General features: G+C 62.6%; 55 protein-coding genes and 4 pseudogenes (1 of these 59 only partly in view). 24 read left to right on the top strand and 35 right to left on the bottom strand.

Going from position 1 to position 54,759, the window contains the following annotated elements:
- Nucleotides 1-1,193, top strand: partial view of a family 1 glycosylhydrolase gene (locus tag J7I84_RS07285; protein WP_214942688.1) — the 3' portion only. 142 nt of this gene lie to the left of the window's left edge; 1,193 of the gene's 1,335 nt are visible here — the last part of the coding sequence; its start codon lies off the left edge, out of view; its stop codon occupies nucleotides 1,191-1,193.
- On the top strand, nucleotides 1,183-2,310 hold the full coding sequence (locus tag J7I84_RS07280; protein ID WP_214942686.1) for a glycosyltransferase: 1,128 nt from the start codon (nucleotides 1,183-1,185) through the stop codon (nucleotides 2,308-2,310). Before J7I84_RS07285 ends, J7I84_RS07280 begins: the two co-directional genes overlap by 11 nt.
- Before the next feature lie 516 nt (nucleotides 2,311-2,826).
- Here J7I84_RS07280 and J7I84_RS07275 read toward each other — a convergent pair.
- From J7I84_RS07275 to J7I84_RS07265, 3 genes are all read right to left on the bottom strand, one after another.
- Nucleotides 2,827-3,057, bottom strand: a complete 231-nt coding sequence (locus J7I84_RS07275; RefSeq protein ID WP_214942683.1) for a zinc-ribbon domain-containing protein — start codon at nucleotides 3,055-3,057, stop codon at nucleotides 2,827-2,829.
- A 191-nt stretch (nucleotides 3,058-3,248) separates the two neighbouring features.
- A complete protein-coding gene (locus tag J7I84_RS22025) occupies nucleotides 3,249-3,473 on the bottom strand; it encodes an ANTAR domain-containing protein (protein ID WP_214942680.1) in 225 nt (74 codons plus the stop codon).
- 513 nt (nucleotides 3,474-3,986) lie between these two features.
- Nucleotides 3,987-4,637, bottom strand: a complete 651-nt coding sequence (locus J7I84_RS07265; protein ID WP_214942678.1) for a helix-turn-helix transcriptional regulator — start codon at nucleotides 4,635-4,637, stop codon at nucleotides 3,987-3,989.
- Nucleotides 4,638-4,895: 258 nt separating this feature from the next.
- Between J7I84_RS07265 and J7I84_RS07260 the strand changes: the two genes are divergently transcribed.
- A complete protein-coding gene (locus J7I84_RS07260) occupies nucleotides 4,896-5,357 on the top strand; it encodes a MarR family winged helix-turn-helix transcriptional regulator (RefSeq protein WP_251046253.1) in 462 nt (153 codons plus the stop codon).
- Here the strand turns inward: J7I84_RS07260 and J7I84_RS07255 are convergent.
- The 3 genes and pseudogenes from J7I84_RS07255 to J7I84_RS07245 form a co-directional block, all read right to left on the bottom strand.
- Nucleotides 5,354-5,548 (bottom strand): annotated as a pseudogene (locus J7I84_RS07255) (ATP-binding protein); the annotation flags it as partial. The gene J7I84_RS07260 and the pseudogene J7I84_RS07255 overlap by 4 nt on opposite strands.
- A gap of 107 nt (nucleotides 5,549-5,655) precedes the next feature.
- Nucleotides 5,656-5,904, bottom strand: a complete 249-nt coding sequence (locus tag J7I84_RS07250) for a hypothetical protein (RefSeq protein WP_214942675.1) — start codon at nucleotides 5,902-5,904, stop codon at nucleotides 5,656-5,658.
- 846 nt (nucleotides 5,905-6,750) lie between these two features.
- Entirely contained in the window at nucleotides 6,751-7,293 is a 543-nt protein-coding gene (locus tag J7I84_RS07245; protein WP_214942950.1) for a TetR/AcrR family transcriptional regulator, read from the bottom strand.
- A 101-nt stretch (nucleotides 7,294-7,394) separates the two neighbouring features.
- On the opposite strand from J7I84_RS07245, the gene J7I84_RS07240 reads away from it, so the two are divergent.
- Nucleotides 7,395-8,612, top strand: a complete 1,218-nt coding sequence (locus tag J7I84_RS07240) for an MFS transporter (RefSeq protein WP_214942672.1) — start codon at nucleotides 7,395-7,397, stop codon at nucleotides 8,610-8,612.
- A gap of 218 nt (nucleotides 8,613-8,830) precedes the next feature.
- On the opposite strand, the pseudogene J7I84_RS07235 reads toward J7I84_RS07240, so the two are convergent.
- A pseudogene (locus J7I84_RS07235) lies at nucleotides 8,831-9,176 on the bottom strand (recombinase family protein); the annotation flags it as partial.
- Between the two features lie 157 nt (nucleotides 9,177-9,333).
- Here J7I84_RS07235 and J7I84_RS07230 point away from each other — a divergent pair.
- Both J7I84_RS07230 and J7I84_RS07225 read left to right on the top strand, forming a co-directional pair.
- The gene (locus J7I84_RS07230) at nucleotides 9,334-9,672 is read left to right on the top strand and encodes an STAS/SEC14 domain-containing protein (RefSeq protein ID WP_214942669.1); all 339 of its coding nucleotides are present in this window, start codon (nucleotides 9,334-9,336) and stop codon (nucleotides 9,670-9,672) included.
- Nucleotides 9,673-9,705: 33 nt separating this feature from the next.
- Nucleotides 9,706-10,086, top strand: coding sequence for a hypothetical protein (locus J7I84_RS07225; protein ID WP_214942666.1), 381 nt, complete (start codon nucleotides 9,706-9,708; stop codon nucleotides 10,084-10,086).
- 291 nt (nucleotides 10,087-10,377) lie between these two features.
- Here J7I84_RS07225 and J7I84_RS07220 read toward each other — a convergent pair whose 3' ends face one another.
- The 6 genes from J7I84_RS07220 to J7I84_RS07195 form a co-directional block, all read right to left on the bottom strand.
- Nucleotides 10,378-11,718, bottom strand: coding sequence for a SpoIIE family protein phosphatase (locus tag J7I84_RS07220; RefSeq protein ID WP_311381096.1), 1,341 nt, complete (start codon nucleotides 11,716-11,718; stop codon nucleotides 10,378-10,380).
- Between the two features lie 154 nt (nucleotides 11,719-11,872).
- Nucleotides 11,873-12,295, bottom strand: a complete 423-nt coding sequence (locus J7I84_RS07215; RefSeq protein ID WP_214942663.1) for an ATP-binding protein — start codon at nucleotides 12,293-12,295, stop codon at nucleotides 11,873-11,875.
- Nucleotides 12,288-12,620 carry an STAS domain-containing protein gene (locus J7I84_RS07210; protein ID WP_214942660.1) on the bottom strand — a complete coding sequence of 111 codons (333 nt, stop codon included), beginning with the start codon at nucleotides 12,618-12,620 and terminating at the stop codon, nucleotides 12,288-12,290. The genes J7I84_RS07215 and J7I84_RS07210 overlap by 8 nt, the downstream gene beginning before the upstream one ends.
- A gap of 131 nt (nucleotides 12,621-12,751) precedes the next feature.
- Nucleotides 12,752-12,973, bottom strand: a complete 222-nt coding sequence (locus J7I84_RS07205) for a hypothetical protein (protein WP_214942657.1) — start codon at nucleotides 12,971-12,973, stop codon at nucleotides 12,752-12,754.
- Between the two features lie 146 nt (nucleotides 12,974-13,119).
- Complete coding sequence (locus J7I84_RS07200) at nucleotides 13,120-14,307, bottom strand: PP2C family protein-serine/threonine phosphatase (protein WP_214942654.1); 1,188 nt, start codon at nucleotides 14,305-14,307, stop codon at nucleotides 13,120-13,122.
- Nucleotides 14,308-14,495: 188 nt separating this feature from the next.
- The gene (locus J7I84_RS07195; protein ID WP_311381095.1) at nucleotides 14,496-16,565 is read right to left on the bottom strand and encodes an EAL domain-containing protein; all 2,070 of its coding nucleotides are present in this window, start codon (nucleotides 16,563-16,565) and stop codon (nucleotides 14,496-14,498) included.
- Nucleotides 16,566-17,121: 556 nt separating this feature from the next.
- Between J7I84_RS07195 and J7I84_RS07190 the strand changes: the two genes are divergently transcribed.
- Nucleotides 17,122-17,808, top strand: a complete 687-nt coding sequence (locus tag J7I84_RS07190) for a response regulator transcription factor (protein WP_311381094.1) — start codon at nucleotides 17,122-17,124, stop codon at nucleotides 17,806-17,808.
- Nucleotides 17,809-18,259: 451 nt separating this feature from the next.
- Nucleotides 18,260-19,429: a glycosyl hydrolase gene (locus tag J7I84_RS07185; protein WP_214942939.1), complete on the top strand. Its 1,170-nt coding sequence runs from the start codon at nucleotides 18,260-18,262 to the stop codon at nucleotides 19,427-19,429.
- Between the two features lie 62 nt (nucleotides 19,430-19,491).
- Here the strand turns inward: J7I84_RS07185 and J7I84_RS07180 are convergent, their stop codons facing one another.
- From J7I84_RS07180 to uxaC, 6 genes are all read right to left on the bottom strand, one after another.
- Nucleotides 19,492-19,641, bottom strand: coding sequence for a hypothetical protein (locus J7I84_RS07180; RefSeq protein ID WP_214942651.1), 150 nt, complete (start codon nucleotides 19,639-19,641; stop codon nucleotides 19,492-19,494).
- Nucleotides 19,642-19,653: 12 nt separating this feature from the next.
- Nucleotides 19,654-20,757: a glycosyltransferase family 2 protein gene (locus J7I84_RS07175; RefSeq protein ID WP_214942648.1), complete on the bottom strand. Its 1,104-nt coding sequence runs from the start codon at nucleotides 20,755-20,757 to the stop codon at nucleotides 19,654-19,656.
- 1,174 nt (nucleotides 20,758-21,931) lie between these two features.
- Nucleotides 21,932-22,888, bottom strand: coding sequence for a sugar kinase (locus tag J7I84_RS07170; RefSeq protein ID WP_214942645.1), 957 nt, complete (start codon nucleotides 22,886-22,888; stop codon nucleotides 21,932-21,934).
- A complete protein-coding gene (locus J7I84_RS07165; protein WP_214942642.1) occupies nucleotides 22,885-23,547 on the bottom strand; it encodes a bifunctional 4-hydroxy-2-oxoglutarate aldolase/2-dehydro-3-deoxy-phosphogluconate aldolase in 663 nt (220 codons plus the stop codon). Before J7I84_RS07165 ends, J7I84_RS07170 begins: the two co-directional genes overlap by 4 nt.
- Nucleotides 23,548-23,643: 96 nt before the next feature.
- Nucleotides 23,644-25,059, bottom strand: a complete 1,416-nt coding sequence (locus J7I84_RS07160) for an MFS transporter (RefSeq protein WP_214942640.1) — start codon at nucleotides 25,057-25,059, stop codon at nucleotides 23,644-23,646.
- Between the two features lie 34 nt (nucleotides 25,060-25,093).
- Complete coding sequence (uxaC, locus tag J7I84_RS07155) at nucleotides 25,094-26,569, bottom strand: glucuronate isomerase (RefSeq protein ID WP_214942638.1); 1,476 nt, start codon at nucleotides 26,567-26,569, stop codon at nucleotides 25,094-25,096.
- Nucleotides 26,570-26,735: 166 nt separating this feature from the next.
- Here uxaC and J7I84_RS07150 point away from each other — a divergent pair, with 166 nt between their 5' ends.
- The 3 genes from J7I84_RS07150 to J7I84_RS07140 all read left to right on the top strand — a co-directional run bounded on the left by J7I84_RS07150 (nucleotide 26,736) and on the right by J7I84_RS07140 (nucleotide 31,003).
- Entirely contained in the window at nucleotides 26,736-27,746 is a 1,011-nt protein-coding gene (locus J7I84_RS07150; protein ID WP_214942635.1) for a LacI family DNA-binding transcriptional regulator, read from the top strand.
- Between the two features lie 213 nt (nucleotides 27,747-27,959).
- Complete coding sequence (locus J7I84_RS07145) at nucleotides 27,960-29,513, top strand: UxaA family hydrolase (protein ID WP_214942632.1); 1,554 nt, start codon at nucleotides 27,960-27,962, stop codon at nucleotides 29,511-29,513.
- A gap of 47 nt (nucleotides 29,514-29,560) precedes the next feature.
- A complete protein-coding gene (locus J7I84_RS07140) occupies nucleotides 29,561-31,003 on the top strand; it encodes a tagaturonate reductase (protein ID WP_214942629.1) in 1,443 nt (480 codons plus the stop codon).
- A 472-nt stretch (nucleotides 31,004-31,475) separates the two neighbouring features.
- Here J7I84_RS07140 and J7I84_RS07135 read toward each other — a convergent pair whose 3' ends face one another.
- Nucleotides 31,476-31,865, bottom strand: a complete 390-nt coding sequence (locus J7I84_RS07135; protein WP_214942626.1) for a DUF6527 family protein — start codon at nucleotides 31,863-31,865, stop codon at nucleotides 31,476-31,478.
- Entirely contained in the window at nucleotides 31,862-32,977 is a 1,116-nt protein-coding gene (locus J7I84_RS07130; RefSeq protein WP_214942623.1) for a DUF6791 domain-containing protein, read from the bottom strand. Before J7I84_RS07130 ends, J7I84_RS07135 begins: the two co-directional genes overlap by 4 nt.
- Before the next feature lie 16 nt (nucleotides 32,978-32,993).
- Between J7I84_RS07130 and J7I84_RS07125 the strand changes: the two genes are divergently transcribed.
- The 3 genes from J7I84_RS07125 to J7I84_RS07115 all read left to right on the top strand — a co-directional run bounded on the left by J7I84_RS07125 (nucleotide 32,994) and on the right by J7I84_RS07115 (nucleotide 36,752).
- The gene (locus tag J7I84_RS07125; protein ID WP_214942621.1) at nucleotides 32,994-34,076 is read left to right on the top strand and encodes a HigA family addiction module antitoxin; all 1,083 of its coding nucleotides are present in this window, start codon (nucleotides 32,994-32,996) and stop codon (nucleotides 34,074-34,076) included.
- A gap of 499 nt (nucleotides 34,077-34,575) precedes the next feature.
- Nucleotides 34,576-35,121, top strand: coding sequence for a PAS and ANTAR domain-containing protein (locus tag J7I84_RS07120; protein WP_251046251.1), 546 nt, complete (start codon nucleotides 34,576-34,578; stop codon nucleotides 35,119-35,121).
- A gap of 1,001 nt (nucleotides 35,122-36,122) precedes the next feature.
- Nucleotides 36,123-36,752 (top strand): hypothetical protein, encoded by a 630-nt coding sequence (locus J7I84_RS07115; RefSeq protein WP_311381093.1) that lies wholly within the window; start codon nucleotides 36,123-36,125, stop codon nucleotides 36,750-36,752.
- A gap of 147 nt (nucleotides 36,753-36,899) precedes the next feature.
- On the opposite strand, the gene J7I84_RS07110 is transcribed toward J7I84_RS07115, so the two are convergent.
- On the bottom strand, nucleotides 36,900-37,205 hold the full coding sequence (locus J7I84_RS07110; RefSeq protein ID WP_214942615.1) for a hypothetical protein: 306 nt from the start codon (nucleotides 37,203-37,205) through the stop codon (nucleotides 36,900-36,902).
- Between the two features lie 626 nt (nucleotides 37,206-37,831).
- Here J7I84_RS07110 and J7I84_RS07105 point away from each other — a divergent pair.
- The 4 genes and pseudogenes from J7I84_RS07105 to J7I84_RS07095 all read left to right on the top strand — a co-directional run bounded on the left by J7I84_RS07105 (nucleotide 37,832) and on the right by J7I84_RS07095 (nucleotide 40,281).
- Nucleotides 37,832-38,563 (top strand): annotated as a pseudogene (locus J7I84_RS07105) (plasmid pRiA4b ORF-3 family protein).
- 219 nt (nucleotides 38,564-38,782) lie between these two features.
- Nucleotides 38,783-38,878 (top strand): annotated as a pseudogene (locus J7I84_RS21475) (AsnC family protein); the annotation flags it as partial.
- Nucleotides 38,879-39,028: 150 nt separating this feature from the next.
- Nucleotides 39,029-39,622 carry a hypothetical protein gene (locus tag J7I84_RS07100; RefSeq protein ID WP_214942613.1) on the top strand — a complete coding sequence of 198 codons (594 nt, stop codon included), beginning with the start codon at nucleotides 39,029-39,031 and terminating at the stop codon, nucleotides 39,620-39,622.
- 92 nt (nucleotides 39,623-39,714) lie between these two features.
- Nucleotides 39,715-40,281, top strand: coding sequence for a recombinase family protein (locus J7I84_RS07095; RefSeq protein WP_214942610.1), 567 nt, complete (start codon nucleotides 39,715-39,717; stop codon nucleotides 40,279-40,281).
- Between the two features lie 468 nt (nucleotides 40,282-40,749).
- Here J7I84_RS07095 and J7I84_RS22020 read toward each other — a convergent pair whose 3' ends face one another.
- Nucleotides 40,750-41,094, bottom strand: coding sequence for a hypothetical protein (locus tag J7I84_RS22020; protein WP_396020043.1), 345 nt, complete (start codon nucleotides 41,092-41,094; stop codon nucleotides 40,750-40,752).
- A gap of 3 nt (nucleotides 41,095-41,097) precedes the next feature.
- Nucleotides 41,098-41,553 (bottom strand): prevent-host-death protein, encoded by a 456-nt coding sequence (locus tag J7I84_RS07090; protein WP_214942607.1) that lies wholly within the window; start codon nucleotides 41,551-41,553, stop codon nucleotides 41,098-41,100.
- A gap of 252 nt (nucleotides 41,554-41,805) precedes the next feature.
- On the opposite strand from J7I84_RS07090, the gene J7I84_RS07085 reads away from it, so the two are divergent.
- The gene (locus J7I84_RS07085) at nucleotides 41,806-43,167 is read left to right on the top strand and encodes a plasmid pRiA4b ORF-3 family protein (RefSeq protein WP_214942933.1); all 1,362 of its coding nucleotides are present in this window, start codon (nucleotides 41,806-41,808) and stop codon (nucleotides 43,165-43,167) included.
- 39 nt (nucleotides 43,168-43,206) lie between these two features.
- Here J7I84_RS07085 and J7I84_RS07080 read toward each other — a convergent pair whose 3' ends face one another.
- Nucleotides 43,207-43,467 (bottom strand): GlsB/YeaQ/YmgE family stress response membrane protein, encoded by a 261-nt coding sequence (locus J7I84_RS07080; protein ID WP_214942605.1) that lies wholly within the window; start codon nucleotides 43,465-43,467, stop codon nucleotides 43,207-43,209.
- Between the two features lie 216 nt (nucleotides 43,468-43,683).
- On the opposite strand from J7I84_RS07080, the gene J7I84_RS07075 reads away from it, so the two are divergent.
- Nucleotides 43,684-43,890: a hypothetical protein gene (locus J7I84_RS07075; protein WP_214942603.1), complete on the top strand. Its 207-nt coding sequence runs from the start codon at nucleotides 43,684-43,686 to the stop codon at nucleotides 43,888-43,890.
- A 332-nt stretch (nucleotides 43,891-44,222) separates the two neighbouring features.
- On the opposite strand, the gene J7I84_RS07070 is transcribed toward J7I84_RS07075, so the two are convergent.
- From J7I84_RS07070 to J7I84_RS07030, 9 genes are all read right to left on the bottom strand, one after another.
- Complete coding sequence (locus J7I84_RS07070) at nucleotides 44,223-44,702, bottom strand: Hsp20/alpha crystallin family protein (RefSeq protein WP_214942600.1); 480 nt, start codon at nucleotides 44,700-44,702, stop codon at nucleotides 44,223-44,225.
- A gap of 1,015 nt (nucleotides 44,703-45,717) precedes the next feature.
- A complete protein-coding gene (locus J7I84_RS07065) occupies nucleotides 45,718-46,143 on the bottom strand; it encodes an Hsp20/alpha crystallin family protein (protein WP_214942597.1) in 426 nt (141 codons plus the stop codon).
- Between the two features lie 400 nt (nucleotides 46,144-46,543).
- Nucleotides 46,544-47,320 carry a DUF2382 domain-containing protein gene (locus J7I84_RS07060; protein ID WP_214942594.1) on the bottom strand — a complete coding sequence of 259 codons (777 nt, stop codon included), beginning with the start codon at nucleotides 47,318-47,320 and terminating at the stop codon, nucleotides 46,544-46,546.
- Nucleotides 47,321-47,387: 67 nt separating this feature from the next.
- Entirely contained in the window at nucleotides 47,388-47,699 is a 312-nt protein-coding gene (locus J7I84_RS07055) for a DUF4235 domain-containing protein (protein ID WP_214942591.1), read from the bottom strand.
- Between the two features lie 255 nt (nucleotides 47,700-47,954).
- The gene (locus J7I84_RS07050; RefSeq protein WP_214942588.1) at nucleotides 47,955-48,218 is read right to left on the bottom strand and encodes a hypothetical protein; all 264 of its coding nucleotides are present in this window, start codon (nucleotides 48,216-48,218) and stop codon (nucleotides 47,955-47,957) included.
- Nucleotides 48,219-48,669: 451 nt separating this feature from the next.
- A complete protein-coding gene (locus J7I84_RS07045; protein WP_214942584.1) occupies nucleotides 48,670-48,807 on the bottom strand; it encodes a hypothetical protein in 138 nt (45 codons plus the stop codon).
- Between the two features lie 211 nt (nucleotides 48,808-49,018).
- Entirely contained in the window at nucleotides 49,019-49,531 is a 513-nt protein-coding gene (locus J7I84_RS07040; RefSeq protein ID WP_214942581.1) for an SRPBCC family protein, read from the bottom strand.
- Nucleotides 49,528-49,731 carry a hypothetical protein gene (locus J7I84_RS07035; protein WP_214942579.1) on the bottom strand — a complete coding sequence of 68 codons (204 nt, stop codon included), beginning with the start codon at nucleotides 49,729-49,731 and terminating at the stop codon, nucleotides 49,528-49,530. Before J7I84_RS07035 ends, J7I84_RS07040 begins: the two co-directional genes overlap by 4 nt.
- Nucleotides 49,728-50,648, bottom strand: coding sequence for an NAD(P)-dependent oxidoreductase (locus J7I84_RS07030; protein WP_214942577.1), 921 nt, complete (start codon nucleotides 50,646-50,648; stop codon nucleotides 49,728-49,730). Before J7I84_RS07030 ends, J7I84_RS07035 begins: the two co-directional genes overlap by 4 nt.
- A 359-nt stretch (nucleotides 50,649-51,007) precedes the next feature.
- On the opposite strand from J7I84_RS07030, the gene J7I84_RS07025 reads away from it, so the two are divergent.
- The 3 genes from J7I84_RS07025 (at nucleotide 51,008) to J7I84_RS07015 (ending at nucleotide 53,204) form a co-directional block, all read left to right on the top strand.
- Nucleotides 51,008-51,226, top strand: coding sequence for a hypothetical protein (locus J7I84_RS07025; protein WP_214942575.1), 219 nt, complete (start codon nucleotides 51,008-51,010; stop codon nucleotides 51,224-51,226).
- A gap of 533 nt (nucleotides 51,227-51,759) precedes the next feature.
- Nucleotides 51,760-52,281, top strand: a complete 522-nt coding sequence (locus J7I84_RS07020) for a hypothetical protein (RefSeq protein ID WP_214942572.1) — start codon at nucleotides 51,760-51,762, stop codon at nucleotides 52,279-52,281.
- Between the two features lie 509 nt (nucleotides 52,282-52,790).
- Complete coding sequence (locus J7I84_RS07015) at nucleotides 52,791-53,204, top strand: CBS domain-containing protein (protein ID WP_214942569.1); 414 nt, start codon at nucleotides 52,791-52,793, stop codon at nucleotides 53,202-53,204.
- A 71-nt stretch (nucleotides 53,205-53,275) separates the two neighbouring features.
- Here the strand turns inward: J7I84_RS07015 and J7I84_RS07010 are convergent, their stop codons facing one another.
- Nucleotides 53,276-53,773 (bottom strand): HAD domain-containing protein, encoded by a 498-nt coding sequence (locus J7I84_RS07010; RefSeq protein WP_214942566.1) that lies wholly within the window; start codon nucleotides 53,771-53,773, stop codon nucleotides 53,276-53,278.
- Between the two features lie 91 nt (nucleotides 53,774-53,864).
- On the opposite strand from J7I84_RS07010, the gene J7I84_RS07005 reads away from it, so the two are divergent.
- A complete protein-coding gene (locus J7I84_RS07005; protein ID WP_214942563.1) occupies nucleotides 53,865-54,143 on the top strand; it encodes a hypothetical protein in 279 nt (92 codons plus the stop codon).
- Nucleotides 54,144-54,759 lie beyond the last annotated feature (616 nt).

Raw genomic sequence — 54,759 nt, 5'->3', positions numbered from 1 at the left:
GGGTCAGCCGTCTGCGTTACCCCGTGCGCTGGCACCGGGTAGAAGCTGAGGAAGGCGTCTTCGATTGGGCGGGAACAGACAGGGTGTTGCATCACCTGCGGGAGTCCGGGTTCCGGCCGATCCTGGACCTTGTTCACCACACCAGTTACCCCAGGTGGCTGGAGGGAGGCTTCGCTGACCCCCGTTTCCGCGATGCCTACCTTCGGTACACGGAAAAGTTCGCTAGGCGATACCCCTGGGTGGAGGAGTACACGCTGTTCAACGAGCCGTTCTCAACCCTGTTCCTCTCCGGGCACGAGGGCATCTGGCCTCCCTACCAGAAAGGGCTCGATACATTCGTGGCGCAGATCCTCAATGTACTGCCGGCCGTCGCCGAAGCCAGCCGGGCCTACGCCGACCTGCTCCCCGGAGCCCAACACGTTTGGGTGGACACCTGCGAACACCACACCGGGTCGGGGCCACACGGTTCCGCTTACGCCACAATGGCCAACGAGCGAAGATTCCTTGTCCTGGACACCTTCCTGGGGCGCGGCTACGACCTGGAGGGACCCATGGCGGACGTACTTTCCAAGGCTGGGGGAGAGGCGCTGATGGGCTGGGACCCGGGCCGCGTAGACGTGCTGGGCCTGGATTACTACGCCCACTGCCAATGGCACTTCGATGACAAGGGCGGTACGCCCAACACCCCCCACCCGCTTCCCCTGGCGCAACAGATCTACATCTACTGGGACCGCTACAGGCTGCCCTGCCTCCTCACGGAAACCAACATCCGCGGCCGGACGACCGACCGCGCCACCTGGTTCAAGTACGTTCTGGAGCAATGCGAACGTGCCCGGCAGATGGGAGTTCCGCTGGAGGGTCTTTGCTGGTTCCCGCTGATTGATTCAACAGACTGGGATTCCCTCCTCTACCGCAACGACGGCCACATCGACCCGGTGGGCGTGTACTGGCTCGATGACGAGCTTGCGCGGCAACCGTCCGTCATGTCCGAGACTTACGCGAAGGCCGCCGCCGGGACTCCTTCACCTCAACTCCCCGCATACACGCTGGGCGAACCGGTGGCCACCTGGCTCCGCGGGTACCGGCCGCACATGCAGCACTGGAGATGGACGGCCGCCCCGGCAGCGGACCAGGGCAACAGCCTGCCCAACACGCATACCCGAATGGAATTGAGGATTGTCAATGCAGAATGAACTGATCGTCCTGTCCCACCTACGCTGGGATTGGGTCTGGCAACGGCCCCAGCACCTTGTCTCCCGGCTCGGTTCCCACTGCACCACCTGGTACGTGGAGGAGCCCTTAACCCCCGCGGCGGACTACCGGGGAACGAACAGACTAAACCATGCCCGCGTCGACGGGGTGAACCGTGCCTGGCTCGAAATACCCGAACAAGGCCACCACGTGGGCTTTTTCGATGATGTTCTCCCCGACTACATCGAACAACTTCCACAGTTGGTGGGAGAGCCAGCCGGGGAACGCGTGGTCTGGTTGTATACGCCGCTTGCCTTGGAACTGGCCCTCGCGCTGAATCCGACCACGCTCGTTTATGACGTGATGGATGACCTCGCCGCGTTCAAGGATGCCCCGCCCGAGCTCGTGGTCAGGCAACGGCAGGCGCTCCGCCGGGCTGACGTCGTCTTTGCCGGAGGCCGTTCCCTGCACCGGTCCATCGTGCGGCAGGGCCGCGCGGATGCTCTGCTGTTTCCAAGCGGCGTGGAGCCGGAACATTTTCAACGCCCGTCGCCTCCGGTGCGGAGTGAACGGCACCGGCCAGTTGCCGGGTACATGGGCGTGCTCGACGAGCGGTTGGACCTCGAACTTCTGGCAGGCCTTGCCTCCGCCCTGCCGGAGTGGGACATCCGGATGTACGGTCCGATGGCAAAGATTGACCCGGCCACCCTTCCCCAATCGCCCAACATCCACTACGCCGGATACACCAGCTACTCCGACCTCCCCGCAGCGTTAGCCGGCCTGGACGTGGCGTTGATGCCGTTCGCAATGAACGAGGCCACCCGGTCCATCAGCCCCACCAAGACACTGGAATACATTGCAGCCGGCTTACCTGTCATCTCCACCCGCGTACCGGACGTCGTAGCGGACTTCCCAGGGGTCGTACACCTCCGCGACGACGCTGCAGGGTTCGCCGCCCTTTGCCGGCAGCTGGGCCGACGGGACCCAGCCCGCGCGCCAAGGGCGGGGACCCGGGAATTGCTGGCAAAGTACCACTGGGACACGATCGCACAGCAGATGGCGGAGTCAGTATTTAAGAACGCAACCAGACAGCCGGATCCGACCGAAGCCACCGCATAAATCACAACCCTCATCAGACCGAAAATAAGAGCACGCGGCACTAACTGACCAACGGTAAGAAGACCCAGGAAATCCTCACCGCGCAAGGGACCGGCTCACATGTGGCAGGCACTACGAGGAGGGTCCTGCCGGACGCGTGCTCCCCATTCTTGGCAAGGTTCCATCGGGATAGAAGGAGAAACGGGGTGAAAGGCGCACGCCTAACAAAACTTCAAGGCAGCTTTAATCCGATCACCGGTCTTTGGCCCCTGCTGCACATGCGAAGCTTTGAAACCCTCAGCGGTCCGAAAAGGGATAAATGACTCGTTCGTACAGTTTCGGGGCTACTCATCACCGTCGGCTTGAAGCAACTGCCCAGCGCCTCAGCTGCTGCAAGCCGACGTTCCGTAGCCAAACGCCTCGGTGTCGGCACAGCTGCTACCTTGGCAGCCATCGACGTCGTTTATGTGCCAAAGGGGTCCGATCAGCAAGGTATATCTGCTGGACAAAATGATCTTCATCCGGGGCTGCCTGGCCCTAACGCAGCAGCGCGTTCCAGGTGCGGGATTTGACCGTTGAGTTCTGACCGCAGTGGGTGCATGTGATGTTGAAAGCCCGGGAAGTCGTGAGGACGGGGATGAAGAACAGGGTAAGTTTGGTCGCGCGTTCCTCCGGGTGGTGCTGGACGAATTGTCCGCAGTGCTGGCAGGTGGCCATACGTCCGGGAAGACGACGGAGGATCTTCTTGAGGCCGAAGAGAAGAATCATCGTGGCTGCCTTTCAGAGAATGGTACGGGTCAAAGCCGGTGCCGGCGCGGGAAGAATGCGGCTCCGCCGTCGTAATCGGCGTGGACGGGGGACGGGGGACGGCAACCCGGGAGAGAGCGTGCGCTGAACCATCCGGGGTCGTCGATACCAACGCTTCGCATACTGCTTAGTCCAGGCGAGTGTGCGAGTGCTCAAGGTTCAAGCAGGTTCTCTTCCGAGGAACCTTCTACTCGCGGGTAGCTTTTGTGGAGAATATCGCGGGCTACTTCATGGAGGGGTGTGCTCTCTCTCCGGGAGTGGGCCAACAGTAGGTCTATGGCCTCTTCGCAGTTCAAGTTCATGCGCTCGATTATGATTCCCTGGGCTTTGGAAATCGCGTCTCTGTTGGTCAGGGCCTGGGCCAGTTCCCCGCTCATCCGTTGTGCAGCTTCCCGGTCCCGAATGTGGTCACGCAGCCGGGATTGTTGATGAACCATTCCCGTGTTGCTGGTTCGAGCCGGTCCCACAACCTGTCAATTACCATCACGTGCCTCTTCCCTTGGGTGCGCGCAAGGGCCGGAATAGCCTGCCCCCCGTCCCGTCAGGGATGAGGCACCCGGACGGCGGGGACCGCTGCCCGGGGGGGAAGGCTGGGCTGCGCTCAGTTGTGTGGAGACGGAGGGGACCACGCTGTCCCCTCCGTCGTTGTAGCATCGGCAGCCCCCGACCAGGAAAGGTTTTCCCTCGGCTTCCGGTGCGATCTTCTCTCGGCCGCAGGGACGCGAACGAGAACTGTGACAAGCGAGGAAAGAACCTCTCTTTTTGACCGATAGACGTTTCGGGTCATTCCCCACCCGAGTGTGATCCGCGCCACCCCCAAAGGTCAAGGTTTGCGGGGAATGGGTCCACGCCACCGGTCGGCCCCTGGACGGGTGGGTGACGCCGCCGGGTCAGGTCCGCCGTTGTAGGTTCTGGAGTTCCCCGGCGGCGGCTTGCCGCAGGCTGAGGTCGTTCTCGTTTGCGGTCGCGATGAGGTGCCTGGCGGCCGTGTCGAGGCTGCAGTGGTGTCGTTCGGCTATCGCTTCGCAGGCGTCTGTGATCACTGAACGCGAGGCCAGTGTGGCTTCCAACGCCGCGAACTGCTCATCCGAGAAGGTTGCCCCGAGCTGGGCCCCTGCTCCGGAGGCAGGGGCGAGAGCCCCGGACGGGGGCGGGGCCTCGGGCCGGGAAGAAGAATTCAGCTGCCTGACGCCCGCCAGTTCGGCGACCATCCGGGCGTGCAGCACCGACTGGGCGGCGTCCAGCAGATCCCCCGCTTCCGGGCATGCGAGGTGGTAGAGAAGGCGGCCGTCGGACCACGCGCAGTGAACCAGGTGTTGACCGCGCATCTGGGCCAGGTGACGGGACAGGTGTGAACCCTTCACTCCTGTGCCCTCAACGAGCTGGGGAATGGAGCGCTCACCGTGGCACAGCAACTCCAGGATCCGTGCCCGAACGGGATGGGCGGCGGCCTTGAACACCTCGGCAGCCGAAGCAGACACCGGTATCCCCGTCTGGCCGTCCGCAGGCACCTCATCCGCCCGCCTCTGGTAGCTGACCATGCTTGTCTTCTTTCGCCTCGCGTGCCTGGGAGAAGACTGCGCGCCTTCATTTGATCGTCCACCGCAGGCGTCAAGTCGTCAACGAGCTTTCAACCGCCGCAGGGCGGGGTGGTGAAGTCAATTCCTGGTGCTCCGTGTGGTGTACCGGCTGGAGATCACCGGTAGCGGCGCCGACGAAGTCGGCCCGCAGATCGGGCGGGGCATTACCGCCGACTGGCCCGACACCATGGCTGCTTTGGTAAGGATGGCTCGCGGCTGATGCCCCTCAACCCCGGCGACAGCCCCGGATTCCTGCTCTGGCACGCCACGCTGCGCTGGCAGCGCGACACCGCCGCAGCTCTTGCCCCGCTCGGTCTCACCCACGTGCAATTCGTGTTACTCGCCTGCGCATGGTGGCTCAACACCCAAGGTGAGCGTCCGAACAAGCTGGCCCTGGCCCGTCAAGAGCGCGAAGTCGATCCGGCCGACACCCGCGCCAAACGGCTGCACGTCACGGACGCCGGAGCCGACTTGGCGCCACGCGCAATCGCCGCCGCTGAGCTCGCCGACGCGCAGTTCTTCCGGCCGGTGCCCCTCAACGACGCGGTAACTCTACTGAGTCGCCTGACCCATCCAGAACCTCAAACGCCATCAACGACAACCGAGGGAGACGAACTGGACGATTCACTGGCCAGAGCCCGCCGGTACACACCCGCAGACCGACAAGAAAAGTCCCGCTAAACGTCGGTGAGTTGTTGGTTTTTTGGTGTGGGCGGGTCGGTGCCGGTTTCGATGATGGTGCCTTTGAAGGTGATCCGGTCGACGATTGCTGCGCAGAGACGGGGCTCGGTGAAGGATTTGGTCCAGCCGGAGGACGATTTGTTGGTCGCGATAGCCACCGATGCTTTTTCTTCGCGTTCGGTGAGGACTTGAGGCCCCGACACTGCCAAGAAAACTAGGACGGGCTGGTGACGGCGAAGAGCCCTGCGACGCCGACCAGGTAAAGGACGAGGACGACCAGGGAGTCCGTGCCCATGGCTCAGCTTGATGCGTCCCGTTCGATTTCCTCAGCGAGGTCGTCCACTTCCTCGGGACGGGCCTCAATGCCCGCTTCCTCGAAGCGCTCCTCCAGGACATGACTTACGTCGTCCTGCACGTGACCCAACTGGATCTCGCGACGGATGTCTTCGGCGATGGATTCAGGCGTCTCGTGAGGGTCGGCTCCAGCGGCGATCTCGTCATTGCTATCAAAAGGGTCGTTGGCGCCGTCAGCTCCGAAATCAGTCATAGGGCACGGTTACCCTTTTCATTCCGCCGGTAAACGGAAGGGCCTTGAGGAGGCATTCGACGGCCGGTGGGTTCACTACCGGCCACCTCCTCCAGGCGTCAACAGACCTCGGCAAGAGCCGCCAACGCGGGCCAACAGGCCCGGCCTGACCGCGGGCGGAACGCTGGAAGACTCCGGAGGTTCCCCCTGGGTGCGAAGACATCATCGATGCCATGGCGAACCCGTCACATCCGGACCATGCCGAATACTCTCTCTGGACAGCCGAGGTAACTGGTTCGGACGAACCATTCAGCTGGCCCCTGGCCTCCCGGCCGTGAAACGGGCGCTGGCCGCCAGGTTCGGCACCACCACGGGAAGCGAGAAAAATCCCCGGCATGATGACCGGGTGCAACCCCTTCCGGAGCCTCTCCCCGGACCAAGATATAGAGCCGATAGTTAGGATTCTGTAAACCTAGCGACTGGGCTGGGTAGGCAGGTCATGTGGGCGGGGGAGCGGACTCACTCCCCCCGGTCCTGCCGTAACCGGTGGCAGCCGCCTGCCGGGGTGGCGGGGCCGGGCAAAAATCGGTGATGAGGCCTGTTCCGGCGCATTCACGAACCGCCGTGGTGCGGGCTACTGCGGTCTGCTTCGTTTGCTTGTTTCCTGGGGCTGCGATTCGCTGCCTGGGCACGGTGTGAGGCGGGCGGGGGTCGGGGACGCCCGAGCCTGCGCAAGGTCCGGGGGGACCGTGAATATCTCTCAGTGAAGCATGCGTTGAGTCTGGGGGAGGAGCTGGGAAGCCCTTCGCGCCGGTTGCCACAGCAGCGGTGGTGGCAGCGCCGCGGATAATGGGGGTCCCTCCTGATTCACCGGAACAGCCGACCAGTTAGGTGCTTGATGAAGTTTGGTGGCAGGTCTCCGGCTTCGAAGAGGATCCGGTAGACGATCGGGGCCAGCAGCATGTCGATGACTTCCTCGAGGTCGGGTGTGGTTTGCCCTCGGCGCCGGCCGCGTTCGAGGATCGTTTCCACCCGTGCCCGCGCGTATTCCCCACCTTGGAGCGCGCTGTTGTGGTCCGGCCGGCCGGAAATCATGTCCCGCAGAAATTCCCGGCCCGTGGGCGAGCCTGCCTCTTCCAGGTATTCCTCGGCCCAGGCCATCAAGTCCCCCCGGACGGAGCCGGTGTCCGGGGGCCCTTGGGGGCGCAGCCGGGCCACGGCCACGTCGGCAAATAATTGGTTCAGGTCACCCCAGCGCCGGTAGATGGTTGACGGCGCGACCCCGGCCAGTTCAGCTATGCGCGGCACGGTGATACTGGTCCGTTCCTCCCGGGCCAGAAGAGTGCGGACAGCGGTGTGGACAGCATGCTGGACCCGCGCGGCACGGCCATGGGGTCGAGGGTCGGGCATAGACACCACTTCAGCTTATCGCGAATCTTTTGCGTTCGTGGGGCGTAGCCAGTAGCGTGGAAACGCGAAATCTTCGCTTTCCCTTTCCCGAAAGGTTCCTTGTGCAGGTTGCACCAGAAGTAAGCACGTACCGGATGCGGCTTCGTCCTGCCGCGGCTTTTTGGCTGCAGTCTTCGGTATTGGTGGTGCTGATGGCCGCCTCGAGTGCCCCCAGCCCGCTGTATCCGCTGTACCAGAACCAGTGGGGCTTTCCTCCAGTGGTCTTGACCATGATTTTTGCCGCGTACGTGCTGGCATTGCTGGCGTCATTATTAACCGCGGGCTCACTCTCAGACCATCTTGGTCGGCGTCCCGTCCTGCTGGCCTGCCTCGGTTTGGAAATCGTTTCGATGCTGGTGTTCATCTCCGCCGGCAGTGAAGTGCCCCTGATAATGGCACGCCTTATCCAGGGCCTCGCCACCGGAAGTGCCATCGGCGCTCTGGGTGCATACCTTATCGAGCTCGAAGCACCCGTGCGGGCCGGACTTGGAACGGTGTTCAACGGGGCCGGCCCCGCAGTGGGTTTGGCTGCCGGCGCGGTAGCGTCCAGCCTTGTCGTTGCTGCCGCTCCGGCAGCAATCAGCAGCATCTACGTGGCTTTGCTGGTCTTGCTCGTGCTGCAGGTCATCGGCACTGTCCTCAGTCCCGAGACGATCACCCGCACACCCGGGGCCGCTGCCTCCTTACGCCCGCGCGTTCACTTCCCCGCGGCCGTCCGATCCACCGCGGTGTGGGTTCTGCCGGCCGCGGTAGCGACCTGGTCCCTGGGCGATTTGATCCTCTCGCTCGGCCCAAGCATTATCAGGGCGATGGCCGGGCCCGACACCGCGGTCCTGACCGGCCTCGTCGTCGCAGCGCTCACCGGTACCGGTGGTATCGCCACACTCGTACTCGGATCCGTCCCGGCGCCCAAGGTCCTCCGGATCGGCATGATCGCGCTGATAGCGGGCATGGCCGCAACCATAGCGGCCCTCACCACCGGTTCGGTGGGCCTGTACTTCGCCGCGACAATTATTGCAGGCGTCGGTTTCGGTGCCGGTTTCCTGGGCGTGCCCCGCACCCTCCTGCCGCAAGCTGCCCCGCACGAACGCGCTGGACTGCTCTCAGCGGTCTACGTCGTGAGTTACGTTGCCAACAGCGTCCCGGCCATCGCAGCCGGCGCCCTCATCAGCAGCCTCGGGCTCACCGCTACCGCAACCGGGTACGCCGGGATGGTCCTCCTGCTGTCGGCATTCGTCCTGACCGGGCAGATAACGCCCGCACAACCAGACCGGAAATAGTCGCGCCTGCCGGCCCCGCTGTCGTACAGGGTGGCGCTCTCCGCCGGTAACTCACCAAAGGAGGCAGCGAGGCCACCACGGTCAAATCGCATACGTGTAGCCCGCACGAACAGCAGGGACATTCACCACATATCGGGCAAGTAACTGGGCCCTTCCGGGGCCTCCTCCCCAAGCCCAAATTAAGAGTCGCAAATACAGGTTCTGTAAAGCCGGTGAGAAGCGAAAGCACCTATGACGGACAGCATCAAGTTGGCCATGGGATAGTCCTCGCCCGTGAAGACCAGGTGCTCTTTCACGAACTCGACGCGCACGCCCTTGCGGGTGAGGCCCTGGGCAAGAGCACGGAAGTCATCCAGGTTCCGGGCAAGCCGGTCCATGCTGTGCACCACGACGGTGTCCCCATCGCGGGCGAAGCGCAGCAGTTCGGCGAGTGGGGCCTGGCGCGCCGTCCCTGCCTGAAGCCTTGCCCGTAAACACCTGGTCAAGGATCTGGTCCTCGAACTGACGTTTCTCGTTCTGGTCCAGCGTGTGTCCAGGACAGAGGCCGCCCCGCAGCTGCGTAATCGGGGAAAGACTCGCAACAACTTGGGCTCCACTTAGTGCCCCGGGTGTAAGAGTGGGTAGTGTCGACAAGAACCGACAGGTAACCAGCAAATCGATTTCAGGGGGTTCGGTGGCTTCAGACCGATCTGAAGTGCAGGGCGAGGCTTTCACTGCGTCCGTGCGCGACAGTGTCCTCTGGATCCACTGGCTCCACGGCACAAGCGTGACCGACAAGGATGCCGCCGCTCTCGTGGAGCAAGCCAGTGCGGTGAGCGCGGGTGTGTGTCCGCCAATGCTTGTCGAACTCAACAGTATGGCGTCCATTACTCGGGCTGCGCTGCTGCGCTTCGCCAAGACACTGGACATTGCCGCGATGGCCATCGTGGGACCGTCTCCGGTCGATAAAGCCCTCGCTAACCACTTCGCGGAAGTCCATGACCCGCCTTACCCCACCCGGTACTTTACGGCGAACGACGAGGCCCTTCGCTGGCTCACCGAGCATCCCCATGCTCCGTAAGCTCATGCTGCACTTGCTCTCTCGAGAGTACTGATGACTGAGATACCTGCGGCGGACGGTAAGGCGAGCATTACGTTGCTCCGCCCGGCCCTGATACGCCTGACATGGCTGCCTGACACTGAGGTGCTCCCCGCTGACGCGAAGGACGTCCTCGAGAAGAGCCTGGCACTGGTCGATCACGTGCCGTACGCGATCCTGGTCGACATGTCCACGATCCTGACCATGAGCCTCCACGCCCGCGTGCTGTTCGGGGCTGAGGAAATGGTCCTGGCCGCTGCCATGCTGGGCGACACACCGATGGACAGGGTCCTCGCGGCCTCGGTGAGGCAATCCGTCCACCCGGTGCAGTTTTTTACGGACGAAAGCACTGCCCTGAACTGGTTGATTAGCAACCTCCCTGGCGACCGAAACTAGTCGCGGCCGCTGGAAGATACGGGAGGATTTGCCGGATACGAGCAGGTTGTGGACGTCCTGGACGAGCCGTCGCATCCGGATTATGCCCTCTCCGGATTGCCGAGTCACTGGTCAGATGAACCGTTCGACCTCGCCCCCGCCTTCCTGGACATCCCCGTGAACCGGGCGCCGCTCCGCCAAGTTCACCCCCATAGGCAGCGGTGGGAAAACCCGGGCCTGAGTGCGGACTACGACCACTTCCAGCAGACACTGTGACCTGGCCTGGCCTGCCCGAAAAGTAGGTCGTCTGGATCAAGATTTCCGCATAGTCCCGTGTTCGCGGCGGATGGCGAGGACGGTGACGTCGTCGGGGTTGCTGTTTGTGCTGGCTTGAGCGGTAACGGAGTCCACGAGGTCCTGGGCGGAGGAGGCGGCGAGGGCCAGTTCAGCGACGTTGTTGATAGCGGCGAGGGTGCCGTCGTATAAGTCCAGGATTCCGTCGCTGAAGCTGACGATCATGTCGCCGGGGTTAAGGAATATCTCGTGTGATTCCCATCGGGTGTCCGGCATCAAACCAACGGGAAGATCCCTCGAGGCGAGGCGTTCCCATGTCCGGTTGGCACGGACGAGCAGGGTGAGGCCGTGTCCGGCGTCGGAATACAAGACCCTGCCGTCTTCCGCGCGGAGTCTTGCGTGGAAGAGGGTCGCGAACGAGGACGCCTGGTCCAGGTCGGTGGCGAAGCAGTCGGCCGTGAGGTGCAGGGCGGCCACCGGGTCATGGTTGCTTTTGGCGCTACGGATGACCGCCCGGGTGGTCGCGGCGATCATGCCGGCTCCGGCGCCTTTGCCCATGACATCGCCCAGGGTGAAGGCCAGGCCCCCGTCGATGAGGTACCAGTCGAAGAAGTCACCGCCAACGGCTTTGGAGGGAAGGCACGCCCCGGCGGTCTCATAGCCGGGCAGCGGAGCGGCGCCCTGGGGCAGGAGGAAGCGTTGGATCTGCGCGGCACGGTTCAGTTCCTCGGTCGCGGTTTCTGCCTTCTGCCGTGCGACGGCCAGATTGGCGCGGGCTTTCCGGGCGAGTTCGTTCACGACTACGGCGGCCAGAGCGAAGATCAGCGTGCTGTACAGGCCCCGCAAGAGCTCGTGCGGGTTGTTGTTGATAGTTGAACCCAACGCGAAGGGAACGAGGATGGCGACCCCGGCTCCCCCCACGGCGTAGGCCACATAGCGCCTGCCCTTCAGTGAAGCGAACCACAGGACGGGCAGGAGAACCAGGGAGGCGTAGATCGACTGGCTTTCCCCGGTGCCGTGACGCAGGGCGCCCGCTGCGAGGAAGTCCAGTGCGGGTACGACCGTGGCGAACTGCGCCAGCCGGGCCCGGCCGAAGGGGACCGCCAGGGTGGTCGCCACTGTGACCAGCACTGCACTGGCACTCAGCGCCGGCCAGCTGGTGACGGCCAGGGTATTGATCGAGGCGCTCATCACCCCGGCAAGAACAAACAGGATGAAGATCGGGACCTGCTTCAGGACCGGCGACAACTCGTCCAGTCCTGCCAATTTTTCCACGGGACTGGACATCATCTGCAGGGTCATCACTCTCTGTTTCTTTTCGGGCGCCGGATTGCCGCGGGCCACCGGGATGGGTCCCACTTTGCGGTCCTTCGATGGGTTTCGTCGGGCTCGGGTTCTGCGTTTGATTGGGGGTGGCTGGGGGAGCCTGACGGCAGCGGTTGAGCCTTGAGCAGTGCGTAACTTTCCGGCTTTCAGGGCTCCCGTTCAGCTCGGCTGTTCGTTGCTGCCGGGTTCAGTGGGGTGGTGTCCGGGACAGCACCCAGGTGTTGGTGCTGTCCTGCCGTTCGAAGTTGACGGTGGTGACCAGCGCTTGGATCAGCGCCAGGCCCCGGCCGGACTCCGCGTCTTTGCCGGGGGTTCCCGGTTCCATTGGACCGAACGGCGGTTTGGCGTGAAAGGCGCTGACGCGGGCCTGCAGCAGCGTGCGGCAGACAACGATGTCCACACCAAGCTCCACCTCGGCCTGTCCTGCCGGTTCAGCGTGCTGAACGACGTTGGACGCGGACTCGATGACCGCCGTAGTGAACGTCATCTGGTCGATGTCCTGGACGAAGGGCACTTCCAGCCACAGGCTTTCCAGATCGTTGTGCACGGATTCGATGGCGTCCTCGGCCGCGGTTCCGCGGAAGCTGCGCGAGGCAATAACCTCAGTCATTGCTGAATGCCTCTTCAACAGTGGCGTAAGGGGCAAGAACCTTGTCCATACTTGTCAGCTGCAGCACCATCCTCACCTGCGGGGTGACCCCAGCAATCCGGAGGTCCCCACCGGCCTGCCGGGCCGCTTTGAGGCAACCGATGAGCGCGCCCAGGCCTGAGGAATCCATGAAGCTGGTCTTCTCCAGGTTCAGGACAATACGGGGGGACCCGTCAGTGATCAGGTTCCCGATGAACTCCCTTAGCTGGGGCGCGGCAACCATATTGAGCCGGCCGTCCGCCGTCACTTCCGCGTAAGAATCCCTGAGCTCAGACGTAAAATTCATTTTTATCCTCTTGTAGTGGCCATTTTCCCGGCCGTTTCATAACTCTCTCAAGACCACCGCCCGGGCCGCTTTTCCTGCTGGCACCTGCCACTAAATGTCAGGGGCGCAGGCCGTTACGGTAGGCGCCGCGTTCAGATCGTGGCGTCCCTTTCATGTGTGAAACCGAAGGGCACATCGTCGCTGAGTTCGACGGTGAATTTCCCCGGTGCGTGCCGTGTGACAAGTATTCCCTGTCGGCCGCCGAGGAGGGCCTGTTCTCTCATGGCGATGACGGCAGCCTCCAAGTCCACGTCTCTGCTGTCCCGGTCGGTGACAGTAACGGTGAGGACGGGTGCGGTGAGCACGGCTTCCATGGTTTCTCCTTGGGTCAGGAATACAGCGAAAGTCGAAGGCGTACATGATGGAGCGGGGCAGCAACAGCAACAGGGTCTCGGGGTGCACGCGATCGCGACTCGTGACCGTCAGCGGTAAGTGAAGGGGCGAGATCTCCGTTGTTGTTTCAGGTTCTGCGGAGGATCAGGACGGTGACGTCGTCGCTGGGGGACCCTGAACCGATGGCCATCCGGTTCAGATCGGCGGGGATATCGGTGCTGGTGGTTAGCTGCTTCAGTGCTGCTGCGAGGTCGTCCAGGTCTTCGTGGAGGAGTTCGAGGACCCCGTCGCTGGGGATGATGAGGGAATCCCCGTGGTTGAGGGTGATGCCGCGAGTGTGCCACTGCATCCCGGCCATAATCCCCAGCGGCGCGTTTGAGGTGGGCAGCCTGGTGATGGCACCGTCGCCTGTTACGTGGTGGGCGAGACCGTGCCCGGCGTCGGAGTAGCGGACCGTTCCCGTGGCCGGGTCCAATTCGGCGTGGAACGCGGTCACGAACGATTCGCTCCGTGCCAGGTTGGTGAGCAGTTCCTCCGATACCGCCGTCAGTGCCGCGGCGGGGTCGAGCGCGGCCGTTGCGCGCAGGCCTGCCCGGACGGTTGCGGTGAGGATTGCCGGTCCGGTCCCTTTACCCATGACATCTGCCAGGGTGAACCGAAACCGGCCGCTGATGACGTGCCAGTCGTAGAAGTCTCCGGAGAGCTCACCTGCCGGCCGGCAGTACGCGCTGATGTCGTAGCCGGGCAGGGATGGAGCGCTTCCGGGCAGGTGGGCTTGCTGGATTTTGGCCCCATTTTTGAGGTCGGTGCGGACATTGATTTCGCGTTGGGCGATCGCGGCGAGGTCGTGGAGGACCTGTTTTTGTTCCTCAGTGAATGTCCTGGGCTCCTGGTCGATGATGCACAGGGTGCCGATGTTATGGCCGCCCGGTCCCTGCAGGGGTTGCCCGGCGTAGAAACGGATGTTGGGTTGGCCCAGGACCAACGGATTGTTGCTGAACCTTTCGTCTTGCTGGGCGTCTTCAACAACGAGGGTATGGGGTGTGAGGATCGTATGGGTGCAGAAAGACACTTCCCTCGGGGCGTTCACCTCAAGGTCCCCGACGACGGATTTGAGGAACTGCCTGTCCTCGCCGATCAGGGCCACGGAAGCGGCGCTGACACCGAAGAGTTTCTGCGCGAGCCTGGTGATCCGGTCAAACCCTTCCTCGGCCGGTGAGTCAAGCAGCCCGGTTTCGGCGAGGGATTTCAACCTTGCCGGCTCATCAGGGGCGATGCGGAGGTCCCGGAGCCGGGCAGGGGGCGGAACGGTCATAGCGGTGTCTCTGCTCTCTCGTGCAGCGGTTGGATGGGAACGGGGCGGGGGCTCAGGCGTAATTCTGTTGGGATACTACAGATGCTGACGGCCCTTTGACTTCCGTGACAGCAGTTTCTGCCGGCGTCCTCGGGCTGCTTTGGCTGTTTTCCGGGATTGGTGACGCAGCCGTGCGGGTACTTAGGCCTTTACCAAGGTGGTCGCCCAAGGAGGGCTGGCTGCCTGAAGGGGAGTATGGGTTTGTTTCTTTGACCATCGGTGACGTTGTTAACCATCCATTGCAGGAGTTCCTCCGACGCCGGGGCGTAGTGGGATCGGCCTGAGTGGAGTTCCCCGTGCAGGCCCTGAATGACGCCGTTTTTGGCGTGTTTTGTCAGGAAAGGTGTGAGGGGGCAGGACTGCAGGGTGTGGGTGTGGGGGGTTTTCAGGCGTGTGAATTGCCAGTGGTAGGCGAGAGCGCCGGCGTAGGTGGTGATCAGGTCTGTGTTCTCCTGCTGTGAGTTCTTTGTTATCCAGTCCGGGATGTTGTCACCGGGCATCGGCTTGGCGAGGTGGAAGCCCTGGCCGTACGGGATGCCCAGGATCCGTACCGCTTCGGTGAGGTCGGCGTTCTCGAGGCCTTCGGCGACCATGGCCCAGCCCATGTCCTGGCCCATGGAGACCATGCTGGAAAGGAACGTCATGGTTTTCACGGGGGAGGACGAAAATTGGTGGAGAAGCTGCCGGTCGATTTTGACGGTTTTGAACGGCAGCGCTGTGAGCCGCCGTAGGGTGCTGTGACCGGATCCCAAGTCATCAAGCGCGAGGCCGACCCCGAGTTCGAGGAGCTCATGAATGCCTCGTTGCTGGGCTTCATCGTCGGCCTTGCTGGTTTCGAGTAGTTCGAAGGTGAGCCGTTCTGGGGGGAAGTTGTACCGGTTCAGGGCAGTGGCAACCCACCGTGTGCAGTCAGGGTTCAGGAGAGTGGACGGGGAGAGGTTGACACTGACGTTCAGACGGTAGCCCAGTCCATCCCACGCCGTGAGCTGGCCCAGGACCTGGTCCAGCCCGGCCCGGAGCAGCGCATTGGTGTCCTCCGTGTTGAGATGTGGCAGGAAGGTACCTGCCGGGACGACGGTCCCGTCACCCAGGACGAGTCTGGTCAGTGCCTCGGCGCAGTGGATCTGGTGGGTGCGCAGGTCCATGATCGGCTGGTAGTACATGACCAGCCCGCCATCAAAGAGCCGGCTTTTGTATTCCTGGACCAGGGCGGGGATGGGGGAGTCGAGGGTGCCGTTGGGGCTCAGCCCGCCCGCGGCCGGGGCGAGGGTTCTTTCCCCGGTGGGGATACGGTCCTCCAGATGCCACCATTTATCACGGTCCCCTTTTCGGGCTTTGAGCCGGTACAAAGCGGCATCAGCGCGTCGAAGGGCGGCGTTACCACCATTTGGGCCTGACGCCCAAAGGGCAAGGCCCATGCTCATTGCCGCCCGGACGCGCACACCGGGCTCCAGTGTGAAGTTAGTGTCCACTGCATCGTGGAGAGCCTCGGCAATATGGCTTAGTTCTTTCACAGGGTCTTCCGGGGACAGTCCTGTGATGACAACGACGAATTCGTCTCCGCCCAAGTGGGCCAGGAAGTCCTGGTCACGGGTTCGCTTTCCAAGCCTTCGGGCGAGCTTGGCCAGTAGCACGTCCCCGGTTTCATGTCCATGGCGGTCGTTGACGGTTTTGAAGTCGTCAAGATCGATGATCCCGACTGCTGTGAGGCCGGCAGAGGTGTCTTCGGTTTGGGACAGATACTGTTCCAGAGCTGTCCGGTTGGGCAGGCCAGTGACCGGATCATTCAACGCCATGAACTGCAGTTGTTCCTGCAGGGTTTTCTGGGACGTGATATCGCGTTGCACGCTCACGAAGTGAGTAATGGAACCAGCAGCCCCGCGCAGGGCGGAAATAGTCAGACCGTTCCAGAACGGCGTCCCGTTTTTGCGGTAATTCAGAATTTCACAGCGCAACGTTTCTCCGCGGCCCAGCACAGCCCTCATCATCAAGACCGTTTCAGGGTCCGAGCCAGGTCCTTGAAGGATCCGGCAATTCCGGCCGAGGATCTCCTCCTGGCTGTATCCCGTGACCGCTTCGAAGGCCTGGTTCGCGTACAGCACGTTCTGTTTCGCGTCAGTGATGAGGGAGGCTTCAGAAACCGTATCCAGGGCACGGGCGAGCAAAGCAGCCGATACCGGGGCAACTTCTGCCTGAGCGTTCTCCGCCGGACCCGGCACCAACCTACTGGCCTCACAGCGCTCAGGGCCGGTCAACCCCTGCGCCAGCGATTCTTTATGAGCAAAGCGTTTCAGCTGCAAACCTTCCCCCCCCTTTCCTGTGATGGCACGATAACCCAACAGTCCTGCCGATCCTCGGAACCCTGCCTAAGCGCCCGGTCACCACATCGGCGGATCAGTTCCACCCCATACATCCCAGGAGAACCCGGGCAGCATCTTCAACAGGACAGCACGCAGGGCCGACGCCTCCGGATGAGATCAGCGGTGAATGATCGTTTCTTTCCCCAGGTATCGTCCGGGGTTTCTCTACCTGATAATGCCAGCCGCAAACCCACCGGCCGTCCGTTTACGGCTAGATTGTCCGATTATTGATCCATTCCTGCGCCCGCAACGCCCTGTTCTTGATCCGCCGCGGCTAGAACTTGATCTGCACCACAGGTTTAGCGGAAGGACCAGGTATGGCTGGGCAGGGAATGGCTGTTGTCGTAAAGGACGACCCCGCTGTCAGGGAAGCACTGGCGAAGCTGCTGGTGCAGTCCGGTTTCACGGTTCACCCGTGTCATCGGCTGGTGAGGGAGTGAAAGCCGTCGCGGCCTATAACCCTGTTGTCGTGACCATGGACGTGGGGTTGCCTGACTTCGGCGGAATCGAAGCTTTACGCCGGATCCGGGGCTTTAGCGAGGCCTACCTGATCATGATCTCCCGCCTGGCAGACGAAGCGGACGCAGTAATAGCTCTAGAGGCAGGCGCTGACGACTACATCACCAAACCATTCAGGCCACGGGAACTGCTCGCCCGCGTCCGGGCGCTGCTTCGACGCCCCAGAACTCCCGCCGCAGAGGCGCCGACAGCAGATCATGGACACTCCGCTGCCCCGACCCTGCCAGACCCCCTTTCACCGACAAAACGGTCCGGCCCTGTGGAATACGACTTCGAGCATCACGGGCTTCGCGTTCATGAAGCGACCCGCACTGTCGAGGTTGACGGTGCCCCCGTCCACCTCACCCGCACCAAATTCGATCTTTTGCTGGCACTCATGGATAACGGCCGTCGAGTCCAGACCAGAGCGGAGCTGGTCCCCGGGCTGCGCAACGAGCCCTACGGCTCAGGAACCTTCGTCAGCTCCGCGCAGGAACGGGCAGTGGAAGTCCACACCGGCCAACTCCGCCGAAACCTCGGAGACGACCACGGCAACCCACGCTGGATCGAAACGGTCCGGGGAGTAGGCTACCGGCTCACCTGAAGTCCCAAAGCCGGCTCGTTGACCGTGACTGTTCGAGTACCGCCACCCAGAACCGACCCGCTGAAGGAAGAGCCAGCCCTCGTCGTCATCCAGTTCCTCACGCAGCCTTTCCAAAACGGCCAGATCTACGACCCTAGGGCCCGGATCGTTGGTCCCCTTCAGATGGTCTTCATCCACAGATTCACCTCTTCTTTCCTTGATGTAGGTGGAGGGGCACACGCATCCGTTCCCGGACCGCCCTGGCGCAGTCCTGACACAGTTTTTCCACAGAATTCGATCAAGGCCCGATCAACTTCACCGCACGGCCCTTACGATCAGGAATGCGCCGCCCGGCGCAGCTGGCCGGCAGTAAACCTGGCTGCCACGACGATTCTGGGGACCGATAGCCTTGCTCACATCCATCAAGACGCACTTGGCGGCTGTGGCCGCAGGCCTGGGCCTTGCCCTGGCCATGACGGTGGTTCAGCCCGTGGCCGCGCAGGCAGCTGTGGCCCAGATTTCCCTGAGTCCCGCCACGGGACCTGCCGGAACCTCCATCACGGTCACCGGCAGCGGCTTCAAAGCCTCCACCACCGGAACCGTAGTGGTGGGCTCGGCTACTTTTCCCTTGAAGACGACGGCGGCCGGCGCGTTCAGCGCCCCCGCCACCATCCCGGCAACAGCCACGGGCAAGGTCACGGTGACCGCCAAGACGTCCTCGGTTCAGGCTTCGGCCGTGTTCACGGTTGCCGCGCCAACCCCGGCGGTGCCGCCCATCAGTACGGCCAGGCTCCGCTTCGGCGCAGCCACAGCCGGAGGCCCCCTGGCCGGCAGCGAGCTCGACGACGTGGCAGTTCTTGCCGGTGAAGCCCCGTCCAGCGTGCTGTTCTACGAGGACTTCGCGCAGCCGGCACCCATCACCGAGATGAACGCCCTCCGCGCACGGGGCGCCGTGCCGCTGGTCACCTGGGAGCCCTGGCTCTGGGGCGGCGGCGTAGACCAGCCCGCGTACAGCCTGGCCAGGATCACCGCCGGCGATTTCGATGCGCACATCGCCCAATGGGGCCGGGCGCTGGCCTCCTGGGGTTACCCGGTCCAGCTGCGGTTTGCCCACGAAATGAATGGCGACTGGTACCCGTGGGCCGAAAGCGTCAACGGCAACCAGCCCGGGGATTACGTCCAGGCCTGGCGGCACGTTCACGACGTCATCGCCGCCCAGGGCGCCAGCAATGTTTCGTGGGTCTGGAGCCCCAACGTCCCGTACTACGGCTCCACGGACCTGGCCGGGCTGTACCCGGGGGCTGGCTACGTGGATGTTGTGGCCCTGGACGGCTACAACTGGGGAACTTCCGCATCCTGGAGCGCCTGGATCTCCCCGCAGGACCTCTTCGCGCCGGGCATCGCCCAACTGCGTTCCCTTGCCCCGGCAGTCCCGATCCTGATTGCCGAGACGGCCTCGAGCGAAGCCGGCGGCGACAAGGCTGCGTGGAATACGTCCCTGGTGTCCTACCTGGCGGCCCAGCCCGATGTGATGGGCTTCGTGTGGTTCAACATGCAAAAGGAAACGGACTGGCGGATCAACAGCAGCACCACTTCCGCCACAGCGTTCAAGAACGCCCTGCTGGCCCGGCGCACGTCCTGACCGGGTTTCCTGACCCTCCGCAGCTGGCCCGGATGCTCCAGGCCGGGCCAGTGCGGGCGGCATCAGGGCCTGACCTTGCTTCCCTTACGCAGCAGTGAAAGCAGGGCCACGCCGATAAGCACGACGCCCATGCCCGTGAGAAGCGACGAGCCGACGTTCAGGCCCGTGTAGGCCAGGGTGGCAGCTCCGGTAGCGGGGATAGTGGTGGTCATTCCGTACATGATTCAGATGTCCTCTGCGGTGTATTGGGCTTCCCAACGGTCGATCCGCCGTCGGGTGATCTTGGTGGTCAGGACCGCGCACCAGGAGGCAAGAAACCACCCGGACCGCAGCCACATGAACAATTCCTGGGGGAAAAAGGTGGCGGCCAGAAGGATGTCCTTCCAGTCCCGGTGCGGAATCCGCAACGCGCGCTTGATGTCCAGCGCAACGAACAACACGGGAACCAGCCACCAGAACAAGACGAACTGGAAAACGCCCAGGGCGAGTGACAGGACAATGACGGCGATCCACAGGAGCTTCAGGAAAACGCCCAGCAGCCCCATGGCCTGCTGGCCCCAGTCACGGAGGGTCAGCCGGTTGATGCCCAGCACCAGGAGGTCCTCGACCGTTCCCACCTGCCACTTCATCCGCTGGCCCCACAACGCCTTGATGGTCTTCATCGAGTCCGTGTAAGCGCGGACGTCAGGGGAGACCTGGCAGACGTACCCCAGCTCCCGGATCCGGTAGGTCAGCTCAAAGTCCTCCACCTGGGAGGTGTAGACCCACGGCCCCTCACGGTCGTCCCGGGCTGCGATCTGCCGCAGGACCGCATTGTTGATCGCGCATCCCGTCCCTGCCAGGACGGACGTCTGCCGGCGGCGCAGGGCGGTGTCCGTCCAGGTGGCGAACTCTGCCTTCTGCAGCCTGGAGAGGAATCCGGGGTCCTGCATCGTAAACTTCGAGGACGACCCACCCAGCCGCGCAGCCCGCCGGCCGCTGAACTCGCGCTCCCACGCTGCCAGGGCGTTGGGGGGAAGCACGGTGTCCGCGTCAAGGCAGACCACCACGTCGGCGTCGTACGCGTATTCGTTCCACGCCCGGTTCAGGGCTTCTGATTTGCGGTGCTCCAGCCGGGGCAGCTCCATCACGGTCACCGGGTACTTCCGGGCCTCCAGGGCGGTGGTATCGGTGCATCCGTTGGGAATCACCACCACCAGGTCCGCCTGGCGTGACTGCAGCATCAAGCCATCAAGGGTGGCGCCGATCGAGCTCGCCTCGTTGTAGGCCGGCACCAACACGACTACCCGCAAAGCCCCCTTCACCGAGGGAGGAATGGGCTCGTACATTGATTTCGTAGCTGCTCCTGGGCTTGCATCAACGCAAGCCAAAGTGGGCGTCTGGGTCTGACTCAAGGACAGGGTCGAATGCAGGGAGGGCTCCTCAGCTAGGTTTCAGCCCCCCATCGGGCCGCGATCCCATTCTTGAAGCCGCCTCTCAATATTCACCCTCGCAAACCCTCAAGGTTCCATAAATTTCCCCCGCCAATCCTCAAGGCAAACCGGCCTCTGGCCTGCGGAAACATACGTACACCCAAGCTCCTACACCACCTTGGCACCCGGTTCTGATCGCCCTCCAGACACGGACCTGGGAAATGCTTTCCTCCTTGGTCATTTTTGAAACCGCCGATGATGCAGATTCGTAAAGCTGGCGTTCGATGTCCGGCATAGACCGGCAGTGGAGTCTGAAAGAACGGCCAGTTTTGATCACGTCGAGGTGGGGATCGACGGTCGACCGCTTACCGGTCATAGCTGTGCGCGTGGAGCTGGTGGAGAGCCCGCCAGAAATGTTGCGTCAGCTGGAGCTTGGTGGTTCCCAACTTTCCACCAGGTCCTGCGTACCGCCTTTGGGTAGGAGGACATGCGCCTGCACAGAGTCACAGTCGATGCCCGTTCGCGCCGCTGCGGCCCCTCGACGGCGAAATTCTGTACGCCCTGGCCGACACGCCACATGAGAACAACGCCGAACATTCTCTATGCGCGACCGGAATAACCTGTTCGGATGAGCTTTTTGATCCGGCGTTCCTTGACATCACGCCCGTGAATCGCGCCTTGGCTGACGACGTTCTGGCCCTGACTAAAGGGATGAAAACGCCGCATTCAGCCCCTTCCGGGGCCTATCCCCCGACCGAAATAAAGAGCCGATATCGGTTTATTCTATAAAGCTACGAACACCAGGCCGAAGTGCCGTCTGCAGCAGCACGGCCTGCGCCAGCTGTCAGATGAGGGGCACTTCAGTGGACAGGACGGCGGCACGGTTCCGCCAGCGCAGTGCTGCGAACACCCGCTGTGGGCACGAGTCAAGTCTTCAGCGATCGGTAAGCATGCTGAGGTGCGGAGCCGAACTAGTCGTGAACTACTCCTGCCGCGGACATGAGGACGCCGAACTCCGATCGCAATGGGGGCGATACAAGCTAGCGCACCGAGGGAGCCCTTGAGTGCGGTTCGGGGATCAGTCCGAGGCTTATCGGGTTACGGGGTCTTTTGACTCTAAGAGTTCAAGCTCGCTTCGGCGGGGCATGCCTTCCCAGTCGCCTGGTACTTGGCAGGCGAAAGCACCGGTTCGGACGGCCGTCCTCATTCGTTGTTCCAGGTTTTCGCCGGCCAGGAATTCCGCGATGTAGCCGGCAACGAAGGCGTCCCCGGCCCCGACGGTGTCCACGACGTTGACGGGGACGGCTGCTTGGACGAGCTGGTCACTGTCGGCGACTGCGACGGCCCCGAGTGGTCCGAGTTTCACGATGGCGTGGCGCGGACCCAGGACCGCTAGCTGGTGCGCGAGTTCCAGAGACTGGTGTGGCTGTGTCTGGTCCAGACCTAAAGCAATCATCGCTTCTTCGTCGCCGGCGAAGACGAAATCCACCTGGGGGAGCAGTTTACGGTATAGCTCGCCGGCCTCTTCCTGGGACCAGAGGGCTGCGCGGTAGTTTAGGTCCAGCGACACCATGGTTCCGGCGTCTTGGGCTATGACTATGGCATGGTCGACTGCCTCTGCTGCCGAGGCCGAGAGCGCAGGAGTGATGCCGGTCAGGTGCAGGAGGCGGGCCTCGCGGATCTGCTCCTCGGGGACGTCGTGGGGTTGAAGGCAGGAGCCGGCACTTCCGGAGCGGTAGTACCACACTTTGAGTTGTTCGGAGGTGCGGCGTTCCTTGATCATCAGCCCGGTGGGGGCTTGGGGGTCCACGATGCCGTGGACCTTGATGCCTTCGGCACGCAGTTCGCGGAGTATCAGCTCGCCCAGGCTGTCGTTTCCTACTCGGCCAGACCAGGTGACGGCTACGCCCAGACGGGACAGGGCGATGGCGAAGTTGCTCTCGGCTCCGCCGACTCCTATGCCCAGGGAGCGGGTGTGGGCCAATGGACCGGGGGTGTCGGCCCGGAGCAGCGCCATCGTTTCTCCCATGGTGATGACGTCGCTCATGCGTTGACCGTCCTGTTCTGGGCGTGGGCGACGAGGCGGGTGACCTCGGCGGCCCGCGCTGTGAGCGCGGTGAGGTCCCCGCCCTTGAAGGCGTCTCCGAGGAGAGGACCTCCCAGGCTCACGGCAAGCGCGCCGGCTTTGATCCACTTCGGGGCATCTTGGATTGACACTCCTCCGGAGGGGATGACCGGCAGATCGGGGAATGGTCCGCGCAACTGCCCGATGTACCCGGGGCCCACTACCGAGGCGGGGAACAGTTTCACGGCGGCAGCTCCCAGGGACCACGCGGTATGCATCTCCGTGGGGGAGTAGGCGCCAGGGAAGACGGGGACGCCGCGGTTGACGGCCGCGCGGATCACCTCGGGCACTGTCACCGGGGTAACGAGGTAGTCAGCGCCGGCGTCGAGCGCCTGCTCGGCGTCATTGGGGTTGGTGACCGTGCCAACTCCGATTTCTGCAGAACCCGCGAACCGGGCCTTGAGTCCCCTGATTTCTTCAAAGACGCCCTCGGTGGTGAGCGTCAGCTCGATGGATCGGACGCCTCCGGCGATGAGCGCCTCGATGACTGGGCCGTACTGGCGGGCGTGTGAGGTTCTCAGGACAGCGATTACCGGATGGGCCAGTAGTGCTTCGGAGGGCTGTGAGCGGCGGGGGGTCATTATGGGTTCTCCTGGATGGTGGTCTTCGATCCGATGCGCCGCCGGGGCGCAGTGCTGGTGCTGGGTCGTGCAGTGCCAGCACTTCAGGGGCAGTGGTTAGTCGTGGGGGTTCCGTTCCACGGGGGCCGGGGAGCCCTCCCGTGCGTGCGTCTCCACGACGAGCTCCTCCACCTTCTTATCCGTGAGTGGATACAGCAAGGCGAACACAGCCGCTGCCGCTGCCAGGGCCAGGCAGGGATAGAGCGTCTGCAGAGCCTTCATGCCTGCCAGCACCCCGGAGGACTGCTGCACGTTGGGCACGTAACCGATAGCGCTCAGTCCGAACCCGGCCAGGCCGCCGGCAACCGACTGGGCAATCTTGCGGGAGAAGTTGAACATCGAGTACGTGATGCCTTCACGGCGCACCCCGGTGCGCCAGTGGCCGAAGTCGATGACGTCGCAGATCAGTGCCCAGGTGATGCCGTTGGGCAGGGCCACCCCGATGAAGGAGAGGCTGAACAGGACCGTGAACAGCACCGGGTTGGTCGGCAGCACGAAGTTCAGTCCGTCCGCGACGATGGCGAGCAGGAACCCGCACAAGGCGGTACGTTTCTTGCCGATAAGGCGTGTCAGCACGGGAATGAGCAGGATGCCGATGATCGAGGAGCCGATGCTGATCACGTTCACGTAGGGCAGCAGCTGCACATCACCGAGATAGTACTGGGTGAAGTAGACGATCATTGCCGTCTTCACGTTGTAGGCCGAGATTGAAAAGATCGTCATAACGATCAAGACCAGCAGAGGCCGGTTGGTGGCAATGGTGATGAAGAAGCTCCGGACAGTGAGCTTCTCGCGTGTACGCACCACGGGAACGGCCTCACGGGTGTACCGGAATGTCCCGAAGAAGCAGAGGACCCCTACCACCGCCATGGCCCCGGCGGCGACGGCGTAGCCCACCCGGGCCGAACCGAAAGCCAGAACGATCGGCATGAACGCCACGCCGGTGACCAGCAGAGCGGTGACCGACCCGGCCTGGCGGAAGGAAGCGAGCTTGGCGCGCTCCAGAGGTTCCTGAGTCATCACCGAGGCCAGCGAGCCGTAGGGAATGTTGGTGAACGAGTACAACACGCCCCATGCCATGTAGGAGACGTAGGCGTAGACCAGGTTCACGCCCTCGGACTGGCCGGGAGTGAGGAAGGTAAAGATGGTCAGGACAGCCAGCGCAATCGACGAATAGAACATGACACCGCGGAAGCGACCGAACCGGCCCACTTTGCGCCGTCCGTCGATTACCGTGCCGGCGAGTGGGTCCACGAACGCGTCAAAGAGCTTCGTGATGACGAAGACCGAGGCTGCGGCTGCCGGTGGCAATCCCGCCACGTCGGTGTAAAACTTCAGCAGGTACGCTTGGCCCAGGTCGAACATGAAGCCGTTGCCCAGATCGCCCATGCCGTAGGCGACCTTTTCCTTCAGTGACAGCTTCCCGCTGATTTTCGTCGCCCGGGAACTGGGCGTGGTGATGTTGTTGGCCATTGTGGTGCTCCTTTGCATCCAGGCAGATCAGGGGTCAGGCGGAACGCCGGGAGTAGGCGATTTTCGGGAGGTTGTAGGCGAGGTCGACGGCCGTCTCGACGGCTTCGTCCTGGCTGAGCCGGTGCTCGAGGACCAGACGGGCCAGGAAGGAGGCGTCGATGCGGCGGAACAGGTCGTGGCGGGCCGGGATCGAGGCGAAGGCGCGCGTGTCGTCGACAAAGCCGGAGGTGTTGTAAAAGCCGGCCGTCTCGGTCGCGGACTCGCGGAAACGCCGCATACCCTCAGGGGAGTCCAGGAACCACCACGGCGCGCCCAGCCGGAGCGACGGATAGGCCCCGGCCAGCGGGGCGAGTTCGCGGCTGTAGACCGTCTCATCGACAGTGAAGAGGATGGCACGGAACCTCGGGTCGTGGCCATAGCGGTCCAGGACCGGTCGCAGCGAACGGGTAAACTCGGTGGCCACCGGAATATCGAAGCCTTTGTCCTGACCGTGCCGGTCGAAGACCCCTTTGTGATGATCACGCAGAACACCGGGGTGGATCTGCATCACGAGTCCGTCTTCGCACGCCATGCCCGCGGTAACGAAAAGCATGTGCGCGGCGAAGGCCTGGACCTCACCGCGGCTGACCCCACCGGCGAGGGCCCGGAAGTACAAATCAGCGGCGGCGGGCGTCGGCATTGGGGTGGTGTCAGCACTCAGGTGGCCATGGTCAGTGGCCAGGCCCCCCGCGGCAGCAAACGCCTGGCGGCGCTCCCGCAGCGCGGCGAGGAACCCGGAATACGTGGAGGTGTCCACCCCCGACACCTCCGCCAATTTGTCGATATCTGCCCGCCACCCCGGACGGTCGGGATGGAACACGGCGTCGGGGCGGAACGTCGGAATGACCCGCTCGCCCAGACCCTGCCGGGCAAGTTGTGAGTGCTGCCTCAGGTCGCTGGTGGCGGGGTCGGTCGTGGAAATCAACTCGATTGAAAACCGGTCAAGCAATTGCCGGGGTCGGAAGTCTGGCTCCGCAATGCGCGCAGCGATCCGGTCATAGATCGGATCCGCAGTCTCGGCACTGGGCACGAGGTCGACCCCGAAGACCTCGACGAGCTCATGCTCCATCCAGTAACGCGAGGGGGTACCTCGGAACAGCTTCCAGTTCTGGCAGAACGTCCGCCAAATGGCCCTCGAGTCAGTCTCGACAGGACCACCATCGACGCGCGGCACCCCCAGGGACCCGGGCGCTACTCCCTGCGAGACCAGCATGCGGGTCACATAGTGGTCCGGCACGACCAGCAACTGCGCGGGATCGGCAAAAGCCTCGTTCGAGGCGAACACCTCTGCCTCGACATGGCCGTGCATGCAGATCAGCGGCAATCCTGCCGTCTGCTCATAAATCTCGCGTGCGACGGCGCGCTGGCGCTCATCGACGGGCAGCGCACGGTCCGGGTGCAGCCTCAGCCGGCGATCGTCGACCCGCGGAGCACGGTCCCGGCCCAGGCCCAGGAGGGGGGATACAGACATCGATGTCTCTTTTCGGAGGCGCTTGCAGCGCTTGGATGAAAACGTAATCATTACTGTAACGGCGACCTCGGCTGAGACCAAGCTCATATCCCGAAAACTTCAGCCCGACGGTCATTGCATGAGGGCGGGGATAAAATCCCTAGCAAAGCCAAGGCGAGGTGAACTGATGTCCGTACCTGTGACGATTCGGGATGTTGCCCGGGCTGCCAACGTCTCCGCTGCCACGGTCTCGCGGACTTTTGTGCGCCCGGAAATAGTTGATGCCTCGACCCGGGAACGGGTGCTGGGCGCCGCAGCAAGGCTGGACTACCGGCCTAACCGCGCCGCGCAAACCCTCATCACCGGTCTGACAGGCAACATTGGCATCGTCGTTCCGGACCTCACCAACCCTTTCTTCCCCAGCGTCGTCAGGGGCGTTCAGAACCAGGCCGCCGAGTTGGGGTACCCAGCGCTGCTGGTTGACACCGGCGAGGATGCCGATCGTGAATCGGAGCTCGTCACACGGCTGGCGCGTCAGGTGGACGGGCTTGTGTTGTGCGCGGCGCGCATGTCGGACCAGGACCTGATCGCGCACCAACGGCAGTGCCCGATCGTCCTGATCAACCGGCAAGTTCCGGGATTGCCGGCTGTGACCTTCGACAATGAGGGCGGCGTCCGGCAAGAGGTGACTCACTTGAAGGCCCTTGGGCACCAGAGAATCGGCTACGTGGCTGGCCCTGGCACGAGCTACTCCAGCAGGGTTCGCCAACGAGCAGTCACGGCACACCTGGCCACTGCGGGCCTCACTGAAGTCCCCGTTGGCTCCTTCGCGCCCTCCTTCGAGGGCGGCCGCAGCGCCGCGGAGAAAGTTCTGCTCGCAGACATCACAGCCGTCATGGTCTACAACGACGTCATGGCCCTCGGCCTGATCAACCAGCTCGCCCAGTACGGCATCTCCGTTCCAAATGACCTGACAGTCATCGGATTCGACGACATCGAGTTCGCGTCCATGTCAAACCCGGCGCTGACCACAGTACGGATCCCGCGGGAGCAGGCCGGTGCCCAGGCCATGTCCTACCTGCACGCGCTGATGACCACGACGGGCTCGGTACCAGAGCCACCGGCCCAGCTCCGAACAGAACTCATCTTCCGCGGCACGTCAGTCAGGGCTCCACTGAATCAGCGGTCCGCCGAGTAAGGCCAACGACCCGTGCACTGCGTGGGCGAGGGAAAAGAGGCCCAGCAGACGGCGCAGCTGGAGCTCAAGGCACCCTGAAAGTTGCAAGGCTGGACCATTTCTTATCGCCGGAGTGCATCGTGCAAGGAGGAAAAAGCCTTTGGTGAAAACGGTTCCCGACCGATACGATGAAAACCGTTTCATTGTCTGTTTCCTCCCTGAAGAAGGTTTGTCATGACGAGCGTTCCCCCTGCCCTGCGGGACTTGACCGATGTCGCACTCGTTTTGCGGCCCGCAGACGATGTCGCGGTCGCCATGGTCGACCTGCCATCAGGGACCGGGCTCAACTACCACGGGGCGCGGCTTCTCGTGCGACAGAGCGTGCCGCGCGGCCACAAGCTCGCCATCCGATCCGTCCCGGCCGGGGGACAGGTCCGCAAGTACGCCCAGTCGATCGGGCGGGCCAAGCGGGACATCACCGCCGGAGATCACGTGCATACCCATAACCTCGGCATGGACGATGCTGACCGCGAGCACGAGTTCGGCACGGCCCGTGTGCAACCTGCAGCCCCGTCCGGGCCGGCCCGCACATTCCAGGGCTATCATCGCGCCGACGGCCGGGTTGGAACCCGGAACTACATCGGCATTCTGACCGCGGTGAACTGCTCGGCCTCAACGGCCAGGATGATCGCCGCGCAATTTACAGGTGCGGCCCTGGAGGGTTACGGGAACGTCGACGGGGTGATCGCCCTCACCCACGATTCAGGGTGCGGGCTGGTCGTGGACAGCGAGGGCGCCCGGATGATGCGGCGCACGCTAAGAAGCTATGCCAACCACCCAAACATAGCCGGGCTGCTGGTGCTGGGGCTGGGATGTGAGATGCTGCCGGCGACATCGTTGCTGGACGGGCTGGACCTTCCGGGCGACAAGCCCGTACGCACTCTGATCATTCAGGACAACGGTGGGATCCGTGCCACAGTCAGGGCCGGGGTGGAAGCCATCAACGATATGATTCCACACCTGGAGGCAATGCGCCGCGAACCCGCACCCATCTCAGAGCTGGTGCTCGGGATGAACTGCGGAGGCTCCGACGGGTACTCCGGGATCACCGCCAACCCCGCCCTGGGCGTAGCCTCCGACCTGCTCGTCGCGCACGGTGCCACCACCATCCTCGCCGAGACACCCGAGATTTTCGGCGCGGAACATCTACTGACCCGCCGCGCAGTATCCGAAGAAGTGGGCCGCAAGCTCTTGCAACGAATCGAATGGTGGAAGGACTATGCAGCCTCCGGCGGCGGATCCCTGGACAACAACCCCTCTCCCGGCAACAAAGCCGGCGGTCTGACGACGATCCTGGAGAAGTCCCTGGGCGCAGTCGCCAAGGGCGGCACCGCCGAACTGTCCGCAGTGTACGAGTACGGCGAGCCTGTCTCTGCACGCGGGTTGACCTTCATGGACACCCCTGGCTACGACCCCGTGTCAGTGACCGGCATCATCGCAGGTGGTTCCACAGTCGTGGTATTCACGACCGGCCGCGGCTCCGTCCTCGGAGGAAAACCCACGCCATCAATTAAGGTCGCCACCAACACCCCCATGTTCGAGCGGATGCATGAAGACATGGATATCAACGCCGGACGGATCGCGGACGGGACCGCGTCCATCAAAAGCGTGGGCGAGGAGATCTTCGAAAAGATCATCGCCACCGCCTCGGGCGAGCAGTCCGTTTCAGAGCAGCTGGACCTCGGCCAGGACGAGTTCATCCCGTGGCAGTTGGGAGCGGTGACATGACCGGCGCCGGTACACACGACGAAACCCCAGACCAACGAGGACTTGTCATGAAGAAACTGGACGCGACCACGGCCCCGAGGCCCGAGCTCCCAATCACCATCCTGCAGTTCGGTGCCGGGAACTTCCTTCGTGCCTTTGTCGACTGGATGATCACCCTGGCGAACGAGACCGGAGTGACCCACGACGGCGTGGCCGTCGTCCAGGCCACGGACCGCCCCTCTCGGGCCCTGCAACAGCTCTCGGAACAGGACGGCCTCTTCCACGTCTACCTCGAGGGCATCAAGGACGGCCGCCCCGTCAAGGAGGTAGACCTGGTCACCTCTGTGCGCTCGGTGCTCAGCGCGCACCGCCAGTTCGAGGAATACGATCGGCTGGTCATCAGCCCCGACCTGCGCATCATCGTCTCGAACACGACCGAGGCCGGCATCGAGTTCGTGTCCGGCGACGACCTCACCGCCCGTCCCCCGCGGTCCTTCCCCGCCAAGGTCACCGCCCTCCTGCACCGGCGGTACGAGCACTTCGGTGGCGACCCGGCAGCAGGGCTGTCTTTCCTGTGCTGCGAGCTCATCGAGGACAACGGCTCGACGCTGCGCCAATACGTGCTGCGCCACGCAGCCGACAATGACCTCGGGCCCGAATTCGACGAATGGGTGCGGACCGCCTGTCACTTCTACGACACACTCGTGGACCGTATCGTTCCCGGATTTCCGCAGCAGGAGATTGAAGCCGTTCAAGCGGAAATCGGCTTCGCCGATGGGCTCGTGGTCAAGGCCGAGCAGTACTATGTCTGGGCGATCGGGGGCGACCCCGCGATCCGCGAAGTGTTGCCGCTGGACAAGGCCGGTCTGAACGTGCAGTTCATGGACGATATTCGTCCCTTCCGGCTTAAGAAAGTGCGGATACTCAACGGCTCCCACACGGCGATGTCAGCTATCGCGCTCCATCTCCGTTGTGAGACCGTTCGGGAAGCTTTCGACAATCCACAAGTAGAGGCCTTGATCAACCGCCTGGTGGCCGACGAAGTCTTGCCCACTCTAGAAGGCGATCGTAAGGAGTTGGAAGCCTTCGCCCACCAAATTCTCGAACGTTTCCACAACCCGTTCCTGCAACACCGACTCGAAGATATCGCGCTCAACGCACTCGCGAAATGGACGACGCGCAACCTCCCCGTCATCCTGGAACGGTGGTCCGTGCATGCCCAAGCGCCGCTGACAGTCCTGTCGCTGGCCGCCCTCCTCGTGCTGTACAGCGGCCGGTCCGAAAATTCCCGGTTTGAGCCCCGCGACGACCAAAGTGCCGTGAAATTGCTTTGCAAGACATTTGACCCTGAGGACCTTCCGGGCTGGATCACGGGTGTGATCGAGTGTCTTCCAATGCCTGCCACAATGAATGCGGCAGCGGTCACACGGCTATCAACAGAAACTTCGCATGCCGTCGAACTCATCCTAGAAAGAGGGATGGCCGGCGCACTGCAAGAACTCCTTGCATGAGGTCCTTTCAACTGCACACGGGCTCCCGCGATGAAACGGGCCCCGGGCGCCCACTTCGGGCCCACGCATAGCCAGGGAAAAGCCCCGGCATGATATCCGGGTGAAACCCCTTCCGGGGCCCCTCCCCGGGCGAAATTCAAGAGCCGATATTTGTGATTTCGTCAACTAGGGGAGTAGCCGGAGGTAACGACCCTGACAGACTTTGGGGGCCGTGATCGTCCTAATCATCCACTTGTCCGCGACAGGTCCCGCGTCTAAGTCACCGACGTACAGGACGGCAATGAGATTCCGCAACCGAAACGAGGGAGACCAGCTGCTTGAGACGTGGCTGATCTGACGGATGCAGCCCCCGAATTTCGGGGGCTGCATCGTCAGGGGACTATTACAAGTCAGTGTAGATGCCGTTGGCACTGAATTGAGGTTGGTCCGGATCCGAAGGACCTTCGGATGAATTCGGTGCGGGCGGCGTCGATCAGCGGAATAGTTTCCGCCATACGCGCGTGATCCAAACTGGACGAGGAGTCCCGCGATGTTCTTCCATGGAACGACGGTCAGCCTCACGTGCCAGCACGGTTTCCTTGCGGGTCAGCTTGCGGTGCCATTCCACTTCACCGCGGGTGATGTAGTAGTGGGAATTGCAAGGCAACGCGACTGCTCCAACTGAAGGTTTGAGCGATATCTGCCCGTCATAGACGATCCGCCATTTGGCAGCGGAGAGCTTGGTTACAACTTCGTTCCCGCACCCGCAGGCGCATGAATGGCTGGCGGTCGAGTACTTTGTTGAAATGTAGAGGACTCCGGATTCCAGGTGCCTGGGGAACGAGTCGACGAATGAAGCGCTGTAGTAATGGGCGCCGGTCACGCAGGGCCGCCGTTTCGTATTTCGTTGAGATAGAGCTTGTACACGATCTCCGAGGCGTGCGTGTGGGAGGCGTAGTACCCCAAGTAGCGTTTCCAGGTAATGACGGCCATGAGCGCGTTCAAGGCGTTCAGGTCCGCGACTTGGATGTTGCTGCTGTAGTCATCCACGTCGGGCGGTGCGGCGGGCAGCGCTGGCGGGACCAACCCGTTGCCGGGAAAGTACGCCGTGGTTTTCAGCAAACCGGTCAGCCCCGCCTCTTCTTGGCTGAGCCCAAGCCCGACGTCGATGAACGGGACGCCCCGTTCCTGGAGCCACGTCATGATCCGGGGACGCTCCTGGGCGTCGGCGGCTGCAAGGAACACGAAGTCCGCGTCCTCGATGAGGTGGAGGTTGTCGGACCGCAGGCTATCCGCGTATGCCGTGATCCCGGTATGCATGCGGGAGTATTCGGCCGCGAAGTACTGAGCCTTGTTCGGCTTGGTCTGGAGGGTTGCATGCGCGGCAGCACCCGGCGCGCGGAACGCGTTGTGGTTTTCGAACTCGTCCCCGTCGACCAGGATGATCCGGTCAACCCAGGTCTTCGCGACTTGGTCGAGAATGTAGCTGCCGGTGCCGCCGACCCCGACAATGGCAATCGTGTGACCGCGGAAGACGTTGTTGAGCGCAGTCAGCCCGGCCCGGGTGGTGTTGGTGTCCCGGTAGACGAAGGGAAGGCCGTCTTCGACTTCCTGGAAGGCGGCCCCCGGGGTTGCGGTCACGGTAGGGTCCAGCTGCTCCGCGGCGCTGCTGAGGATGCGTGCGTAGGTACAGATCTTCTCGTACAGGCCCGGGTAGCTTCCGCTAGGCGGTTTGAATGAATGCATATAGCTCACTGATTCGTCCCCGCCGATGCCGCGGGGAGGAACAATAGCCCCGCCGAGTGCGGTGCCGCGCTCGTCCCGTGGTTCTTCGCCGGCGAACCAGATGGTGTGGTCTCCAACGACATCGGTGATGGTCGTGACCGTTCTGGGACCTGGTCGATCCGGATTGACCTGCAATATCGACTGATTCTCAGGTTCGAAACGTCCGACGATGGACGGGTCGCGATCGTTGTTGAAGCTGTTGATTACCACTGAAGGAGTGATACCCATGGCTACCGAGCTGGCTGAAGCTTTTCCTCCGGGAGATTTTCTTACCGAGGAGCTCGAAGCGCGCCATTGGTCTCAGAATGATTTCGCGCAGATCCTGGGTCGCCCGGCGCAGTTTGTTTCGGAAATAATCTCCGGCAAGAAGGAGATCACCAGGGAATCCGCCGCCCAGATCGGTGCCGCGCTCGGCACCGGTCCGGAGTACTGGCTGAACCTGCAGAACGCTTATCTCCTGTGGAACCAGTCGCAGAGCGACACCATCCGTCAGGAACTGGATGACGTGCGGCTGCGGGCTCGGATGAATGAACTCGCACCAGTGTCCCTGATGCGTAAACGTGGCCTGCTGACCGGGCGCACCTTAGCGGATCAGGCAGCCGAGTTAGTGGAGCTGTTCCAAATCTCCGATATCGAGGACACACCCCGATTCCTTGCCGCCGCACGTCGTTCCAACGGCGACGAAGAACCCACACCTACACAAAAAGCATGGCTCGCGTGCGCGCGAAAGCATGCTCAAAAAATTAGTGTCTCCGCCTTTGACCCGGCCGGGCTTGAGCAACTTGCCGGGCAGCTGTCACGGCTACTTGCCGACCCATCGGCATTCTCAACACTTCCGGCCAAGTTCGCCGCCGTCGGCGTCCGTCTCGTGTACGTAGAAGCCTTCCCCGGCAGCAAACTCAACGGAGCCTCATTCCTCTTGGACGGAGACGCCGACCAGCCAGTAATCGCCTTGTCCGGGCGGGGCAGACGCCTGGACATGGTTCTATTCACCCTGCTCCACGAGGTGGCACACATCATCCTGGGACACGTCTCCTCAGACAGACTCGTGATCGATGAAGACTCATCCGACGACAAACCGTCGGAAAAAGCTGCAGATGAGAAAGCCGGCGCATGGCAGATCCCAGGAGGCCTACCAAAGCCTCCGCCTGCTGTTCGCAAAGGCTGGATCGACTCAAACGCGACAAGAATCGGCGTGCACCCTGTATTAATCCTTGGCCGGCTCCAGAAGGATAAAGCGCTGGATTACCGCACAGCCCTCGCCAAGGGCGCTCCCACTGTCACGACCTATCTAGAACAGTGGGCATAGTCAGCCCCCTACATGAATTGAGAACATTCACGCTCGGATGCACCGTTCGATCCTGCCTTCCTGAACAACTCCCTCGTGAACGCGGCGCTGGACGGTCACTGCCACCAAGAGCCGATAAGATAGGTTCCGTCAAGCTATTCAAGCTTCGGATACTTCATGCATTACCGGTGAGGCTGGGGATCCAGTGAAGCCCAAAGGCGCGGTCCTCCTGGCGGTGGACCCGGTTTTTGTTACGACGGCGTTCTTCCTGCTCCGGATGGCCGAAGAGAGCTCCCAGGGTATCTGAACGCCTGTTCCGGCTCGCACCTCGTCACCGCACAAGGGTTCGCACATAATGGATGCCAAGCGCATCCGACAGGTAGATGCTTGGCCCGTCGGAGGGGTACCGGAAGGCAGGGGAGTACTGATGACGTCAGAGTTCGACACGTACCTTTTCCCATTGGTCGCTCACGGTGCATGCCCGTCTGGCACGTTTGATTTACACTTCGGATCGGGCCGTATGGACTGGACCGAAGGAGTGTACGAAATCCACGGCTTCCGCCGCCACCAGATCGTGCCCACTGTGAAGCTCATGCTGGCCCATCAACACCCCGAGGACCGGGAACCGCTTCAGCGGCTCCTGAAAAAGCTGGCGGAAAAAGACGGCCAGCTTGCCTTGCTGCACCGGGTGATCGACACCCGGGGACGGCAACGGCAGGTGTTCTCATCCTTCAACGCCGCACCCGGCGAACACGGCCGGGTCGAAACAGCGACAGGCTTCATGGTCGACCTGACCCGCAGCATGCACGAGGAGACGCGCCAGACGGCCGAAGACGCGATCCACGGGGCACTCGGCCACATGGCCGTCATCGAACAGGCCAAAGGCATCATCATGGCCCTGCTCTCGGTCAGCGGTGAAACAGCCTTCGGCATCCTGACCGGGCAAAGCCAACACACCAACACCAAGCTGCACATCCTGGCCGCCAATCTTGTTAACGCGATCGAAGCGGGAAATGGCGCCGCGGTGGTGCAGACAGTGAGGGGTGCTCAACGGACCCCGTCCTGACGGGTCCACCCAAAAAGGCGCAGCACTGGCAGGTACAGATGGATTCTGTCAGCTGCGCTTTTCGACCGGCCGTACCTCCCAAACTGCCGCAGGGCACTCCGCACCGGCGAGCTGCCCAGCATTTCCACCGTGTGGATCCTCCACGCCCGGCATGAGCAAAATCTGAACACAAAGATAAAGAGCGATACCGCTCCGGGTTCCGGTACGGAACTTTCTCCCGCATCGTCAGCCTGCCGACACCCGTAAGCGAAAACGACATCAGGGCGACCTCGCCGACGGGGTCCGCAAAATCCGCAGTCCGCTGCCTGACGAAACGCCCGGCACTACCTCACCGGAGATACCGGACCCAGCACCGGCGCTAATGGCAGCTCAAGCGGAACAGCGGCGGACAGGGCCAGCCCGGTGAACGGGGATTGCTCGAGAAGAGCTGCGGGGCCAGATTCTCCAAGGTCTGCCACCGGCCGACTTTGCCCATGACTGCCGCGCGCATCAACTCCGATTCCAGGACCAGGGTCATGGGCGAGCGGCTCAGGACGCGGCCATTGAGCTCAGCGGTCCCGCATGCTCCGCCAGCCAGGCCGCGGCTTGGTGCACCCCGGGTACAGGCCCATACTCTGTCCTGGCCGGCATCGGTGGCGTAAGAGCAGTACAGGCTGAGGGACGGAGAGTTGTGCGGGGCCAACGGCCGGGGAAATCGCGTGGAGAAGCGGCTTTCAGCCGGTGCGGCCATGGACGACGTTGGCGTACCGCGTCTCTCTTGACCGGGGCCACGGGCGACGGCCATGCAGGTCCCTAAAGTTGCTTGGACCAAGGAGCGCAACGTGAAAACCGTTCGCGGAACATCAAGAAACTTCCGGTATCGCTTACCGCTTGCAGCGGCTTTTGCCGTGATTTTGGTGCTTCATGCAGTCCCAGCGGAAGCTGGTACAGGCGCGGGTCCCGGCAACGACGTCTCTTGGCCGCAGTGTGGAAAAGCGCTGCCAAAAGGCCAAGCCTTTCGGGTGGTAGGCGTCAACAACGGCCTTGCGAACACGACCAACCCCTGCCTTGCCACCGAACTGTCCTGGGCTGGTGCATCCACCGGCGGGACGGGGCAGCCGAAGGTCGCGCTCTATGTGAACACCGCTAATCCGGGGTCCGCGGGGGCTTGGTGGCCGACCAGCAATACCTATGCGGGAACAACGGTGGCCAACCCCTACGGCCAATGCAACAGCGGATCGTTTGGGGCGGCCTGCTCGTACATGTACGGCTACGCCAAGGCGTACGACGACGCCAACAGCCGTGGCGTAAGCAATCCTGCCTCCTATTTCTGGTGGCTCGACGCCGAGACCGGCAACAGCTGGTCCGCCGACAAGGCCGCGAACCGAGCCGACCTCGAAGGCATGACGGCCTATTTCGCCAGCATCGGTGCGACGGCCGGAATCTACTCCACGAGCAGCCAGTGGTCACAAATAGCAGGCACCGTTCCCTCCTCAAGCCCGCTCTACACCTCCAGGAGCTGGCTCGCGGGGGCCAGTTCCTTGACCTCGGCGAAGCGGATGTGCTCCTCGGCCCCGCTGACCGGAGGCGGGAAAGTCTCGCTCACTCAGTACGTCTCAGGCGGCTTCGACTACGACTACTCCTGCATTTGAGCTCCTGGATCTGGGCCGGAAGGTCAGGTCTTCATCAAACGGGTGCACGACCCAGCAGGGTGGTTCTCCCTGTCCACGACCTGGCTCAAGCCAAGGCAATGGTGCCGGCCGGCCTCACTGGAAGGAGTCGGCGAGTCTTGAGGGAGGTTAGAACTGGTCGGGGGAGTCCACTGAATCCCCGACGATGATTTCGGGGGTTTTGTCGGCCTCACCACCGACTGAACCGATGAACGCCTGCAGTTCGGGGTCGCTAAAAAACTTGTCGAAGGCGGCCTTGGATTCCCATTCGTCGTTGACGAAGACGAACCCGTCACCGATACCGAACCTATGGTGAATGGCGCCTGCCCCCTGAGCTCGCGCGCTGATCGTTTCGAACTCTTCCGCGCGTTCGTTCAGTGCCGCCGTGAAGGCGGTTGTATCTGCGAAAATCTTGACGCCGACAATGATAGACATGATCAGGGCCTCCTCTGGCCTCTATTTTTCTTCTGGTATTCAGATCCCGCTAAAGCTCAACGGGTGGAAACGGATGTGGTCCACCTGCGATCAGGGGGACCTAATGATCACCTCCCCGGTAACGCGATCAGTGGCGCGGAAGGTGGTCAGGGGAGGGTGAAGCGGAGTGCGTAACCCCTTCCACGCGCGGGATTTCCTGTAAAGGCAAGGACAACCATGATGGTCATCGCCTGTAGGTACCAGGAGAGAAAGTCTCCCAAGGCAATGGCCTCTGAAGTGTGGTCTACTCCGAGAAAAACCGCACGTCAACCTCCTTATGCTGATTCGTCGCGCTCGAGTGTCCATGGCCAATAACCTCTGCGCACGGGCGGCCAGTTCTCCTGAATGGCGATGGCCAATAGATCCGTCCACTGATTGGTCGGGCGGCTGGACGCAGGGAGGCCCGGGGAGGAGTTGACCGGCGGCGGATCGTGGGTTGTCCACGATCCCGAACGGACCCACTCGCCGCCGGCCCTGCGGTGCTCCCCCAGGCCAAATCACGAGCCGCCGTCATATCTTTCGTTAAGCTGGCGATTTCCGGCGGGGGGAGAGGGCACGACCTTTGGGCAAGACCGGGGCCTGGAAGAATGACCTGCATGAAGAACGCTAAGGGCGGGATGGGCGGCGGATCAGAGTCGATGCTGGAGGTTCGCGTGGAGCTGCTTGACAGCGAACCCGAAATCTGGCGCAGGCTCGAAATCCGTGGATCAATGGCACTGAACCAGCTGCGCCTTGTCCTGCAGGAGGCCTTCGGCTGGGCGGACGCGCACCTGCACAGGTTCACAACTGATGATCCTTTCGCCCCGCTGCGGCCGGTGGCTGGCTAAATCCCGGAAGTCCCGCAGTGGCTTCCCAGGCGGCACTGCGAAGAGCCCTCGGACAGGCCTGAGGAAGGTTGCTCCCTTGACCAACTGCTGGCACTGGGCGCCGGCGCAGCATTTTATGAATACGACTTCGGCGACAGCTGGCTGCACCGGCTCGAACTGGTTTCGCAGCACCCGGTAAACGAAGGCGCTCCGCAGGCCGTGGTGCTGGACGGTGCCCGCCGGGGCCCGCTGGAAGACTCCGGAGGATGGCCAGGGTACGAGGAGATCGTGGATGCCCTGACCGACCCGTCGCATCCGGACCATGCCGAACACTACTTGTGGGTGGCCGAGATCACCGGTTCGGATGAGCCTTTTGATCCTGTCTTCCTGGACATCCCGGCCGCTGTCGGACCTGTTCTAAGACCCGCAATTTCAGGGAGAACAGACTGCGGGCCGATGCCACGCGCAGCCCCTTCCGGGGCCTCTCCCCCGGGCAAATTAAAGAGCCGATAACCTATGTTATGTAAAGTAATGTACTTCAATCTTCAACTAACCTTTACTTTCAGCTTTGCACCACATGCTCAACAGCACTTGACTTAAGTGCACTGAAGCGGCGGAGACAGCTTCAGTGCAGCACCTCCCGGCCCTTCCCGTCAGATAGCAAAAAGCTAATGCGGGATCTAAGTCGCAGGAGGCGACAGCCTGTCCATGTGATGTTGTTTGACGGGCTTCAGGAGAGCCCGTCAGGCCGGCCGCTCCTGGGAAGCAATCGCACTGTGGCTGGGAGTAAGCAAACAGGCGATCCACCGCAAATACGGAAGGCGATAGGTGCTGCTTCTGGTTCTGGCCGAACCCATGAGGGCTTGCGGGACGGGCTCTCCTGCCTGAGCCACTACTGTAGGAACTGCCGACGCGTTTCGTGCGGCGTGACTGCGGAGCCAAGCAAAGTCTGGAGGCTTGATCCCTTGAAGGAGTTCCGTGTCGGACCTTGTCCCGGAGTATCTGACTTATGACTACCGCTGCACCTTCCGGGGGGTTCCCGGTGTTCATCACGACCCGGACGATTATCCGATGTTCTGGACCGTGAAGGTCAAGGGCCGGGTCTGGGACGACGAGGATGACGGCGACGGCAAGGAAGTGACCGTCGGCGAGGCCGAGCTGTACATCGTTCCGGACGCAGGCATCATCGACCTCTTCCTGACCCTGGACGCGGTGAACCAAGAGGTCGCCAACGTCGGCGAGATGCTCACCGTAAAACGACCCGACCTGATCCATGACATGAGCCTGGGCGGGGATCTGCTGATCCTGTCATGGCTGAAAGTCGCACCGAAATTCCGCGGGAACGAGCTTGGCCACTCGATATTGAAAGCGGTCCTCAGCACGATTGGCAGGTCATCGACGAAAGTCATCATCGAAGCCACTCCCCGACTGACCGACAACGGCCCCATGGAAGGCAGCCCGGAATACCTTGCCGGGAAGGCCGCCCTGCGCCGGTACTGGGAAAGCTTCGGGTTCCAGCCGGCCCACGGCGACTACCTGGTCTTCGACGACATGACCGACGGCATCGACTGAGCCGCGTCACCTCGCCCCCCACGCTCCGGATCTTGACGTTCCCCCGCCACCCCACGACACTCGATTTCACAAGTCAAGGGTGGGAGGCGGCCGTGAACGGTCAGCGCATCGGCTACGTGCGGGTCAGTACGCTCGACCAGAATGAGCGGCGCCAGCTCGAGGGCCACGTCCTGGACAGGGTCTTCACTGACAAGGCCTCCGGCAGGGACACCGCGCGGCCGCAGCTGACAGAGCTGCTGCGGTTTGTCCGCGATGGTGACACGGTTGTTGTACACAGCATGGACCGGCTCGCCCGCAATCTCGATGATCTCCGCGCCCTGGTCCAAAGCCTCACCCGGCGCGGGGTGCGGGTGGAGTTCCTCAAGGAGCAGCTCGTCTTCACCGGCGAGGACTCCCCCATGGCCAACCTTATGCTCTCGGTCATGGGCGCCTTCGCCGAATTTGAGCGGTCCCTGATCAGAGAACGCCAGCGCGAGGGCATCGCGCTGGCCAAGCAGCGCGGCGCCTATAAAGGGCGGAAGAAAACCCTGACGCCGGAGCGTGCGGCCGAATTGGTCCAGCGCGCCGGCAACGGGATCCCGAAGGTCGTCCTTGCCCGCGACTACGGGATCAGCAGGGAAACGGTTTACCAGTACCTTCGCCAAGCCACATTGGAGTAGGACCGCTCGTCCCCCGCGTTGCCAGCCAACCTCAAGGTTTGCCCTGCAAAGTTATTGATGGAACTTCGGCCAACCGCTATTTGGCCGGAGTCTCGCCAATTCCTGCGGCGCACGCCGCAACGGTTGCACACGCCGCCTAACGCTTACGACCAACCGCCACCCCACCGTTCGGCGCGCTTCACGGCCGGATCGCTCGGCGGAAAAGGTGCTTCGGCAGCGCCGGCTTTGCAGCATCTTGGTCGTAGGAAAAGGCACGCGAGCAGGGTCCCTTAAAGAACTCCCCTTTTCTGCGCGGCCAAGGGGGACCGCCCGCCCGTCGTGCAGGCCCGCCGAGAATGCTCTGTGAAACGGACTAAGCCTGGGGATTCCACGGGAACGCCTCATGGCTTGCGGCGTAACAACGACCCGACCGGCGACCCGCAACGGATATCGTCGCTTCCGGGAAAGTGGTCATTGTTCGTAAGGCTGCTATGACTTCGTTTCGTTTGGGTGGCTCGTATGGACATGCTCCAAGTAAACAATTTGGCCCACGACGTAAAACCAGATGCGTGCGTCACCTTTCAGAGTCGGCTTGTGCTGCCACCTGTCGTGGGTAACACCGTCTCGTGACAAACGGCCCAGCTCACCACGCAGTTGGTAATTGGTCGGTGTCGTCATTTGCGGTGTCCGCGTCAGGAAGTCCCACGAATCTACCAATGCGTTCCTGGTTGTGGCTTTCAGGTCCGTCCACCCGCGCTTAGCCTGCACAGAAGCGAACCGAAGCTCATATTCGCTTTTCTTCGTCGGCCTCTCGACCTTTTCGTTCTTCGCCATTCCTTAGGGGCGCTCGACAGTTTCGGTGTCATCAAGCCATTCGATTGTTTCCTTGCCGAGCCCAGCGGCGATGGCAGTTGCTGTCTCACGCCAGGCATTTAGTTCCGCGACGGCTAGATGGGGCTGGTTCGTGGCAAAAGAGGCTCGCGCGGCCGCCACGATTTCTGAGGAACATGCTGCGCGGTCTGCCTCGCTCAAGGCAAGCATCCACGGAAACCGATCGCTCATTCGGGTTGCAAGTGTTCCCTCGGCGCTGGTGGTAACGGCGATTAGCTGCGCAGCTAGTTCCAGTAGCGAAGCCCGTGCCCGGTCAGCGCTCTCGGACATCAGCACTAGAGACTCCCCATCACGGCGAGTGATCTGAATCGGGTGATCGGCTGCAGCAGCAAAGGCCTCGGCGGAGGCGCGGCTTAACTCGGAGGACTGGAAGGTCGTTCGGGACGTGACTACTGCACTCATGACTCAACTTTACTTCAGATCACGTTCTGAAGTCTATCGTGCGATGCCGGCATTCAGGGGAAAAGTTCACCCGGAGCGTCAATGGGTCAAGAGCGTGCAGTCGTCCTCAGCAGCAGCTCAACGTGACCTACGCTTTATTGGCGTCCACAGCCCGGCGGATACCGCCACACCCGGCCTGTCGCTTCACCCCAACATGGGGGCTGGCAGGATGGTGCTGTGACGGTACGAGATTCAAATCCAGATTTCGGCGGAATGTTGCTGCGGGCGAAAGTCTCGATCGTGGGAAGCGAGCCGGCCATCTGGCGGCTCCTCGACATCGACCCTTCCCTGACCCTGGACAGCGTGCACGATGTCCTGCAAATCGCTGTTGGCTGGCGGGACGTGCATCTGCACTCCTTCACAGACACCGATCCCTTTGTTCGTTTGCGTGCTGTTAACGGGATCGTGCGGGAACCACGTCGCTGGGTCTCCCAGGATCTGCTTGAGGACAGTGATGATGACCTCCCGGAGACGGATTGGACCCTGGACCAAATCCTGTGTCCCGAGTCCGGTCCCATGTTCTATGAATACGACTTCGGGGACAACTGGATCCATCGCCTCGAACTCACCGGGAGCGTCCCCGCCCCCGCCAACGCCCCAAGAGCGCGGATCCTTGACGGCGCACGGCGGGCGCCACTCGAAGATTCCGGCGGAATCTATGGCTACCAGGACCTGCTCGACGCCCTCGCAGACCCCGACCACGAAGAGCGCGCGAACCTTCAGGCCTGGGTCGCCTGGACAGCCGGGCCATGGCAGGAATTCGACCCGGAACAACTGGATATCGATGCTGTGAACAACGAGCTCGCCCTGATGTTCGCCGCCCCCTCTGCCAACGAACACGGCCCCGGAAGTGAGTCACTGACCCAGGAACTCACGAACCGGATGCCTACCGGCCTTCGACGCGAATTCCGGTCCTACCTGCACGCCGCCGGCCTCGACGGCCCCGCAACGGTCGAAGCAGAGGTTGCCGAGGCGATGACCGCCCCCTACCTCTGGCTCACCCGCCGCATCGGGCTTGACGGTCTATCCCTCACCGCTGCCGGGTGGCTGCCGCCGACCGTGGTCCGCGAAACAATGACAGAGCTAGGCTGGGCCAAGGACTGGATCGGAAGTGCCAACCGCGAGGACCAGACCCTTCCCGTCCTTCAGCTGCGCGAAAGCGCCCAGCGGCTCGGTCTGATCCGCAAAATCAAAGGCAAACTCGTCCTCACATCCGCCGCCAAACGGCTGCTCAACGATCCCGTAGGGCTTTGGCTTTACCTGGCAAAATCCATCGCCCACCGGCACCGTCATGATTCCGAGCGTGACGCGGCGCTGTTACTCCTGCTCGAAGTCGCTGCAGGGAAACGAACCGAATGGGCCGATCACCTTGAAGCCGTCTCCTTCGGCCTCGGCGCACTCGGCTGGCGCAGCCACGCCGGAGCCGAACTCGAACCGAATACCGTCCAAACACTCCTCGTCGACACCTACGAAGTCCTCCTGAACCTCGGCATCTTCGACGGCCGCCCTGGGCCAGAAGTACCCACCATCAAGACGCCTTGCCAGGCCTTCGCCCGGGCAGCACTCCGTTCGTAACAACCTGGACGCTGCTCAGGGGTGCCCCCACGCACGGCGCTATCGGTGAATACCCCGCCTGGAAGAAAGCCCTTCCGCTACCCCAATCAAAAGAACCGCCGCGATCACCGCGGCGATGAACCCGAGAAAGTTCAACTCAAAGATGCCGCCGGTCCCCAAAAGACTCGCGACGACTCCCCCAATCACAGAACCAGCCAAGCCAAGCAATAACGTGGCAAACAAACTCAGGTGTTGCTTTCCCGGCTTAATCAGGCGTGCAAGAGCACCAATGATCAAACCGGCGACAATGAAACCAATCACAACTTCCTCCTACATCCGCTCCCAAAACAATAAGCATACTTAGTATTTTCTTGCAGGGGTAGGCCCTTCGGTGTCTCACATTCTTGCCTGGCTGATGCACTCCCGCGTCACAAAGGTCCGCATTCCGGCTCCCTCTTGCCGCGAGTGCTCGCGGGAATGTGAAGGAGCTTTTGCCTTAGCCTGTCGCATCCGCCCCGGCTCGATTAGTCTTTTGCGATGGCTGACATGGAATTCAAGCGACGCTTGAACCAGGTGGATGAGCTGTACAACGACCTCTATGAATTGCGGCAGCGCGGTGATGAGGCTGGCAAGGAAGAGATCGTCTTGGCCGAGATGCGTCTGGATAACGCTTGGCGGGAGCTGTACGCATTCATGGGGCTGCCGTTGTCGCCTGACGCCGGTATCGCGGATGGTTCCGAATAAACGCCACCACTGGTTGCAGCCCGGCTGCCCGCAGGTTTGTAGTTAGGACCATCGGATGGCCAAACGCAGTTGGCGCCCCCGCGCGGGCGTACTTGTCCCCTGGCGCAAGGCAGAGGGTAATGCGGATCCGATCTTCAGCTGCGGTAGTCGCAGCGCCAGTTGCCCTTCGCAACTGCCTACCCGCCTGAGCCGGGTTGCTGGGAGCGGCAGCCGCGCCCGGACCGGACCGGCTTTCACAGTCCGGGCGCGTTGCCTTCGTACCCTGGTTTGGTGCAACGGGCGGGGCAACACCGGGTTTATGTCGAGCACAGTGGGTCGTTGCCGGGTGCGCGTTAGGCCGCGGGCGCTGCTGTTCCACCTGTGCTGCCGGTTGAGCCGGTGCCCTGTCCTACTGTGCCTGTGCCCCGGCTGACGGGGATCTTCCGCGAAGCAGTACCGGGTGTTTGTTCGGGCATCGGGATGCGGACTTCGAGGATTCCGTCGTCGTAGGTCGCACGGATGTCGCTCTCGCGTACGGGCCCGGGCATGGTGACGGTGCGGGAGAACGTTCCGTACCGGAACTCGGTGCGGAATCCCTCCTTGTCCTTGTGTTCAGATCTCTCTTCGTGCCGGACCTGGATCCGCAGGTCGTTTCCGGCCGACTCGATATCGACGTCCTTGTCGGGGTCGACACCGGGGACCTCGGCCTTGACGACCATTGCCGCGGCGTCACGATATTCCTCGACCCGGAGCCAGGAAGCCATGTCCCCTTCAAGGAATCGGCGGAAAGGTTCAGTGATGTCAGCGCCGCCCCAGCGCATGATGTTGGCCATCTCAGCCACCTCCTTTTCTATATCGCCCTGCCCTGGCAGCCTGCTGACGGGCAGCAGCACTCCTTGTCGTGCTAATTGTCGGTTTCGGTGTGGGCATGTCGTTGACTGCGGGCGCCTGTGTGCCCCGGCTTACGAGTTCGCCGTAGATCCGTGTGACTCCCCCGGAAACATACTCTTCATACTGTCGTTGTTTGGGGCCACGATGAGCAGGTCCAGGAGTTCGCCCTGTGACAGTCCGGAAGCGTCGCTGACCTCCGCCACCGACCGGGAGCCGCCGGTGAGAAGGGCCGAGGCCGATGCCCGCAGCGCCGCGTACGCGGTGTCGAGGGTGGCCTCAGCGGCCCGATCACCCGTGCCAGGGACCTTAGTTGATCAAGTTCTGCATCCATGTTCATCCCTCCCCCGTCGTATCCAGTTCATTATTGGGCGTCGAGGGCCCTAGCCCGTGTGTGCTGGGCCCATGTCCCGGACTGGACCAAGCGCCTGCACCGGTGCCGGGGTTCCTTTACTGCTCCAGCACGCTGTCGACCAGGTCCTTCAAAATTTCGCAGAAATCCCGGGCGCGGAATGCGGTGACGGGGGCCTCTGCCCTGGGCTTGCCGGACGGGCGTTCGCGACCGCTACCGCCTCAGCGAAAAGTTCTGCGGTAACGGCCGGGACCCGTTCGGGTTCGAGGGCCAAGATGTGCTCCAGCATGGATCGGGAGGGTTCCCGATCTCCCCGCTCGGATCCGCTCTTAGCCGGCTTGGCCCCAGACGTGCCGTGGCTGCCTCGAAGCCCCGGGCAACATCGGGCGCGAAACCGTCGTCCATGTACTGAATCGTCATGTATTCCTGCCTCCGCTCGCCCCGGACGGGTTGGGAGCGGTCCCCGGGGTCGCGGGCAGCCGGGGACCGCCTCTTGGAAAGGTTGTTCTTTGCTTTGCCCTGATTCAGCCCGGCCTAAAGGACGCTATGACGTTCTTATGGATTGACCGGCCTCGGGCAGCCTCGGCTTCGCCTCCTTTCTGTGCCGTTTATGCGTTGATTTGCTGCTGTCCGCCAGCGGCGGAGGTGATTTGGATTTTCCGGGGCTTGGCCTTTTCGGCGACGGGAATGCGGACGGTGAGGACTCCGCTGTCGTAGCCGGCCTTCACCTGCTCTGTATCCAGCGCCTCGCCCAGGATCAGTTGCCGGCTGAACACGCCGCGCGGGCGCTCAGCAGCGATCAGTTCGGCGCCTTCTGCGAGGGTATCGTTACGTTCGGCCCGGATGGTCAGGATGTTCTTGTCGACATCGAGGTCGATGGACTCCGCCTTCACGCCGGGCAGGTCAACGGCGACCACGAATTCATTCTCTTCGCGCCAGGCGTCCAACGCCATCGCGGCAGGATGCGCTGCCGTGCCCAAAACCTGCTGCGTCAGCCGGTCCAACTGGCGGAGAGGATCACGCATCATCAACATGACATACCTTCTCGAATAATCAATCGACCGGATTTATATCCGCTGACATAGATTTTCTAGCACTAGCACTAGAAGTTTTCAAGGGCCTTGCCGTTTGAAGGAAGACCGGCTTCGAGCCGCAGATGCGCTACTCCAGACAGCCGGTTCCCGCGTACGGGTACGGGGAGGGCCGGCTGCAGCGAGCTGCTGGCAGCGGATGTTTTAGGGATTGGTTGTCAGGGGCTTTCCACCCTTTACGGTAGCTGGTTCACGGTTCCATCGGCCGCCCAGGTCCTCTGGAATGGACCTGTCAATACCGGACCCGCGACGCCGGAACCGGTAGTCGCTCCCGGTAATGGTCAGCGCTGAAGGAGGAGCCCAGTGGTGCCGGCCGGGCCCCTTTCCCTGTCTGGGGTATCGGTTAGCGGCGGGTGTCGTCGGTGCCTTCGGTGTCGATCTGTTCCTTGCGGACTTCCTCGTCGAGAGTTTCTTCACCGGTGACGGTTTCCTTGTTCAGGCGGACTCGTTCGACGGGGACAGTTTCTTTCTCCACGACAGGGCGTTCCTCGTGCAGGGTCACCTCGTGTTCGCTTTCGGTGAGGTCCGGCCCGGACAGGGCCTCGTCGCGGTTGGCGTCGGTGATCGGCTCCCGTTCGATCCTCGCTTCCTCACGTTGGACCGGAACGGTCTGGGTGACATTTTCGGTCGTGATGTATTTACGCAGCCGCGCCGCGCCCGCCTGTTGTTTCTCGGTTCCCACATTCAGGCGCTCCTCCGACCGGGTCATCGCATCATCGGTAGTGCCTCCGGCCGTGTCCCTGCCGGTGCCGGTGGTCTCGTCACGGGTGTCGGTCGTTGCGTCGGTATAGGTGCGCTGGCCGCCGCCGAGCCGGTAGTGCTGGTAGAGCCGGTCTTCCTCGGCCGGGTCCAGATGCCCGTCCGGGTCAACACCAGGGGCGTCCTTTACCTGGTCCTTGCTGTAAGCCACGACGAGATCCTCGCCCTGCATCCGGGCACCTTCAAGCGGCACGAAGGACTCCCGCGTGCCGAACAGGCCCGTCTTCACGGTGACCCATTTCGGCTGGCCCGTGTCATCGTCCGAGTAAACCTGCCCCACCGCGCCGATCTTCTCCCCGCCGGTACCCAGCACGTCTCCCCTGCCGTCGAGAAGGGCATCGATATGTTCATTGCTGATCATGGTTCGCTCCTAGAATTTTCAATACTGGATTCTGGTATGTGGCGGAAAAGCCGGCACGGCAGCCCTCCTAACGGGTCGTCCCGGCTGTCAATCCCCTCGCCGCGCTCCGGTCCAGGCCTCGAAGAGCCGCGGGTGCCGTCCGGTCCAGGACCGTCTTGATCACGGCGAACATAGCGCCCTGAACGGCGGCGCCGATAACGATCTCTTTGAACCCGCCGCCCCTCGAGAAAGCTTCGGTTTCGTCCCGGCCCCGGGGTGCGGTCTGCTTCCACAACTGTTCAAAAACCTGCCCGGCGAGGACGCCGCTGATCAGGGCCGTGGCCAGATGGATCGGCCGGTTCTGGCTTGTCGGTGGCGTGCTGATGGTTTTCTCAGCCATGACATCCCCTAGGAGGAACAACAGGAGCCGGACAGCCGGGGTACCCTCGCCCCCGGTGACTATCCAAACTACTCCGAACACCTTCACGGTGTAACCCGGTGTGGGCTTATTTCCCAAGACGCTTGATACCTGGCCTATAGCGCTCCCCGCGACCTGCCCGGCGAGGACGCCGCTGATCTGTGACACGGCCGGCTGGATCGGTCGGTCCAAGCTTTTCCCTGGTGATGCTGATCGTGGGCGCCATCGTGACTCGGTTCAGCCATTCCAGGTCACCGTGATTTCCTCGCCCGCGGGCAGCGCGGTGACATGCAGGGACAGATCCAGGCCCTCCGGGGCACGGGTGGGGTCAGAACCTGTCAGGGCCGTGACCTGATCGATCAGCAGGCTCACTGCCTGGGCCAACGCCCGGCCCCAGTCAGCCGGACGGGTACTGGAGGCCTGCACCCTCACCGCCAGCGACTCCACCTCCCCCGTACGGGGCACGATCTGCGCCGGTCCGGTCTCAGGCCCGCTTTCCATTTAGCCTCCTCCCGCCGAAAGGCATTTTCTTTAACCAGTTCCGGGTACGGGGATTGTTGAACTGCGGGTGTGATCAGGATGCGGCGGGACCGGCCCTGGGTCAGGACCGGGCAGCGGCCCGGGTTCGGGATACGGATCTGGCGGTGGAGGGGTCGGGTCCGGAGAACCAGGCCCGACCGGGCCAGGATCCGGGGGGAATGGATCCGGTTGAGGGAACGGAGGAATAGTCATGGGCTGCTCCTTGTGAGGCCACGGCAGGGCCCGGATACCCGGGGACGCCGGGATCAGGATACGTCCGGGCCTTTCCGAAGAACAGAGTGAGCAGGCGTGGATCGTCCTGATGGCGCGGCCCTACTCGGCCCGCAAACGCCGGTTCAGTGTCACCGTGCCCCGGTTGACCTTCATGGCCCCTGAGGTCGTGTCGTGAAGTGAGCGGTCTCTTCGGCATGCCTTAGCGAGAGATGGCGTCATCTTGCAGGACATCGAACCCTGTCGAGCGCGAGTGCAGCGTCGGGGTCACACCGTACTCGTTGAGCGCCTGCTTAATTGCTTTGGCCGAGAAACCCCCGCCAATGATCGCCATTTCCATAGGTGCTGCCACCCCTTTGCTGTTCGTAGTTCGACACCGGATCTCAGGGCCCATGGGTTCGCTGTCTCCACAGCTTTCGACTTTAGAGGTGTATGGGTGTTGAACCGGGTGTCTTCTTCGGAGACCGCCTTACCCTTGGGACGTCAAAGTGCATGCCGCTGTGTTGGGTTCGGCTCCAGCAGACGCTGCACCACCCGCCTGGAGCTGGCTGTCAGCGTGCGGAGTTGATGTGGTCCGCCTCTGCCAATCGCTTGAGGTTCTTCAGCTGACGGCGGGCCATGGGCAAGTCACCGATGGCCAAGGGAATCGCGTACCGATGAGCCCGATCCAGGAGGATCTTCAGCAGCAGGCGGGTCGAAGAGTCCTCGGGCGTTAAAACATAGGACATCGTCGCCCCCATAATTCGGACCGTGAGGTGCTCGCCGGGGAGCACCCCCAGCACGCGCCCGACTTTAAACCGCCCGGCCACACAGGAGAATCTTTCTCCGGGCTTGTGGTCTGGAAGTGTCCGGAGTTGGCGGGGTGATCGATGCCCCAAGTTGTCCAGCCAGTCGTAGGAGTACGGCGCCAGCTGCAGCTGGCGCAGCCGGCGCCACACCACAGCAGGTGGGGCATTCACGGTGATACCCCGCCAGAGTTCGATCGTGTTGACGGGCGCATAGTGATCGCAAGGATAGTCCCGCTCGATCTCGGTCTGCGTGACCCCCCAGCTTGCGCCGATCACGGGATCACCACATCCATGTGCTCCTGGAGCGGGGACGGGGAGAAGCGCGGATTCACCAGGACAGCCATATGTGTCAACCCGCCGCGTGACCTCCCGGTCGTTCCGTTGGACCAGAATCTTGATTCAAGCACATCAAGGGTCCGGTAGGCGGCCGCGAACAGCAGCGACGGAAGCTCTTCCGGGGTGTCCCTTGGCTTCACGCCAGTACTTCCTCGAACCCCTGACGCCACGTGGGGTGGCGCAGCTCCCAGCCGAGCTCCTGTTTGGCTTTGACGTTGGAGAAGCCGCGTCCCTCCGTCATCATAATTACCGGCACATCGCCGGCCAGTGGCCGGGCCACCCATGCTGGTACATTCCTCGGCGGTTTGGCGCCGGCACAGGCCGCAAGATGTGGGAGCCACTCGCTGGCGGGCGCCGGCTCGTCGTCAACGATGTTGAAAACGCCCGTTGTCTTCTTCTCCACAGCCAGTACGGTGGCACTTGCTGCATCGTCGAGGTGCACCCACGATGTGTAACCGGCCCCTCCCCCGATGACCGGGAATCGTCGCTTGCGCACCGGATCGACCAAGGCATCGATAGCACCCGGCCCGTAGAGCCAGCCATACCGCAGGGCAGCACCGCCCGTTTCGTGGACTGCTTTCTCGACATGGCGGACGGCCGCCATCACTGGCTGTGCCGCCGTCCCCGCCATGGCATCCAGTGAGTCATCCTCGCTCTTCACCCATCCACCCTGACGCGTTCCGTTCCAGCTCCCATAACTCTGAGCAACGAAGTGGGAAACACCTGTCAGTTCGGCGGCGGCCAGGAGGTGGTCCGTTCCCTCAGTACGCAGTCGGTTGGTCGTGGCGAACCACCGGTCCATGTGCTTCATATCTGGCTTGCCTGCCAGGGCGGTCAGTTGGTGGACGATCGTGTCGGGGCGGGCTGCGGCCACTGCTTTTCGGACCGACTCTGCATCCAGCCCGTTCATCACTACCGGCCCTGCCCCGAGCTTCGCCAACAATTCCAGCTTGGCTGGCCCTGTAGTGGTCGCATACACCTGGTGCCCTCTGGCAACCAGTATCTGCACCACGCGCCGCCCAAGAAGCCCAGTGCCACCTGCTACAAAAACTCGCATCTCCATCCGCCTTCTCGAATCAAAAGTGTGTTCACGTTCTGAGACGAGACGGCCTCGTCCCTGTGTGCACATGAGGCTGCGCCGGTCCCCGGCACGAGCAGCTTTTCGCAGGACGCCTTGACCTCCCGCATGACGTGCATCACACTCTAGATGACGACTTGACGGAAAGGCGTTTTGGTCCAGTTTGAAGCATCTTCTCCGCCCGTCAAGGGAGAAGACGCCGCACCACGTGACGACAATGTGCACTGGCTGGGGGGCTTGTGGTGCGGCCTTGGACGCGGAGGGGACAGCGTGGTCCCCCGTCCCCTCCGCCCTTGCATTATTTTTCTCCAGCCAGGAATGACAAGGGGGTATCCGTGATGGGCATTGAAAAGTTGTGGGACCAGCTCGAGCCGGAAACACGGCAATGGTTCGTAAGTAATCCGGGATGCAAAACCCTTCCCCGAGCCGTCGTGGCCGCCATCGAGAAGGCCACCGGAACCCAGCTTCAACAGGACCGTCACGGCGAAAGCATTCTGGCACCCGAGGACTGCGACTTCATTCGCTCAGCAGCAGACCTGTACAACGCACGGCCGTAGCCAAAACAACGCGAAACGTACGACGGACGGAGGATGCCGCCGTCATACGCCCTGCATTCCGGACGCAGCCGGGTTGCGTGCCGTCTTTCCCTGGCTGGTCCTGACCGGATGAAACATCGCCGGAGTCATGGTCACCACAATCGGCCCCTTCGGCCAGCCAGGAGGTCGTGCACATAGAAGGCTCCCTCGACCCAGAGCCCGAGCCGGTCCGGGCCGGCGCGGGCCACGGCCGCGCCGGCCACACCACAGTCATGCTCAGGGTGGACACGGATGGTACTGGGCAAGCGGCAGCACGAAAAGGTATCGCGTGTCGGAGCCTTTGGTCATGCGGGAGCGTTTGTGGCCGGAAGCACCCGTGCTGGGGCCGACCGGCGGGAGCGGATCCCCCGGCAACGTGGACCGAGCACAACCGCTGCTTCTAGGGAACGTAGGGCGGCCCGACCATAGAATTAAAGTGGTGACGCAGTCCCCCAAGACGTGGTGAAGGAACCACTGCCTGACCGCCCAACAACTCAACAAAAGGACGTGGAAGCATGACCCTGATCCCGTCCAAGGGCGCCGGTCCTGGCGCGAGAGTCTCAGCCTCTTTCATAGCGGTCATCATGCTGGCGCTGCTTCTTACCGGCTGCGCGCCGGCAGAGACGGGCTTACAGCGGAACGCCGCCAGCCAGCTTCAGAGTCGCGTCCTGAGCGTGAGCCAGGCAGCCGCCGCCAATGATCCCGCTGCTGCACTGAAATCTCTTGACGTACTGGAAGCAGACTTGGCAACGAGTGCCCGCGAGGGCGAGGTTTCAGAGCAGCGCAAACGGAGCATCTCCACCATCATCGCCGATGTCAGGAGTGACCTCACCGAGGCACAGACGGCTGCGGCGAAAGCGGCTGAAGCTGCGGCAGCAGAAGCCGAAGCAGAAACAGAAGCTGCAGCCACACCGCAAGAAGCCGCCCCCGTAGTACCGGCTCCGGCGCCCATCGTTCCTGTCCCTGCCCCCGCGGCCCCGGTACCCGCTGACCACAGCAAAGGCAACGAGGGCAAGGGTAAGGGCAAAAATGACTGACAGAGCCAGGTGCGCAGCCGCCTAAAGGCTGCTCTCTGGCATCCTGCTGCTTACTCTGTACCGTCGTCCTGTGCTTCAAGGTGTTTGGCCATGGTCTCAACGGCCTGGTTCCACCGGGCTGTCAGGGCCTGTCGACTCAGTGGTTCGAACATGCCGGCAAGCACCCTTTCCAGCGCGTCGTATGCGGCGTCTTGGCCCGCTCCTGCGCCGCCGGGCTGTAGTAGTTCATGCCCCTTATTGGAAACAGCCGCGCCAAAAGATGACAAACCTGGCCGCTTCACGGCGGCGGGTCCAGAGACACTTCCTCACCTCAAAGCAGGACGGCGGCCGGCGGGCTGCCAATTGCAGCGCGTCCGCTTTCCCGGGTCAGCAAGTATTGATTTCGCTCTGGACACTGATAATGCGCGTCCCTACCTTTAATTTGTGACCGCAATGCGCCTGGCGTGACAGGACACCGGCACGCCCGGATGCGACTTAAATACCGGAACTACCAACATCAGGAGAGCGCCATGCCTACAGTCCGTGACATCATGACCGGCGGCGTTGAGTGCATTGGTGAACATGACACCCTCGAAGCGGCTGCCCGGAAAATGAAGGAGCTTGACGTCGGTGCATTGCCCATCTGCGGGGAGGACAACCGGCTCAAAGGCATGATTACTGACCGTGACATCGTCATCAAATGCTTCGCCGAAGGAGGAGACCCCCGGGCAGCCGTGGCCGGTGATTTCGGGCAAGGTAAGCCGGTGACGATCGGCGCAGATGATTCGATCGACGAAGCGATCAGGACGATGAAGGATCACCAGGTTCGCAGGTTGCCGGTCATCGACGGCCATGACCTGGTCGGTATCCTCACCCAGGCCGACGTCGCCCGGAACTACCCGGAAGAGCGGGTAGGAGAGCTCGTGGCTTTCATTTCCTACTAGCCCTGCATCTTTCGAATTGCCAGTGTACCGGTCTGGCCGTCCAAGACAACGCCCCGGCGGCGGCATCGACGTCAGGGGGCGGGGTTTCGGTCCTCGCCGTTGATGAAAACCTGCACCGCCACAACGTGGGCTTCGGTCAGGCCGTCTTCCGGCTCCGGCTTCTCCAGCAGGACGGGGTGGTGGTACTGGTGGGCCCAGTCGTGCACGTCCTGCCCTAAGGCATCGTCTATCCACACAATGCCGTCCCAGTCCGTGTCCCCTTCGGCTTCCATCTTGGCCAACCACCTGACGACGGACCCCAGCTTCGGCGTCTGCTGGTCCTCATCGTCCGGCTCGGGCGTTATGGGCACCCGAAGCGGTTTCGGCTCGAGCTCAAGTTGCTGTTCGAGGCTGTCGACGAAATCATCAGCCGATGTCGAAACCCAGGCAATCCTGCCTTTGGTGGCGAGCCGAAGCACCAGGGCGGCCTTCAGGTCGGAAAGATGGGGATTGGGAGCATCGGAGCTGTCCTCTGGCTGGACCTTCGGGTTGAGTACGCCATTGATATCGAGGAGGATGAGCGGCTTCATGACGAGACCATAGCCCCTCTCCAGCGCGGGCGGTAGTTGTAGGGCGTCGATTCCGCTCGCCCACATCGAGGTCCACACCCCGTCCGCGGCCGTGGACGTCTGGAAGGACGACGAGGGCGAGCTGAGCATCCACATATCAACGGCCTGCCCGAAAGTGGCACGGCTCATCGACCTGGGCCGGGAACCATCCATCACCCCAGGGCCCGAGCACGCCTGGATCCGCGCCCTGGTTTGCGAGGCGCTCTACAGCGCGATGGGCCGGTACGGGCTCGATGCCTACACAAAGATCATCATCAGCAAGTCACGCGGCCGGTTCGACGTCTGCGAGATGGCCCACACGGAACTCGGCGCGGGGCGGGTCCTGGAGTAGGCAGCCGACGGACATGCTGGCAGATGGTCGTGAGTTAGGGTGCCGGGATCGGGCAGCGGTCCTCCGCTGCTTGCGTTCCGGCCGTGAACGGTAGACGTGGCCCGGCACCAAAGGTGTCCCGTCGAAGATCTGCGGAACTGTGACAAGGCGGTACGCCGCGCACTGGCCCTCCGACGTCATCCTGGGCTCCGCCCTGGGCGCCAGAGCAGCACCTATTACGAAAAGAGTGCGCCCCGCCCTTCGCAGCTGACCAGCTGATGAAAACTCTTGCGACCCTGCCCAGGTACCACATGTGCCGCCGGCAGACAGGGTGAACTCAAAGTGATGGGATCGTTTCGCCGAGGGAGGCTCACCATCTTCCAATCAGGACAGGCCGTAAGCCGCCGCTGGGCGAGCACCAAGCTCGTTTTGCCCAACCCAAGACAAAGGGGCTGGCGGGGCCATGCGATTGACGCCGCCCCTGATTAGCCGGTGGGCCTAGACGATATGAGGTGGGGGGCGCGGGGCTTTGGCCGCGTCCGGGATCGGTCCATTATCGCCGGGCGGTCCCGCAGCGCCGGCTTTGGTGTAGTCCGTGGCTGTTTGGATTGTGGGCGGCGCGGCGGGATCTGATCCC

The sequence above is a fragment of the Arthrobacter sp. ISL-85 genome, assembly GCF_018613675.1.
Classification (GTDB): Bacteria; Actinomycetota; Actinomycetes; order Actinomycetales; family Micrococcaceae; genus Arthrobacter.
This window is presented reverse-complemented; position numbering and strand designations above follow the sequence as displayed.

Excerpts from the sequence above, each read along its gene's own strand:
- J7I84_RS07145 (WP_214942632.1), top strand. The coding sequence starts at position 27,960 with ATGACGAGCGTTCCCCCTGCCCTGCGGGACTTGACCGATGTCGCACTC.
- J7I84_RS07160 (WP_214942640.1), bottom strand. The coding sequence starts at position 25,059 with ATGGCCAACAACATCACCACGCCCAGTTCCCGGGCGACGAAAATCAGC.
- J7I84_RS07075 (WP_214942603.1), top strand. The coding sequence starts at position 43,684 with ATGGCTGACATGGAATTCAAGCGACGCTTGAACCAGGTGGATGAGCTG.
- J7I84_RS07280 (WP_214942686.1), top strand. The coding sequence starts at position 1,183 with ATGCAGAATGAACTGATCGTCCTGTCCCACCTACGCTGGGATTGGGTC.
- J7I84_RS07090 (WP_214942607.1), bottom strand. The coding sequence starts at position 41,553 with ATGAGTGCAGTAGTCACGTCCCGAACGACCTTCCAGTCCTCCGAGTTA.
- J7I84_RS07045 (WP_214942584.1), bottom strand. The coding sequence starts at position 48,807 with ATGGAAATGGCGATCATTGGCGGGGGTTTCTCGGCCAAAGCAATTAAG.
- J7I84_RS07025 (WP_214942575.1), top strand. The coding sequence starts at position 51,008 with ATGGGCATTGAAAAGTTGTGGGACCAGCTCGAGCCGGAAACACGGCAA.
- J7I84_RS07275 (WP_214942683.1), bottom strand. The coding sequence starts at position 3,057 with ATGATTCTTCTCTTCGGCCTCAAGAAGATCCTCCGTCGTCTTCCCGGA.
- J7I84_RS07200 (WP_214942654.1), bottom strand. The coding sequence starts at position 14,307 with ATGACCGTTCCGCCCCCTGCCCGGCTCCGGGACCTCCGCATCGCCCCT.
- J7I84_RS07060 (WP_214942594.1), bottom strand. The coding sequence starts at position 47,320 with ATGATCAGCAATGAACATATCGATGCCCTTCTCGACGGCAGGGGAGAC.
- J7I84_RS07020 (WP_214942572.1), top strand. The coding sequence starts at position 51,760 with ATGACCCTGATCCCGTCCAAGGGCGCCGGTCCTGGCGCGAGAGTCTCA.
- J7I84_RS07030 (WP_214942577.1), bottom strand. The coding sequence starts at position 50,648 with ATGCGAGTTTTTGTAGCAGGTGGCACTGGGCTTCTTGGGCGGCGCGTG.
- J7I84_RS07250 (WP_214942675.1), bottom strand. The coding sequence starts at position 5,904 with ATGACTGATTTCGGAGCTGACGGCGCCAACGACCCTTTTGATAGCAAT.
- J7I84_RS07225 (WP_214942666.1), top strand. The coding sequence starts at position 9,706 with ATGACTGAGATACCTGCGGCGGACGGTAAGGCGAGCATTACGTTGCTC.
- J7I84_RS07110 (WP_214942615.1), bottom strand. The coding sequence starts at position 37,205 with ATGTCTATCATTGTCGGCGTCAAGATTTTCGCAGATACAACCGCCTTC.
- J7I84_RS07260 (WP_251046253.1), top strand. The coding sequence starts at position 4,896 with ATGCCCCTCAACCCCGGCGACAGCCCCGGATTCCTGCTCTGGCACGCC.
- J7I84_RS07120 (WP_251046251.1), top strand. The coding sequence starts at position 34,576 with ATGGACTGGACCGAAGGAGTGTACGAAATCCACGGCTTCCGCCGCCAC.
- J7I84_RS07180 (WP_214942651.1), bottom strand. The coding sequence starts at position 19,641 with ATGACCACCACTATCCCCGCTACCGGAGCTGCCACCCTGGCCTACACG.
- J7I84_RS07150 (WP_214942635.1), top strand. The coding sequence starts at position 26,736 with ATGTCCGTACCTGTGACGATTCGGGATGTTGCCCGGGCTGCCAACGTC.
- J7I84_RS07170 (WP_214942645.1), bottom strand. The coding sequence starts at position 22,888 with ATGAGCGACGTCATCACCATGGGAGAAACGATGGCGCTGCTCCGGGCC.
- J7I84_RS07010 (WP_214942566.1), bottom strand. The coding sequence starts at position 53,773 with ATGAAGCCGCTCATCCTCCTCGATATCAATGGCGTACTCAACCCGAAG.
- uxaC (WP_214942638.1), bottom strand. The coding sequence starts at position 26,569 with ATGTCTGTATCCCCCCTCCTGGGCCTGGGCCGGGACCGTGCTCCGCGG.
- J7I84_RS07140 (WP_214942629.1), top strand. The coding sequence starts at position 29,561 with ATGAAGAAACTGGACGCGACCACGGCCCCGAGGCCCGAGCTCCCAATC.
- J7I84_RS07245 (WP_214942950.1), bottom strand. The coding sequence starts at position 7,293 with ATGCCCGACCCTCGACCCCATGGCCGTGCCGCGCGGGTCCAGCATGCT.
- J7I84_RS07065 (WP_214942597.1), bottom strand. The coding sequence starts at position 46,143 with ATGTTGATGATGCGTGATCCTCTCCGCCAGTTGGACCGGCTGACGCAG.
- J7I84_RS07055 (WP_214942591.1), bottom strand. The coding sequence starts at position 47,699 with ATGGCTGAGAAAACCATCAGCACGCCACCGACAAGCCAGAACCGGCCG.
- J7I84_RS22020 (WP_396020043.1), bottom strand. The coding sequence starts at position 41,094 with ATGGCGAAGAACGAAAAGGTCGAGAGGCCGACGAAGAAAAGCGAATAT.
- J7I84_RS22025 (WP_214942680.1), bottom strand. The coding sequence starts at position 3,473 with ATGAGCGGGGAACTGGCCCAGGCCCTGACCAACAGAGACGCGATTTCC.
- J7I84_RS07070 (WP_214942600.1), bottom strand. The coding sequence starts at position 44,702 with ATGGCCAACATCATGCGCTGGGGCGGCGCTGACATCACTGAACCTTTC.
- J7I84_RS07205 (WP_214942657.1), bottom strand. The coding sequence starts at position 12,973 with ATGGAAGCCGTGCTCACCGCACCCGTCCTCACCGTTACTGTCACCGAC.
- J7I84_RS07050 (WP_214942588.1), bottom strand. The coding sequence starts at position 48,218 with ATGGAAAGCGGGCCTGAGACCGGACCGGCGCAGATCGTGCCCCGTACG.
- J7I84_RS07265 (WP_214942678.1), bottom strand. The coding sequence starts at position 4,637 with ATGGTCAGCTACCAGAGGCGGGCGGATGAGGTGCCTGCGGACGGCCAG.
- J7I84_RS07165 (WP_214942642.1), bottom strand. The coding sequence starts at position 23,547 with ATGACCCCCCGCCGCTCACAGCCCTCCGAAGCACTACTGGCCCATCCG.
- J7I84_RS07185 (WP_214942939.1), top strand. The coding sequence starts at position 18,260 with ATGACGGTGGTTCAGCCCGTGGCCGCGCAGGCAGCTGTGGCCCAGATT.
- J7I84_RS07015 (WP_214942569.1), top strand. The coding sequence starts at position 52,791 with ATGCCTACAGTCCGTGACATCATGACCGGCGGCGTTGAGTGCATTGGT.
- J7I84_RS07125 (WP_214942621.1), top strand. The coding sequence starts at position 32,994 with ATGGCTACCGAGCTGGCTGAAGCTTTTCCTCCGGGAGATTTTCTTACC.
- J7I84_RS07215 (WP_214942663.1), bottom strand. The coding sequence starts at position 12,295 with ATGACTGAGGTTATTGCCTCGCGCAGCTTCCGCGGAACCGCGGCCGAG.
- J7I84_RS07085 (WP_214942933.1), top strand. The coding sequence starts at position 41,806 with ATGTTGCTGCGGGCGAAAGTCTCGATCGTGGGAAGCGAGCCGGCCATC.
- J7I84_RS07210 (WP_214942660.1), bottom strand. The coding sequence starts at position 12,620 with ATGAATTTTACGTCTGAGCTCAGGGATTCTTACGCGGAAGTGACGGCG.
- J7I84_RS07175 (WP_214942648.1), bottom strand. The coding sequence starts at position 20,757 with ATGTACGAGCCCATTCCTCCCTCGGTGAAGGGGGCTTTGCGGGTAGTC.